Here is a 50,359-nt window from a genome sequence, read left to right on the forward strand (position 1 = left end):
CAGGTGAACAACCTACGTCATGCCACCAACAGCGAATTGCTGTGCGAAGCATTTCTGCATGCTTATACCGGCCAGCCATTACCAAATGATGAAGATCTGTCCAAGGATCGCCCGGACAGTATCCCGGCCGAAGCGAAACAGATGATGGAAGATATGGGTATCGAATGGGAAGAAATGGAGTAAATGCACTGTTTCCATCGCTGCTGTTTTAACCCTTCTCTATACAGCCGGGCAACGCCCGGCACAGTACTTCCGTCATGTGGTCGTTAGTCGATCCGATCACCCTGATTCTGGCATCACTGATCATTTTTCTGGGTGCCATCACCCAAAGTCTGCTGGGCTTCGGACTGGCAGTGGTCTCTACCCCGCTGTTATATATCGTTGATCCAGAGTTGGTGCCGGTACCGGTGATCATCCTCAGTTTTTCTATCGCGCTGCTTACCTTATTACGAGAACGCGGCAATCTGGAACTCGGCGGGCTGCAATACGCCTTAGCCGGCAGAATTCCGGGCAGCTTACTGGGCGTTACTTTACTGCTGGCACCACGTGCGATTCTCGGTTTAATCATTGCGGCCATTGTAGGACTGGCAGTGTGGATGAGCCTGAAAAAGCTTACCGTCGCCGTCAACCGCCGCAGCTTGTTCATCGCCGGGCTGTTTTCAGGTATTTTTGGCACCGTAGCTGGCATTGGCGGCCCACCGATGGCGTTATTGCTGACGGGCCGAGACGCCGGAAAATTTCGGGCGGCACTGTCAGCCTTTTTTATGGCAAGTACCTGTATTACCTTGGCTATTCTGGCAGTATCGGGCCTCATCACAGTACGACATCTACTACTATCGGCATTATTACTACCCGCAGTATTTTTAGGCTTTCTCGCCTCCGGCACCCTTATGGGACGGGTGGACAAACGTCGCACCCGCACGCTGACCCTGACCTTATGTAGCGCCAGTGCCTTGCTGCTGGCGCTAAAATCCCTATGGGCATTAATCTAGTCTGTCGCTACCAAACTCAGAAATGATAGGAGGTCTGCAGCGCACCGCCCACCGCGTTATCGCTGCCGAACATCCCGGTCAAATCCAATCGGAAGAAATTGCCAATCGCAATCCCCGTTCCCACCGAATAGATATCGGTAGTCACATCATTGAGATCCTGACGATAACCTAATCGCAGTGCCAGCCAATCGGTAGCCTTGATTTCGCCGCCTACACGCCAATATTTAGGCCCGTCCAACTCCGCAAATTTCTTGTTGTCGGTCAGATCAATATCCGACGTTAATGTCATTGCACGCCACTCATAGGCAATACCTGCGGTGACTGCGGGCTTAATCTGATAGGTAAGCTGCTGCCCTTCTGACGCCATGGTTTGCAGATCTTGCTTCACTAAATTCCGCCCACTCAGCGCCAATGTCAGACCGGCCGTCGGTTGCATGGCAACACCCACGTCGACGTTAAACCCCGTATCGTCATTACGATAATCGTCACTGTTAAAATCATTGACGTCGAAATTGTTGGCAGATACTGCGTAATTAAAGGTATCTAAACGCTGCAACTTAGGCGTAACACCAATACTGACCGGCATATTGCCGACGGTAAAGCTATGGCTTAAGGCAACGCCCAGATCAGATACTGCACCGGCGATCACACGGCCTTGGGATGACAGATCATCCAGCGAAGGAGGAGTCAGAGGATCGATGGCACTGAGGAGCGCCAGATCAGCATCACTGATCTCTGCCAACGCGAATCCATCCAGATAGGTTTTGGCAACGATAGCCATGGACACTTTACTGCTGCTCGGCAGCACGACAGCAAATCCCAAACCGACACTGGCATAAGCACTGTCACCTTGTAACGACTCCAAGTTTCCTAGCAACAGGTCTCGATAATGGATGATGCCCTCGACATCCCGCTGATTAATGGCGTTATCCAAGCCGTCATAGTTATCCTGTAAGTCGTCAAATTCATCCACCATTTTGTCTTTATCTGCCCCATCCGCCCCGATGGCTGGAAGTAACAGACTCACATCTGCGCTCTGACGATCGGCCAGGCCCAACAATGCCGGATTAATAAATCCGGCAACCATCCGGTCACCGGCAGCGACACCAGCACCACCCATCGCATCAGTTCTGGCTTCAAATACATCTTGCCCTGCCCAGACTGAGCTACAACTTAAAGCCGCACCAACCAGCAATGCCAGCGTTTTGAATTTCATCTTCTATCCCACTCCCCATGATTTTATTTTCTTGTTAAAGATAGCCGTTAACGCACCATTCTTCAGACAAAAGCGCATAAAAAAGCCCTCAAGTTAGCGAGGGCTTTGATTACTTAACGTAATATTTTCTAGCCGAGATAACTTTGGCCAGCATAGAGGATGAAATGACGTAATGCCAAGACCCCGGTCAAACTACAGAGTGCGCCAATCACCATCACGCCTTTACCATGACGTTGCGCGGCGGGCAACAACTGCGATAACAGTGGGATACCGAAACCCACCGCGACCACCAAAGTCCAGAACACCGCCGCCCAGGTGCCGCTAGTCAGCGAGGCCAACGCCATAGCAGCGGCACCACCTTTAAAGTACAGGGCGCTGAACAACATAAACAGGAACAGAATTTCAATCGCTGCCACCGGCAGTTCAAGTCCGTGCATCCGACTGAGATCGTGATCGTGAGAAGTGGTGTTAAACAGCAACAATGCCACAACGGCGTTGGCTGCCGCCCCAGCAGAGATCCCCGACACCAAAAACAATGCCGGTAAAATTGCCGTATTAAGCATCGGGTAGATGTTCATCGCTGAAATCAGGAATCCGGTATAAGCACCGACGACAACCGCCAGGACCAACAACAACACTTCAATGGCCTTTCTAACACCAGCCAAAGCGTCAGCAATCCCTTGCAGCAAACCAACACCGATACTTGCCAATTGCTCGCGAAAGACAACCAGTGCATAAAGGAAGGTCAACGGAATGTAGACCAATAAGGCCAGTACGCCAATGGACATCACTGACGTGAAGTTATAGTTGAGCAGAATCAACCAGAAATGGAATGGCCGGGTCAGGTCAAACACCAGACACAACATGCCCAGACAGATAGCCACCGGAGCAATGAGTGCAGCAGCCTTGAGGACGGGACTCTCCTCGTGGTCACCTTTCACCCAACGCATCGCAATCGCAATCAGCAAACTGCCCGCGGAGAGGCCGGCCAAAAACAGATATACGGCAATCACCCAATGCCATGTCACTGGATTGTACTGTGACATATCACCCCAGATATTGTTCATGCTTCAATCCCCCCTTTACGGCCAGGAATACGATAAATCCTTGGCTGAGTGCCAAGATGGAGTTTTTCTCGGTAGGTAGGTGCACTTAGCAGCAATTTGGCCACGTCGCTCTTAGGGTCGTTGGCATCGCCAAACACTAGCGCGTTCGTTGGACAAATCGTGACACAGGCAGGCTGCTCTCCACGCGCCAATCGGGTATCACTGCAGAAATTACATTTTTCGGCAGTTAGTGAGACCGGATTGATAAACCGCACCTTGTATGGGCAAGCAGCGACACAATACTGGCAACCGATGCAGTTATCGTGATTGATGGTGACAATGCCATCGGCATTAATGTATGCCGCGCCGGTTGGACACACCTTAACGCATGGGGCATTTTCACATTGCTGGCATGACACCCGGTTAAACTTGAAATGTAAGTCGGGTATTTCACCAAAAGGACCTTCTACGCGTACTTGCAGACGAGTCACGCCTTCCGGTACCTGATTTTCACTACGGCAGGCGACATTGCACGCCTGACAGCCGATGCACTTGTTTTCATCGTGCACCATGACGTATCTCTTATTCATCATCAGCCTCCCGTTATGCCTTTTCCAGTTTCACACCCGTGGTGTGTACGCACATACCGCACACTGGAGCCGTTGCGTGAGGTAAAAGATTGCCACAATGCACTCCTTTACCACTGGCGCGGGTCAATTCTTTGTTTTTGGAACCAAAGCCCATGTAGGCAAAGACAGTGTCGGGACGAATGCCCTTGGTGACTAAGGCGTGACCAGTTTCACTGCCTACGCTAGACGTCAGGCGGATATCATCGCCATTTTTGATTCCGAACCTGGCAGCCGTTTCCGGGTGGATCCACACCGCGTTATCCGACATCAGGTTGGCGAGCATAGGGATATTGTGAGTGGCGCCGTTGGTATGTACCGCCACTTTGCCTTGAATGAAATACAGCTCGTCCGGTTGCTTCAACTGGGGCTCGTGATAAACGATGGTGCCTCTTCCCGGCGCCATCGCCTCAACTTCGACAGAGTACAACTCAATCTTGCCGCTCGGCGTTTTGAACTTCAGCGCACTGCCATAGGTTCCGTCATCATCGGCCGGGCGGGCACCAGGATAGGCAGCGACAAAGTCGGCCACCATCTGTGGTTCGCGTAACATCAATGGTTTACCGTAACTGACATAGCCTTTGGCTTTAATCTCTTTTAAGAGCGCATCATCCTTGTTGACCTGTGCTAACTGCAGGGTCTGAATATTGTCCCAAGGGTAGTAAGCGTCTAGCCCTAGTTTGATCCCTAACTCGCGGAAGATCTGCCAGCCAGGTTTAGCCTCGCCAATCACATCGACCACCTGCTGACGCACATAGTAGCCGGGATTCTTGCCGGATTTGTCGGCAATCTCTTCATCACGTTCCAGATAGGTACATTCCGGCAGAATGTAGTCCGCAAAGGCAGCGGTTTCGCTGACATACAGATCGCAGCACACAACCAGATCCATCTTTTTCAGGGCCTGTTCCACTTTGCTGCGGTCAGTGACCGTTTGCATCGGGTTGGTTCGCGTCATCACCCAGCCATGAATGGGATATGGTTTCCCGGTCGTCACCGTATCGATAATCGACTGGTAAACGCCGCCCATCTTCCATGTAAAGGCGTATTGACCATCAAGTTGATCGATACGTTTAGCCGCCGGTTTGGGGATCTTAACCCCAGGATTAGCCAGAGCCGGAGCCACATCAGCGCCTGCCAGCTTGTTGTAACTGCTGGCTTTTTTACCCATATAAAGGCCGCCTTTACGTTCAAAATTGCCAAGCAGCACGTTAAGCGCATAGATGGTTCGGCGTAACTCAAATTCTTCGGGGGTAAACGTACTGCGGTGACCAAAATCGACCAGCGCATGCGGTGCAGCCTTGGCCATTTCATGCGCGATACGGCGGATATCTTTGGCCGGGACATCGGTAAGTGATGCCGCCCATTCCGGAGTATATGCCGCGACCTGAGAAGCAAATTGAGCAAACCCTTCAACGTAACGTTCTACAAATGCCTTGTCGTAGAGATTATCGGCAATCAACACCTGACAGAGTGCCAGCGCTACCGCGACATCGCTGCCGGGGCGCACGGGGTACCACTCATCCGCTTTAGAGGCCACCACGGAGAAGCGAGGATCAAACACCACCAGCTTGGCATGCTTGTCCATCTGCGCGTTCATGAGCGCGCGAGTTTCGGACATATTGATCCCTTCATAGAGATTATGACCAAAGTTAATGATGAACTTACTGTTGCTGAGATCGCGTTTTAGTTTAGTGCCATAAATCGCGTGGGCGGCGACTTCATAGGCGCCTGGGCAGGTTGACAAATGGGTGAAGGTGTTCGGGCTGCCAAAGGCATTTGCCATATTGAAGATATGCGTGTGTTCAGAACCCGATTTAGAAGAGAACACCACAGTTTCCGGGCCATATTTGCTTTTCAGTTCATTCATTTTGGCCGCGATTTCGCTGTAGGCTTGCTCCCAACTAATGGTCTGCCATTTGCCTTCACCACGTTCACCAATGCGCTTCATCGGCTTCACAATCCGTTGTGGATCGTAAAGCAGACTGTGACCGGCACCACCGCGAGCACAGACCTTTCCACCAAAAGATTTAGCTGCGGCATTTCCTTGAATAAATACCGTTTTGCCATCTACTACCTGGGCCGCTATCGGGCAACGAGTGGAACACATCTCACAAATACTATAAACGGTTTCCCCACTTCCCTTCAGTGCCGGGGCGCCTATCGCGGCTAAAGAGCCAGGCACCACACTTGCCAAAGCACAGGAAGCACCAGTCGCACCTGCACCTTTTAGGAAAGCCCGTCGATCAAGCTTTATCATGTTTAACCTCCATCATCTCCGTCAGAAGATGAATAGTTTCACTTGGAATCTTGTTATTCAGACACGCGGCTTATATCCCACAAAGTGTCTGTGCTGATTTCAGGTAAATTGTTAATCCACGAATGTTTTACCGATATTGTGGTAAACCACAATGGCATTCCAGATGTGATCTAAGGCATAAGAATTTGGCGATTCCGCCACCAATGTGTGAACGGAATTACATTAATTTAATTACTTAAACGAACCTTAAAATAACTAATCACCGTATGCATAAAATAACAAATATTAATTTTTGTTAACTTCGTCACTTTGAAAAAAATGTGATATCACCTGCAATATCTATTTTCTATAATTTAATAAACTAAAAATCATCATATTGTTTTTTATCATTATTTTTAAACCTCAATCTCGATCAATTAGATTTTTTTCAATGATATTTTTTTCAATTAGAAAAATTTTATTGAAGTGATCGTTATCAAATATTGACACTATTTACTTTGTTAAATTAATTCCTGAAATAAAACAAAGCGCATTCAAACATGAAACGCTTAATTAAAAAATCGCAACATGAGGACATTAATGATGAAAACCAAAATCCAGCTCGGTGTATTACTGCTGGCCACTGTGCTGGCGGCAGGAGCTTCCGCTGCCGATGGCGGCAATCCTAAAAAAGGGAAACATCTTTATAAGAAAGAATGCAAAGTCTGCCACAGTAAAAACGATGCCGCTGGCGAACTCACCCCGATGACCAAAACCATGGCGCAATGGGATCGCTTCTTCGATAAAGACAAACACAAAGCTAAGCCAGAAGTTTTTGAAAAGCTGAGTGAACAGGATCTGAAAGACATCCAACAGTTCCTGTATGACCATGCTGCGGATTCCGCTCAACCTCAAACCTGCGGTTAATCCCGGCCCTTAAGCCAACACAACCCGACAAACTGACAGCAACAGTATGGAGCATGCTCCAGGGCCTGTTGCTGCCTGAAAAAGACCAGAACTTCTGGTCAGGAGATAAAAATATGCGCACTTTAGTCGCGATTGTTGTCGCTCAGGCTTTAGGACTTGCCGCCATGGCTAGCCCTGCTGTTTATGCCGCAGAACAAACAGATAATGCCAAGATTACTGAACTGAAACAGCAACTGGCGGATATCACCGAGGAGCTGGAAAATCTTAACGCTCGGGTCAATAAAACCGAACGTCATGCCGCGCTCGACCGTATTACTTTCACCGGTGATTTCCGAGTGAAAGCCCATTCGCTGCACTACCAAAATGTTACCTGGAATCCAGCAATTCTGGTGAACTTCAGTGACTTTGGCGCACGTGCAATGGCCGGGGAATATGGTAATCCAGCCGATGCCAGCTCACCGCTGGGCCAAATGATGGCAGCCAATCCTAGCCTGGCCGCCGCTTTTCAAAGTGGCCAGTTAAGTGGCGTTATGCCCTATGTATTGGCCGGAAAAACCCAGCAAGACATCGATAACGATCTTCTGTACACCACCCGCTTACGTCTGAATATGAAAGCCCAGGTGTGGGACAACGTGGATTTTGCTGGTCGTCTCAGCATGTATAAAAACTGGGGGGATTCTACCGGGGTGCAGGTATTTGACTCCTGGCGCTCCTACACTATGGATGGCACCGATTCCGGTAACACCTCTGGCGATTGGCTGCGGGTAGAACGTGCCTATTTCGACTGGCGTAACATCGGTGGCTCAGAGTTCTATCTGTCCATCGGTCGTCGTCCGTCAACTTATGGTCCTCCTAGCCAGTATCGTGAAAACGAACTGCGGGGTGGAACCCCATCCGGCCATCTAGTGAATTTCAACTTCGACGGTCTGACACTGGGTTACAAACTGGGTGAAATTACCGGGATTGACGGCCAGGTCGTACGGTTCTGTTACGGTCAGGGCTTCGAGTCTCAATGGGGCAACGGCGAGCTGTTTGGCGATACCGTGACGAAAGACACCCACCTCGGGGGCTTTAACATCGATGCCATCAACGATGGTAACCACTTCCTGCAATTGACCTTGTTTGCCGCTAAAGACATCAACGATGGCTTTAAAGGCACCATGGCGTTTCCGAATCAGTTTGCCTCTATCTTCGCCCCCACTATGTATCAGGATCTGCAGAAGTTTGACAACTTCAACTTCGTCACCCGAGTACAACCCAGTGGTGTGATTGGCGATATGTATCTGGGCGGCATTGGCTATGCCTATGAATCTGATGACGATATGAAGTTCTTTGCGTCTCTGGGCTGGACTCGCACCGTAGGTAACGGTTATGCCGGTATGTTTGGCGGCCTGTTGTCAGACGCAGTGTTCACTGCTGAGCTGAACAGCGATGGCACTGAAATCATCATGTCGCCATCTGCTGCAGACAGCAATGAGAACCATGACGGTTATGGGGTTTACGTCGGCATGCAGATCCCTGCGCCTTACGGCAAAGTCGGTCTGGAATATAACTATGGTTCCAAATACTGGACCCCATTCACTCAAGCACAGGACGACCCTATCGGTAGCAAACTGGCAACCCGAGGCCATGTGGTTGAAGGCTATTACATCTTTGATGTTAATCCGAAGATGTTCATCAAACTGGCAGCACTTTATTACAACTATGAATACACCGGTAGCGGCACTCCCGTAGGCGCGCCACAGAAAGTCAGCGACGTGCTGAACGGTACTGCGTATTCACTGTTGCCAGTGATTGATACCGCTATCGACGTTAATGCTTCCCTGACCGTTAACTTCTAACCCCATACAACAGCCCCGGGCAACCGGGGCAGGAGACACACTTATGAAATCACTTGCGTTACTCCTGTTGCTGGCGGCCGGAAGTGCCAGCGCAGCAGCGCCGCATAAAGATGTACTGAAAGGGCCATACGCCAATGGTCCTGAAGTCACCAAGGCCTGCTTGCAATGCCATGAGAAAGAAGCGAAAGATGTCATGAAAACCTCCCACTGGACCTGGGAGCTGAAACAGCAATTGCCTGGCCGCACGGTAATGCGCGGCAAGAAAAATGCAATTAACAACTTCTGCGTATCTATCGCCGGTAACCAACCACGTTGTACGGTATGTCACGCCGGTTATGGCTGGAAAGATAATAACTTTGATTTCACTGATGAAACTAAAGTGGATTGTCTGGTGTGTCACGACACCACGGGGACTTATGCCAAGACAGTGGCTGGCGAAGCGTTTGAAAACGTTGACCTGGCGAAAGTGGCTCAAAACGTTGGAAAGCCAGTCCGTGATAACTGCGGCTCTTGCCACTTCTATGGCGGCGGCGGCGATGCGGTGAAACACGGCGATCTGGATTCATCTATGGCCTATCCAGATAAAGCACTGGATGTGCATATGAATGCCGATGGTAATGACTTCCAATGTCAGGACTGTCATAAGACCAAAGACCATGACATTAGCGGTAATGCCATGGGCGTATCTCCTGGTGGTGAAGATCATATTGGTTGTACCAACTGCCACGATGCAGCCCCACATGCCAATAAACGTCTGAATACTCACGCCGAAACAGTCGCCTGTCAGACCTGTCACATTCCGTACTATGCCCGTCAGGAAGCCACCAAGCTGACCTGGGACTGGTCAACTGCCGGTGAAGACAGAGAAGATGCCGTCGATGAATATGGTCGTCACACTTACCTCAAGAAAAAAGGTTCATTCACTTGGGGCAAAATGGTGAAACCAAGCTATGCCTGGTACAACGGCAAAGCCGATGCCTATATGGCTGGTGACAAGATGGACCCTACCAAGGTGACCAAACTGGCTTATCCAATGGGTGACATCAAAGATCCAAAAGCGAAGATCTATCCGTTCAAGGTATTCACCGGTAAACAGATCTACGACAAGAAGAACCATATCTTCCTCAACCCGAAAACGTATGGTAAAGGGGGATACTGGAGTGACTTCGACTGGGATAAAGCTGCACGTCTGGGGATGGAAGCCAGTGAAGCAATGAAAGCTGTAGGTGCGACCTATAGTGGTGAATATGGGTTTGCCCCAACCGAAATGTGGTGGCGCATTAACCATATGGTTTCACCCAAGGAACAGGCGCTGAAGTGTAGCGATTGCCATAGCGCTAATGGTCGTCTTGACTGGAAAGCGCTGGGTTATGAAGGTGACCCAATGAAAGTAAAAGGTACTCGCCACACTAAGTAAACCCTAACCGGCGTTCCTTGTTTTGGTCGGTCATGTTGAATGCTCCCGACCGGGACCAACCCCAATCCCTGCTCGGGGTTGGTCCCATCTTTCCAGACAATAAGACCCACTCATAATCCAAACTGTCTCAGTTCGGCTAAACTGAAACTGAATAATTCAGAAAATCTCGGTATCCAGAGAAATAATGGCGCGGAAAAACTGGCACTATTATTGCGGTTATTCCGATAACTGATACAACGGCAACCTTTATGACCCAACCCAGTACTGTCTCCGTCAACGTCAACCGCACCTTAGGCGAACTCAGCGGTGCCTTTGCTGATCTTGGAACCTTCTTACCTTTAGTACTCGGGCTCATCGCGCTAAATCAATTCTGCCCACAAGGTATATTTCTCGGCTTCGGCGTGTTTGCTGTCGCAGTAGCCTTATTTTATCGCCGCCCAATTCCTATCCAGCCAATGAAAGTGATCTCCGCCATGGTGATTGCTCAGGGGCTTACCCCCGGCATGATGCAAGCCAGTGGGATGCTGATGGGGATAATCCTGTTGCTGCTGGCCTTCAGTGGTGCCATCACCTGGTTATCAAAACAGATTTCTCAGGCCATCAGCGTTGGCATCCAGTTCGCTATAGGCATTCAACTGCTGATGATGGGCGGCAAGATGATGACTGTCACCCCGTTGATTGGCTTTGGCGCTTTTGCCTTTATCTTTATTTTGCGTTTTTTGCCATTACGTTACGTGTCCATGCCGTTAGTGTTATTTGCCGGCATGTGGTGGCAATACCACAATGGCAGCGATGTGACAGGTTTTAGCTTTAATAACACCCCTTGGCAATTCCACTGGCCGCTGGCGAGCGAATGGTCGCAGGCACTCACCTTATTAGTGCTGCCACAACTGGCAATGACCCTGACTAACGCAGTCATTGCTACATCAGTTGTCGCCAAAGAGAAATTCCCGGAAGATGCCGAGCGTTTTACGCCAAAAGCCTTTGCCACCAGCTCTGGACTGGCCAACCTGCTATTAGCACCGTTTGGCGCAATCGCCATGTGTCACGGTGCCGGCGGCTTAGCAGTGCAGTACCACTTTGGTGCCCGGCGGTTGTGGGCCCCCCTAATTTTTGGCATCACCTGTATCACCGTGGCCTTGAGCTGGGGCGAATCAGTTGCCTGGTTGCTCAGTCTGATCCCCATGGCCATACTGGGCAGCCTGTTATCCATTGCCGGATTACAACTTGCCTGGTCTAAACGGTTACTTGATGGTCGACCATTTTGTATGGCCGTCATTGCGTCCACGGCCATTGTCAGTCTGGCGGTAAATCCTGCCGCCGGATTATTGGCTGGTTTGGTCGTGGAGTTTTTGCGCAGCCGTTGGGAGATGATCCAAACGATTCGCTGATTCAGTTACGCTGATAAGGCAACCATAGCCGCACCCGACAGCCCTGACGGTCAAGCCGGTTTTCCAGTTGCAGCAGGCCCTGATGTTCCGTCATCACTTCACGGCAGATAGCGAGTCCCAGGCCTAGCCCATGTTCTTTGGTTGTGGCAAAGGACTCCATCAGTTGATTGATTGGTGCAGTTAAGCCAGTGCCACTGTCCCTGATCTCCAGCAATAACCAGGGTTGTTGTAACTGCATCTCTCGCTCACTGGGAAAAGCCTGATAATCGATACGGATCAGCAACTGCTTCTCTGTGCTGGTCTCCATTGCATCAATAGCATTTTTGATCAGATTCACTAACACCTGGCTGAGTCCAACACTGTCCCCCAGCAAAGCTTGTTCCTGCCCCTGCTGCCGCAACTGCAGCGCTACCTGCTGCTGTTCAATGGTTCGCTGGAACAGCGCCAGTGACTCCTGCAATAATGGCAATATAAATAGTGGCGAATTTCCCGAACGCCGCCGCCGTAACAATCCTCGGATACGATGTACGACACTACCGGCTCGCATCGACTGGTTATAGATTTTGGTCAGCACTTCCTGTAACTGCTGATGCTGTAGATCTTGTTGGTCTAGCTTTTCCAGCGCCATCAGTGCGCCTTCGCTATATTGAGTAATCGCGGCAATTGGCTGATTGAGTTCATGCGCCAGTCCAGCACCAATCTCACCAACAATTGCCGCACTTTGCATCCGTTCAAGCTGTAACTCTTTATCTTTAAGCTGTCGCTCGGTCGCCATCAGAAACTCATTTTTCTGCCGAATTTTATATTCCAGCCACAGGTGATACAGGGGTGCCAGAAAAAAGATACACAGTAAAATGATCGCTGGCTCACGATGCAACCTGAACCATTTGCGCGCTGCATCATACAAAGGCGGAGGGCCACCATGTAGCTGTAACTCATTGTAAAGTTTAATTACCGCTAACTGACTGACGGGGGCGGTCCAGCCCATCAGATCGGCGCGAATAGCGGCATCCGCATCGGCTGGCAGATCAAATAATGCCTGTGTAACGGCCTGGGTGATTGGACTGGGGACCAAATCTGATGCGGCAAACGACCAGTTGGGGTACAGGGGGGTACTAGCATCACAATCGTAGCCCTCTGGTCGCTGACGATTGATGACACGAAAATCTTCCCGTTTCACCAAGCCGCCATCTACCATCTCCTCTAACGTACAGTAAGGCGTAATCGCCGCATCTACCGAGCCGTCACGCACCTGATACACCAAGGGCTCCAACGGGAAGCCCAGAAAATGGATGTCCCCAAAAAAAGAGCTGGCTTCAATACCTCGTTTATTGAGTAAACCAACGGCCGCCTGATAACCACCAAGCGCCTGAGGGTCACTGGCAACAATCGACACGCCACGCATATCATTCAATGTCTGGATCGGACTATCCGCCCGCACAATAATCGTTGAGCCAATAGCGTAAGTCGCACCATTGTGTTTACGACTGCGCATGGTCGCTAACCACGACAAAGGCAACTCATTACTGAGACTCAAATACTGCCCAGGATTGGTCACGATGAACTGAATACGGTGATCCAGCAGTTGCTGATCCATTTGAGTAAAATTCAGTGGCACCACTTCAAATCGGTTACCCGGCAGCCGCTGACTGAGATAATCCATCATCGGCTGCCAACGCTGCTTAGCCTCTGTCACGCCATGGTTTGCCAACACCGCCACGCGAAAAACCGCTTCAATGGGGTCATCGCCCATCTCACCATCCGCAATCGAGTGCATAGCCCAGCTGTGGCAACAGCAAAGCGATAACAGGAATAGCCACCAGCGTCGTTTCATAAATTCCCCTGTCAATATCATCGCTTCCAGCCTAATACGCCGGAATCGGCAATTCCTTGAATCACCGCATACACCGTACATAAAGCAAGTGATCTGCATCCAAAAGCCAGCGTTGAGGTTTGTCGCCGCTATCTCAGCGCATTACTCTTGAAACGACAGATTGATGAGGTCGTTGATGCAACAGAAAAAAATTTATCTGGTAGATGATGACGCCGCTATCCGAGATTCGCTGAGTTTTATGCTGGGGCAGTTTGGTTATCAAGTAACGGGCTATGCAGATGGACTGTGTTTTCTACAACAATGTCCACTACAAGAGCCAGGCTGCGTCATTCTGGATGCGCGGATGCCGGAGATCACCGGCCAGGCACTCCAGCAAAAACTGCTGCAGTGTGATAGTCCGTTAGGGATTATCTTTCTCACCGGGCATGGCGATCTGCCGATGGCGGTAGAAGCCTTCCGCCGTGGCGCTTGTGACTTTTTCCAAAAGCCGGTCAACGGCAAGGCCTTGGCAGCGGCTATCGAAAAGGCGCTCGAATATAGCCGCAAGGTCTGGGAAGAGCAGCAGTTACAAGCTCGGTTTAATACTCTGAGTCCCAGAGAACGCCAGGTGTTGCAGCTATTGATCCAGGGGCGAACCAATAAGCAGATGTCAGAATCATTGTTTCTGTCGCTGCGTACGGTTGAGGTGCACCGGGCCAATACCATGAAAAAACTCGGTGTCCATACGCTGGCTGAGCTAATGAAATATACGCCGTTATTTTAGATGCCGTTGCAGATGCGAGGTCACGGCTCTGGCCAGCAATGGCCCCATGACCATCACCAAAATTAACCGACCAGTTTGCATGGTCATCACCAGCGCCATATCCACCTGACTGGAGGCGCCAATAATGGCCACCGAATCTGCGCCACCCGGGCTCATCGCCAAATAGGCGGTTAATGGGTCCATGCCAGTAACATGCGCCAATATGGCGGCCAGCAGTCCACACAATAAAATCAGTACTAACGTGGATAACAATAATCTGGGCAACGCTTTGGCAGCGTAGCGCAGAATAGGTAAGTCAAAACGCGCACCGATACTCCACCCCACGATAGCATAGGACGCCCACAATATCGGCTGTGGTAAGCCAATGGGAAACCAGCCTAATTCTCGTACGGCAATCATCAGCAGTAATGGCATCAACATCGCCCCTGCGGGGATACGGCTGCGAAGACCCAGCCATACGCCACTAGTGATAAACAGCAAGGTAGCAATTAGCGGCAGTAGCTGCCATTCATTGGTCGATGCCTGTTGCACCGATGGCACTTGAACTTGTTCGGCGGGCAGCGACAGACGCGTAACGGCAATGGCCACCAGCGCCACCATCACCACCCGTATATATTGCATCAGCGCCACTAAGCGTACATCCGCGCCAAACTCTTGCGACATCACCGTCATCACCGTCGCGGCGCCAGGAGACGTGCCCCAAACTGCGGTAGCGCCAGGCAAAATATGCCAACGTGCGAGTAACCACCCCAGCAGACTGCTCACTAACAGTACGCCGATGATGCAGGCCACATACAGTGGCCAATGTCGCTGCATTTCAGTGTCAACTGCGGTCGGTAAAGTATTGGCGATCATTCCGCCAACAAGGCCTTGTGCTGCATTAAACCAGCGGATACTGGGCGAGGTGGTATGGTGCGACACTGCCAGCAGTGCGGCCGCCATCATTGGCCCTAACAGGAAAGCGGCCGGAACGGTTGCCGCCTGTAATCCGCCCGCGAGCAGCCATGATAAACCGATCAACGAGACCCAGCGCCACAGGCCAACGTGAGCAAAAATACGGTTAATCGCGATCATTAACGTCATTCAGCCACAAGTGCTAGCAACTCTTCAGTGGTACCCGTTTCACCCAGTCGAGGGAAAATACGCTGAAGACTGTTTTCATGCGTATCACGATGGAGATCAGTCATGGCATCACTGACCAGTGACACATTGTATCCCAGTTCAAACGCCTGACGAGCGGTGGACTCAACGCCAATACTGGTAGCTATCCCGATGATTACCACCTGAGTCACCCCACGTGCCTGTAACTGCTGATGTAAATCCGTATTGATAAAAGCGCCCCAGTTGTTCTTTGTGACATGGATATCGTGGCTATCGGTACCCAATTCAGGAACCAACGTCGCCCAGTTATCCGGACGCTGTCCATCACTGGGTGCCTGAGCCGTTCTTCCAGGTGCACCGCCGGCAACATTCACCAAAACCACCGGCCGTTGCTGCTGCCGAAATGCACCGATGATTTTCGCAGATTTATCGACCACAGCGGCCGCATCATCGCAAGTCGGTAACGCCACGATGCCATATTGCAAATCAATCACGATGAGGGCGGTATGAGGGTCAAGTTGGGAAAACGCCATAACAAACTCCTTGGTTCGGCAATGCGCCACGGTATTGTGAATAACCCGAGCGACAACTGATGAAGTGAGTCAGATCATTAAACAGTGGCAGAGATCCGCATCAGCTTTCAGTCAGCGACAAAGGCGTCAGTAAAACCATCGCAGCTGACATCCTGAGCCACACCTGACAGCGGATCAGTATACTGTAGCCTGCACGCCACCAGCTTAAGTGGCTTGGAAAAATCATCAGCCTGCAGGGGTTGTAACTGCGGATAGTAACGATCATTGAGTAACGGCATTCCCAGCGATGCCATATGCAAGCGCAGCTGGTGAGTTTTACCCGTCACCGGCTCCAATTCAAATAGGCCAATATCTGCGTTAACCGCCAGTAAGCGGATTTCAGAATGGCTGTTGGCTGTGCCTGGTACTATCTGCATGGTAAAGCCTGGGTCGCCGCGCTCGATCCGATTTTTCACCGTCCAACATTTAGGTTGCGATAACCAGCCCTGGGGCAGAGATTCACGCAACGCTGGCGTCAACCGTGCCAATGCCTGATACCGTTTGTGGATCAGCCCATCGCGAAACAAACTGTGGTAGGCATCGCGGGTCTCAGGTGCCACGGACATGAGCATCACCCCTGCCGTATCACGATCCAAGCGATGCACCGGAATGATTGTGTCGATACCGGTGCGAGCACGCAACCTTGCCACCAGGCATTCATTAACGAAGTTACCGCCGGGGGTTACCGGTAAAAAATGCGGCTTATACACTAGCAAAGAATGTTGATCCTGGTACAGGATCTGTTCCTGAAACGGAATACGAGGCTCTATCATGACTTCGCGATAGTAGTAGACTCGTCTTGCCGCTTGATAGGGCGTCTGTTCATCAATGAGAGAACCATCTTGCCAATGCACCTTACCCTGCTGCATTCGCTCACGCCAGACACTTTCGCTGATTGCCGGAAAGCGTGCCAGCAAAAATGCCAATACCGTAGGTTTATCGGTTTGTTGCTGCGGTAATACCACCCAGGAGGGATGGACTGCGGTGACACGCTGCTTCATGTCTTGTTACTGCACATAACATAGTTTCTCTGCACTTTGTGCTATCAGGAGGATTGTAACTCAAAGCAGGCAGATGACCTACAGCGGCTCCAGTCGTTCGGCAATGGCACCGGACTGCCATACCTGTAGAAACTCCTCACCCAATCGCCGACTAAGACTGAGGGCTTGTTGCCAGGCGGCAATACGGGTGTCACTGTCGAGTTGTTGAAAGTCTTTGCGATCGGGCAATTTACCACCGGGCAAAGAAGCGACAAACGCATCCATGGGGGCCACAACCAACGCGTTGGCCAGATTTGCCCTGGCGCGTCGCCAAGGCAGTGCCTTATCAAACCATCCCGGGGCCATCCAGGAATAGAAATGCGGGTAAAGTGTCAGCCCTTCGTTCTCGGTGAGTGGCAGGTCAAAGTGGCAATCCGTGATACCGCCATCATAGAAAACACCGTCACCCACCCCCGCAATGTGGGTCACCGGAGCTAACCATAGGGGAATACTGCCGGTGGCTTGTAGCACATCGCGGATATTCTTTACGCTCAACGGCTGCAACTGTGTCGGTAAATCACTCAGTTCAGCAAATTGCGAATCTCCAAACGCATTAGTAAACAGTTGCCGCTGAAAGTGCCAGCTCAGCGAACGACGATTAACCAGGTTAGTCAGCCCCGCGAGCAATAAGCCACTGGCAAGCAGTGGGCGGGCATGACAGGTATTAAGATGACGAGCACGACAAACCACCCAGTGACTGCGGATAACCGTATTGCTGACAATATCGCTCCCCGCTGCCGCACCGAGTAATTGACTCACAATATCTCGAACCGTTTGGCTTACCTGCTCACGCGTAGGATGGGTATCATAGCGCTGCAAAATATAAGCTTGCTCTAATCGTTGCAGCGCCGCTAATGGTTGTTGCTGCGCCAGGCAGGCTAGCCGCCAGGCCCCTGAAGATGCACCATAGGTATGAAGTGGTGTTTGATGCTCTCGAAAAAATTCACTGAATAACACCTCATCCAATCCGGCAATACCCAGCCATTTCGGCCCGCCAGAAGCAGCCAACAGCCGTTGAAACAGCTGCGGCTTTAATCCATGTTTCCCTAATATTTTTAGGGCAATTGGTCCCGCCAGAAAGCGCAGATTCGCCATATTAATTCCGCAAAGATTTTACATTTAAAGTTTCCACAAATTCTAAATTGGCGTAAATTTACATAAACTTCAATGTTACCTTCCGCAATGCCTCTGTTTTCATACACACTTTAAATTAGCTAGCTAAAAATTAGCCAATATTCATTTTTTTGCTTTTTACATTATATTAACAACATTTTTTTAGCTACTTTCCTCTTGATTTTACATTGTTGAATTTGTTATTAACTGTCGTGCTCAAGTAACAATAATGAAAAAACAACATAATAATTAACTTAAATAATGAAGTAAGGGGTTGTATGCGTCTCTCTGTTATCTCTCTGGCAGTCGCTAGCCAGTTGGTGTTACCTGCGGTGTATGCTGCAGATAATAATACTAATATTGAAAAGATCTCTGTGGTGGGTTCCCGCCTGGCAGTTCGCAGTGCCACCGACACTGCTGTGCCAGTCGACATCATCTCCGCTGAACAGCTCGAAGCTACCGGTATGACCGACACTGCTAAGGCGCTGCAATTTGCGGCACCTAGCTATAGCTTCCCACAATCCTCCGTGACTGACGGTACTGATGCAGTACGTCCGGCCAGTCTGCGTGGACTGTCTCCCGACCATACACTGGTACTGGTTAACGGCAAACGTTATCACGGTTCTGCGTTGGTACATTTGAATGGTACTGCTGGTCGTGGTTCTTCCAGTGTGGACTTAAACACTATTCCGATGTCCGCCATTAAGCGCATTGAAATTCTGCGTGATGGCGCCTCTGCGCAATACGGTTCCGATGCGATTGCCGGGGTCATCAACATCGTACTGAAAGATGCCAGCGAAGGCGGCGAAATATCAGTACAAGGTGGCCAAACCTATGAAGGTGACGGCGAACAATGGACCGCCGGCCTCAACAAAGGTATCAAGTTCAGCGAAAATGGCCACGTGGATATCTCATTAGAAGCCTCACACAAGAATCCTACCAACCGTGCCGGACTCGACATGCGCCAACAATATCCAACACTGGATGATGGCAGTCTTGACCCACGGGAAGAAACCTTTAACCGCCAGAATCATCAGATTGGCGAAGGTAAATACGATAACCTGTCGTTGTTTGTTAACGGTGCCCAGTATTTTGGTGATAACAAACTGTATTTCTTTGGTGGTGTCAGTGATCGTGAAAACGAATCTGGTGCGTTTTATCGTCGTGCCCTGGATTCTCGTAACATCCTTGAAATCTACCCTGACGGCTTCCTGCCAAAACTGGCGCCAAAAATTAAAGACTATTCCGCTACCGTTGGCTATGCCTTCAATGCCGGCGAATGGAAAATGGATGCCGCTGCCGGGTTCGGTCGCAACGACTTTGCTTACTATGTGAAGAACAGTCTGAACGCGTCTTACGGTCCTGACAGTCAGACCAGTTTCTACGACGGGACACTGAGCACCGAAGAAACCAACCTGACCTTAGACGCCTCTCGTTATTTGCCGTTCTATAACGACTCTGAACTGATGCTGGCTCTGGGTGTGGCTTATCGTAACAACAACTATCAGATCGAAGCGGGTGAAGAAGCGTCTTATGCCAATGGTGGTTATGATAACCGTGCCGCGGGTAGCCAAGGCTTCACTGGTTTCACGCCAGATTCAGAAGTTGACGAAAGCCGTCATAACACGGGTGTCTATGCCGAAGTTGAAAACCAGCTGACGCAGGATTTCTACTGGGCTGCCGCGTTACGTTATGAGAACTACTCTGACTTCGGTGGTAACACCACCTGGAAACTGGCCACTCGCTACGACTTGACCGACAAACTGGCATTACGTGCGACGGCTAACACCGGTTTCCGCGCACCAAGCGTACAGCAGTTGTACTTCACCAACATCTCTACACTGTTCGTATCAGATCCTGATACTGGTGAACTGGTTCCAACTGAATCTGGCACCTTCAACAGTTTGTCACCCGTGGCTCAAGCCCTGGGCATCAACGAGCTGAAACCTGAAAAATCGACCTCCTTCAGTGGTGGTCTGGTGTACACCGGCGACAATGGCGTGACAGTTACCCTGGATGCCTATCAGATTGATATTGATGACCGAATCATTCTGTCCAGCTCGCTGACACCAAGTGATTCTGCAGCTGTTGCAGAAGCGCTTTCTGGTACCAACGCTCAGTCTGCCCGATTCTTTATTAACGGTGTAGATACCCGCACCAAAGGGGTGGATTTGGTTATCAGCAAAGACTTCCAGCTGGGTAGCTTTGGTGATCTGGCCAGCAGTTTGGTTTATGCCTACAACAAGAATGAAATCCGTGACATTCACTTGCCATCGCTGCTTGATGGTCTGGAAGACCAGCTGTTCGACCACGTTGAACAGGTACGTATGACAGATTCATCACCACAGAACAAAGGCAGCCTGAACTTCACTCATACCTATGGTGATGTCAAAACCACACTGCGCTTTAACTACTTTGGTGATTACAAAGTAGGTCTGTCTACTGGTGATACACTGGATTATGGCTCAAAGACCACGACAGACCTGTCTGTGGCTTATGCCGTGACTGATGATCTGACAGTCACTCTGGGCGCGCAAAACCTGTTCAATATGTACCCAGACAAAGCCAAGACTGAACCAACCGATCAAAGCTTTGGTGGTATCTTCAAATACCCTGTCGGAAATACTCCATTCGGTATTAACGGCGGTTATTACTACGTACAGGCACGTTACACCTTCTAAGGTGGTGCTATGACGTTCAAAAGCCGGCTTTTGCCGGCTTTTTTTATGCCGACAATATACTTTTGCCACAGCCGGAATATACTGGGCGCGCATTGTTGCCGGAGAATGTCATGATCATCGATACGTTAGCTAATCGCTCACTTTACAGTCATCTGCATCCACGCCTGAACGCGGCGCTGGAGTATTTAGCCACTACCGATTTTAGTACTCTTGCCAAAGGCAGTTATGCCCTGGAAGGTAAATCGCTGTTTGCCATTATTAGTGATTACACCACTGTTGCTCGTGGCACCGAACCGTTTGAAGTTCATCGTCGTTATATCGACGTGCAATATATTGTCAGTGGTGAAGAGGAATTTGGCTTTCTGCCCAAGCCAGCGCATCAACAGCCTTGCAGCGCCTATAATGACGAACGGGATTTCGAAGAATACAGTTATGACCTTAATCAAGCGGCCGCCAGCTATGTCGCGCTGAAATCTGGCATGTTTGCAATCTTCTACCCAGATGACGCCCACATGCCATGCTGCACCCTGGGGGCTGAATCACAGGTGCGCAAGGTTGTCGTTAAAGTGCAAATTGCCGACTGATGACATAAAAAACAGCGCACATAGCGCTGTTTTTTTTACGTTTTATCTTTAATAACCAGTGCCATCAGCCTTTTTATGGCAATGAATTTCTGCAGCATCTTTACCCCAACGCAGCATCAGCTCACCACCATGATTCCATAACTGGTGCTTATCATCCTGGTACTTAGCACCACTGGCACTGGGGACCTGGGTCAGCATTACTTCTTCATTGCCCACTTTTGCCCGTGCCACATTCGGATCAGAATCAAAGAACTGTGCGACTAACCAGGTAGCGGGCACATTGTCACAGACAAAGGTGAATGGACCTTGTGAAGGTACCAGTAAGTAGCGTGACTGCAATTCTGCAATACGATGTTGATAACTACTCATGGCGCACGCGTGAGCATTTTTCTGTGTCATACAAGCATTACGTTCAGCGGCCCATTGATGCTGGTTATGGTCCAACAATGGCAAATCTTCTAAGGCTGTTTTTTTCTGTGCTTGCTGATAGATATAATCCAGCTTACGATCCAACTGCGACAATTCGCCATCGCCACATACCCATTGTTTTACCTCTGAACTGTCGGTTTGACTTAAATGACAATCAAATGAGGGCTGATCAGTATTCGCCGCCATTACCGCCGGTGCAAATAACCACAGTGCGACTGCACTCAGTATTATTTTCGATAGACCTTTCATCATATGCACTCCTGAACACCGCCCAAAAACAAGAGCCGATGCAGTGATTATTGCTACCAGCCACACCAACCACCAACATCGATCCATTATTAATAAGGATAATCAAAATTATTCAGAAACATTTCATTATTAAAAATAATTCACGCCAATTGGCTATTTTTTATGCTTTTTTATTTACTTGAGTCTCACTTTATATAATTGTTGCTTCTTTCAGGAGGGAAATGAGTCCACACTTACCAATGGCCAACTAGCGGCTCATCAATAAGTGGATCAATAAGTGGATTAATAAGACGGAAATGCACGATGAATTTACCTGCTAAGAAGAAGTTAGTTGAATTTTACAGAGCCTATAATGCCGATTAACACTAAGCCTTTTGGCATAAAGCGTAACGCATTCGAATACCAACGTAATTTAGGCAAGCCATGCCAGATTTGAGCATTATGCCGCATAACCGCTACCTGATACCGCTAATGTTATCGCTATGGTTATTGGTAAATTTCAGCGTAGTGGCAACAACCTCGCCGTTGCGACTGGCCACGCTCGAGTATCCACCATTTATTTATGAAGAAAATCACCAAGCGAAAGGTTTAATTGTTGAGATTGTGCAGGAAGCTTTCCGGCGGATGAATCAACCTGTTGAAATCGAGTTTTATCCAGTTGCCAGAGGCCTGATGATGATAAATAACGGCGATATCGACGGCTATTTTACACTCAAAAAAACACCTGAACGGGCAAGCAAGCTGTTGTTTACCACACAACCCCTTATCCAACAGACATTTGTTTGGTTCACAAGAGCAGACTCAAGGGTAAGTTACCAAGGCAATCTAACGGCCATGGCCCCATTTAAAATTGGTGTCGTTGGCACCGCATCTTATGGTGCTCAATTTGATGCCGCAGTTGCCGGTGGCACGCTGTCGAATATTGAGACCTCGCGGGATTTTATTGGTAACTTAAAAAAACTGATCGCTGGCAGAGTGGAGCTCATCGTCAACAGCTATGATGTCGGCATGGAAATCATCCGGCAACTGCACCATGAGGCGCAAATCAAAACACTTGAACCCCCGATCGAGGTAGTCAACAGTTACCTGGCCTTCACCCGCAAGAAAGAGTTGCAGCAACAGGCTGACGACTTTGACGCGGTTATGCGACTTATGATGGCTGATGGCACGATAGACCGCTTGAAACACCGCTACCCGGCGAATATCTCCATTGGTTATTAAACACTGCTTGGCTCAATGCAAAAGCTCACGGATCCACTCTTGTGGATTTGCCACAATAAACTGATACACAGAACCATCCTGCAACTGCAACTCCAGTGCATCACAACTGATAGGAAAAACTCCCGCGGCTGTACCGCGACATTTTTTGGCACTCACAATAGACGATAACGCAATCTGATAAGGCCCCATGCCCAGTTGTCTATTGAATGGCTCAAATGTGAGCCGCTGATGCTCAAGTACCAGTCTACCGTCGGCTTTAGCAACACCCAACTGCACGGTCGCAGGGGTGGATTTGATGAGACTATCTTGCGAAGTAAATGGTTGCATAACCTAAATCCTTTTAGTTTTCCGAAGATGCAAACGGACAACCGCATCCTCAGCCATTACATAGTATTAATTGTATCTCTTGTAATCAAAACTGCCGCGTTTGACTGCGATATATGTCAATCACAACGTCACCGTTTTAGCCAGTATCGCCAACCATACACGGCCGTTTCAAGCGCCGCTGACACCATCACCGCGACCTCGTCGCCACCACAAGTATCTCAAGCGCGATACGTGCTGATGAAGTCATACCATTGGTAAACACTTCTTTTGCTGATTTTATTAATCGTGACTTACTGTTGAATTGCCCATAATACATTATCAATCTATAAAAAATTTAGGGAAAAGGCGCAACAATTTATCGTTCATGATTAAAAAATCATCTTATTGATATATCCTAAAAAATATCGTGTGCTAAATAGATGTTCATCAGCATTTGCGCTTTTTCCCATTCATCATTCAACACCAAATCATTTCGTTGTCATACACAATGTTAAATCACCAAAAAACATCAATGATTTTTAACCAAAATCGACAATAAACGAAATTTTTAATGACATCACACACTTTATTATTGAGTTTTTATCAAAAATACCCCATAAATCATCGCAATTCTCCAACCTGAAAATTAACAATTAATTAACAGTATATTACTTTTATATTGTTCCGCATTAATTGCTTATTTTTAGTTATTACCATAGAAAAATGAAAGGTGCTGTAAGGGTCGTCTAATGAGAAGTATTTATTTTTTACCATTTTTATTATCAACACTCTGCGGTTTTCCTGCTTTAGGGGCCAGTTACCATGCCAGTGATTTTATGCTGGGCGACTGGGCAGGCACACGCACACAACTGCACGATGATGGTGTTGATTTAAATCTGGTATATACCAATGAATCCGGTACCAACCTGTCAGGTGGTGACAAGCATGCCTTTGCATTTGCGGATGAATTTAAGGCAGGTGCGGCATTTAATTTAGCCAAATTGATCAATCTGGAGAGTGGACACTTTTACTTTGCCATGAGTATGCGCGGCGGTGATGCCGATAATCTGAATACTCAGGCCGGCCTAGGAGAATTGCACCAGTCACTGGAAATCTATGGTCGCGGACGCGTCACCAGATTATCTGAAATGCGTTATCAGCAGTTTTTTTTCAATGGTGATCTGGAGCTAAACCTTGGGCGTATGAACTTAGGCAGCCAATTTGGTGGCCGCGAATGCGACTTTATGAATCTTAACTTCTGTAGTACGCAGTTCAACAAGCAAAGTCCTACCGCTTATAACTGGCCTATTTCACAATGGGCGGTGACACTCAAAGCCAAAGTGAGTGATCAGTGGGCAATTAAAACAGGCGTCATTCAACATAACCCTAGTTTTCTAAAAACCAGTCAGGGGATGAATTTTGGAAATCCAGCAGGGACCCAGGGTATGGTGTTACCTATCGAGTTACAGTGGTCGCCCGTGGTGAATACCTTTACCGGCAATTATCGTTTAGGCTACTGGTACGATAGCGCCGATCAGGCAGATCTGATACTGGATGATAATAACAACTATCGGGTGGTGTCTGGTGATTCCGCACGGATGCATAGTAGCATTGATGGTGAATATCTAATTATTGATCAACAAATTACCAGTTTTGATGACAATCCGGCACGAGGTATTTCACTGAATTTATATGCCGACCGCGGCGATAAACACACCACCAAAATTGATAAACAACTGAATATCGGTATGGATATCAATGGCCCGTTCGCATCTCGCCCCAAAGACAAATGGGCCGTCGCGTATGGCTACTTACATGTTAATAATCGTCTGTCTGAAGCAGTTCAGGCTTACAACGAGTTACCCACCACAACGACCGGAATGCCGCTACTCAGCAGTGAGCATACACTTGCGATGCTTTATAAAGTACAACTTTTGCCTTATTTAAGCGTGCAGCCGGAACTACAATATATTTACCGTCCAGGTGCTAATAGCGATAATAGCAATGCCTTAGTTGCAGCGTTGAAAATTCGTTGCAATTTCTAATAGTGTATTCTGGCAGTCAGCAAATACTGGCTGCCTTTTCTTGTCCACTTTATTTATAACCAGTTACTAAAATTTATTAATGATTAATTCTATAATTTATTCTAAGAATTAAATTTCGTTCTTTATTTAATATTGCAATGTAAAAAATAGTATCCGCAATTTTTATTGCTATCTAAAATTATCGCAATAATGCCGTAACAAGTAATATCCTGGGAATTATTTTTGTCATTAATAAAATGATTTCACATGGTAAGGCTATTCAATAATAAAATTGCTCACGAAACTGCTCATTAAGCAATAACGACATTCACCAACCACAAGAGGGAACAACGCGCAAGACAGCCACAGATTGTTGGGTATAAATGAAATGCCAATTTTGGCAAACCACACTGACCAAGTGTTTAGTCGATGAGTTCCCCTCAACAGTGCACAAAAAAGCCACCAATATTATTGGTGGCTTTTATTTACTGGTGTGGCTAATGTCTAACCAATTTTAACAATAGGTTTCAGTGTAATCCCTTTTTCACTGTCTTCAGCCGCCTGGTTAATCTGTTCAAAAGAGTAGAACTTCACCAGTTTGTCGAACGGGAAACGCCCCTGCTGATATAACTTCACCAACTGGGGAATAAATTGTTTTGGTGTAGAATCACCTTCCACGATACCGCGGATGGTCTTGCCGCCCAACAGTAACTCGTTAACGTCAAATTTGGCTTCAGTACCCAGTGCTGGGGCACCAACAACACCAATTGCCCCTAACAATCCCAAACTATCAATGCCCTGACGCAGTACCGCCGGGATCCCTGTAGACTCCAGGGCGTAGTTCACGCCACCGCCAGTGATTTCGCGAATAGTGGCAACTGGGTCCTGTTCCTTACTGTTGATCACGTGAGTCGCCCCCAACTCTTTCGCAAGCTGCAACCGGGACGGAACAACATCAACTGCAATGATGGTAGTGGCTCCAGCGACTTTAGCCGCCAATACCGCAGATAACCCTACCGCCCCCGCACCAAATGAAACAAAGCTGCTGCCGGGCTTAACCTGTAATGAATTAATTACCGCACCAGCGCCGGTCTGAATCCCACAACCCAATGGGCCAAGCAGCTCCAATGGCGCATCTTCTGGTACTTTTATCGCGTTAGATTCCAGTGATAACGCGTAATTTGCAAAAGAAGACTGAGCAAAAAAGTGGTCATGCAAGGGGTCGCCGTTGGCATCATGAATGGCGGTTTCGCCATGCGAATCGGCGCCGCTAAAATTACGCGGATAGAATTCATCGCAATATGCTGCATGGCCAGTACCGCAATGATCACAGTGACTACAGTAACCATAAGTCAGTACCACATGATCACCGACTTTCAAATCTTTCACCAGCGGGCCAACCGCTTCAATCACCCCTGAACCTTCGTGGCCAAGCACGGCAGGCAAAGGCACTGGATAATATTGGTCACGGACAATCATGTCGGTATGACACATACCGGTTGCCACAATCTTTACCAGTACTTCATCGTCTTTAGGTGCGCGGATCTGAGCATCTTCCAGCACAAAAGGCTGGCTTTTGCCACGAACAACCGCTGCTTTCATATCGTAAAAATTCTGTGTACTCATAAATTTGACTCCTTTCTGTTACCGCAACGCCCTGCATCAGGTTGTTTGAGCGTCCAGAGAACCCATCGCCGTTATGTTCTGGCGATGAGCAGATTTCAATGAGGTGTCTGAATCGAAGATACTCACGAACACCATATCAACATCACATCATCTATCTATTTGTGATCTTAAGCACAGATTAAGCTGTGATTAATGAAATGAAAATGGCTAAATTCGCAACAAATCTTTCTGATATATCGAAAGATAATTATCCAATGATTAAACCTGCGGAAATCAACATCCTGTCTAAAGCGCAGCTGGTGTTTGCCGCATCTGGCGCCCTAGCTGACCAAATGTGGCTGAAATGCAGATTCTCTCCTACGCTTTAATTTTTTATCGCGGCAAGGAAATCGCCATGCAAAAGCTAGTGATATTAATGCTCGCTACTGTGTTTAGTATCGGCACCCTTCAGGCAAAAGAAAAAGAAGAAAGTAAAACCCCTCCACCCAAACCAGAAGCTAAAGTTTCGGTCACTGATCATTCGATGCGTATAGATGGCACAAAAATCGACTATGTTGCCACCGCCGGCACCATGTTGATGAAGAACGACAAGGGTGAACCCAAAGCCCTTTTTGGTTTCACTGCTTATGTGAAGAAAGACACCGATTTGCGTACCCGCCCGATCATGTTTGCCTACAACGGTGGCCCTGGCTCTGCCTCACTCTGGTTACATATGGGCATACTCGGTCCACAGAGAACCGTTGTTGTGGATACTGATTTCAGTGACAACGGCCCCTTCAAACGCGTAACTAATGAATATTCGATCCTCGATAAGGCCGATCTGGTGATGATAGACCCGGTAGGTACCGGACTTTCGCACGCCGTTGGCGACGCTAAAAATGAAGACTTCTGGGGTACTGATCAGGATATTGAATCTGTCGCCAGTTTTATCAAACAGTACATTACTGAAAATCATCGTTGGCAATCCCCCAAATACATTCTTGGGGAAAGCTATGGCGGTATGCGTACCGCAGGGGTTTCTCAGTACCTCGTCAGCAACTATATGATTTCGCTTAAGGGCATCATCCTGGTGTCACCATTTTTACAATTTGTCACTGGATTCGATTTCGGCCAGGCAGATCTGCCCCATGTGTTGTTCATGCCTTCATTTGCCACCGCTGCGTGGTATCACAATGCGATTGCCGACAAACCTGCCGATTTGCAGACCTTCATTAGTCAGGCGGAAAAATTTGCCGTAGAAGAGTACGCGCCGGCACTGATGAAAGGAGCCAGATTAACCTTTGATGAAAAGCAGGCCATAGCCGATAAGCTGGCGGCTTTTACCGGTGTTAGTGCTAGTTACTGGCTGCTGTCAGACCTGCGCGTGGATCATCAGGCATTTTTGAAAGAACTGTTAAAATCCAAACACATGACAGTCGGACGTATCGACTCGCGCTTTAAGGGTTATAGTCTGGATCCGGTGGCGGATCATATGCGCTATGATCCAATGACCTCTGCGGTGGGACCACAAATTCTCTCCACTTTTATGGATTACTACACCACCGATCTCGGCGTTAAAGACGTCAGTGACTATAAAGTGTTTGGTGATGTCTTCAGCAAATGGGATTTCAGCCACAAGCAACCCAATGGTGGCTTTATGAAAATGCCGTTTCCTGATACCGGTGTGGACCTCGCTTACGCCATGATCCAGAGTCCCAAAATGAAGGTGCTAGTGCAGCAGGGCTATTTTGATATGGCAACGCCATTTTTCACAACCCAGTACATGCTTGACCACCTGAAGATCCCCGATGCGTTACGTGGAAATATCAGTACCGCATACTATATGGCGGGCCATATGATGTACGTCAATCCACCGTCAATGGCGAAATTCAAGCAAGATCTGGCGGCGTTTATCGATCAGAAGTAATACCCGAGGTCATCATTGCGACACGCTGGCAGCAACACATGCTGCCAGTGCATTTTCTAATATGATTTATTGGCACAGCGCTGCCAATGCTGCACGGGCGGCCAACTGCTCACCCTGCATCATGATTGTTTCAGCCGCCACATAGTCATTTATGCCGTCTGCCGCATGTTCACCGTATAACACGACATTATTCAGCACTGAGGCCACGGCGACATCACGTAAACGTCCTACCGTGAATAGCGCGGCAGTTTCCATATCTGCAGCTAAAACTCCCAACTGATGCCACTGGCGGCAGATAGCCAATTCCTGATCTGTATAAAAACTGTCATGGGAGCGCACGATACCCAGATGATGACGTTGCAGATATTGTTGCAGATAATCACTTAAGCCATTCACCAATAACCGATTCGCCAGCGCTGGATAGGCAACAGGCGCATAACTGGCGGAGCCACCATCATCGCGCACGGCCGCTTCTGCCACAATTAAGTCACCTAAAGCAATTTGCGGTTGCAACGCACCGGCAGAGCCCACCCGAATAAACTGCCTGCCACCGCATTTAATCAACTCTTCCAACGCGATAATGGCTGAGGGCGCACCGATGCCAGTGCTGCAAACTGTGATAGGAAGCCCCTGAAACTGACCATTAACACTGGTAAATTCGCGATTACTCGCCAACGGTTTGGCGTCTGCTAACAGACTAGCGATACGCGTCACACGCGCCGGATCGCCACAAAGGATCACCCTTTCACTTACCTGCCCTGGCTGCAACAAGATGTGCGGTTGTCCAGTCATATAGCGCCTTCCTGAGCAAATGCATGGCGGCTGCCATTGTATTTAGCTGTCTTTACCCACGCCCGAGTACCATTGGCGGCAATAAACAACAGAATGGTGTATTCAATCGACATAGCATATACGCCCTGAGCGGCATAAATACCCACACTGATAACGTTAATCAGCACCCATAAAATCCAATTTTCAACGTATTTGCGCGTCATCAGTAACTGCGCCACAACCGACAACACGGTCACCATGGCATCCCACAAAGGGAATGGATCCGGCTGCAAACTTGGCAGTTGTACGGTCAAGCCTAGGAAATTCAGCGCCGCGACGCACCAGCTTGCCAGTGTGAAAAATACCGCATCGATATACAGCGTTAATAAACTGACGGCCACAATGACTAACAGCAAGGTCAGCATCAGCTTATTGCGTGCCAGCCAGCGTACCTGCAACGCTTCACCCTGACTTCCCGCAGGGTGGGTCCAGGCGTACCAGCCATAAACGTTGGCACAGAAGAAAAACACTTGCAGCAGTAACAGACCGTACAACTGAATTTGAAAAAATATCACCGCAAACAAAGTGACGTTGATCAGTCCGAACAGGTAATTAATATTTTTTTCCTGACTGGCATACCAGATACATAACAGTCCGAATATTGTCCCGATGGCTTCAATCCACGACATCGCATAGCCGCTGCCAATCGGGATATTTACCAAGGTGTTATTAATGTCGAACCAACTGACTATATCCATGCTTATTTGAATGTTAATGATAGTTAAGTAAGGGATGGTACGTTTGATAAAAGGTTATCGCCAATTATCTTGGCAACAATAAAAAAGGGCTGTTACAAGTATCACAGCCCTCTTAACGCGACACGAACGTCAGCTTATTTAAAGACACAATGCTTGGCGTAATCTTTCGCTTCATTAGCAGACCAATCGCCTGATGGCTTCTCTTTCATCTGTTTGCACCAGGCTTCACTGCCCACTTCTGGAGAACACGCACCTAAAAAACCAACTAAGACCAGTGACAGGGTGACAACAGTAAATTTAGACATTTCGGGTTCCTTGCATCGAAGAGTTATCCTGGCTTTAGCTTACCAGACCCATCAGCATTTCCACAGTGTTAATCAATGGTGCAAGCGCTTGCGGATCCATTGAACGGCCTCGGCTTTACGCTCCAATGGATACCAGGCAATCTCACCGGATACAAAGGGGCCGAGCAAACGTACGGCATTACCAACCCAATCAGGCCCGCCGACAAGTACCAGTGCGTCAAAGTTCGGTAACTGCACTTCGCCAACTCCCGACAACGATTTGGTTTCCCAGCCTTCCAGCAATACATCCGCTTCAATATACAGGCACACCTGCCCCCAATTATCACGGGCACTCTTAATTGCCGGTTGCAGCTTAGTACGGTAATCCACGGCGGTTAGTCGCCCACTGACAAATAAACTGATAACGCCTTTGGCAATTTCTGGGATCTGACACAGCATAAGCGCTCCTGCAGATAAAGTTAACCGCGTTATAGCAGCCGCCATCACGGCTCAAGACCTGCGAGATGCTGCGGTTAGTGATAGACTGGCACGCTGATTATTCCTCACTGTTTTTATCACAAACTGTGCCCATGATTACAATTTCTAACCGCCTACAAATTGCCGAGCAGGAACTGGAGTGGCAGTTCATCCGGGCAAGCGGCGCCGGTGGGCAACACGTGAACAAAGTCTCCACTGCGGCGCAGTTGATCTTTGATATCCATGAGTCATCGTTACCGGATGACTATAAAACCAAACTGCTGGCACTCAGTGATCACCGCATTAGTCCCAGTGGTAAAATCATCATCAAATGCCAACAGAGCCGCAGTCAGGATGACAATCGCCAACAAGCATTAGCACAATTTTGTGAGTTGCTGTTGAGTGTAACGCGAGTACAGAAAAGACGCATTGCCACCAAAGCTACCAGAGCCAGTCAGATCCGGCGGGTAGATTCAAAAAAGAAACGTGGTGCGGTTAAAAGTATGCGCCAGGAAAAGATCCGCAACTAACGCTGGAATGAGAGTCGACAAATGCCGCCGGATTTGCTCAAATCAAGCACAGGCGCCAATGCTAAGGCCAAGGAACATCACCAATGAGAGACAAAGCAAAAATACTGCTGCTGAACGGACCGAATCTCAATTTATTGGGCAGACGGGAACCGGAAATCTACGGCTATCAGACCTTAAACGACATTGTGACTGAACTGATGCAGCAAGCATCAGATGCCGGATTTACGCTGGAACATCTGCAATCCAATGCAGAATTTCAGTTAATTGATGCGATCCACGCAACCGATGCGGCATTTGTGGTGATCAATCCCGGCGGTTTTACTCATACCAGTGTTGCCCTACGTGATGCGCTATTAGGCGTAGATTTACCGTTTATCGAAATCCATCTGTCCAACATTCATGCCCGTGAACCTTTTCGGCATCACTCTTATCTGTCAGATAAAGCGAAAGGAGTCATTGTCGGTCTTGGTGCACAGGGTTACAGCTTTGCCCTCGCTGCGGCGATTCGCCATCTGCAACAATAACTTAGCGTGGGTGATGTACGACATCACCCATACCGCTACCAAACAGCCACGGTTCGCCCCAGATCACATCAAATGGCGTCAACACGCGGCAGAGGTTCGAACATCCTGGTACCATTTTAGTGATCCGCCACACCTACCGGCACATACTGCTGAATACTCCATTCGAAGCGATAAAGTTGCCCCTGCCACTGATATAGCGTCCCGCCATCTTGCTGGATAACTCTGGCATTAGCGGGCAATTCACTACGCGTTTGCACGCCGCTATCCTGTATCCGATAGCCAGTAGATACCGATTGCGGCAGCACTGTGACGGCAGAAGGCTGCTGAGCAACCGGCGCTGGCGCTAGCACTGGCTGCAGTGGTGGCGCAATATAAACTGGTTGTTGCTCACGATAACTGTCCAAGATCCAGGGTGTGAGCCACAAGGCGGTCAGCCCCAGCGTCCACCCCCAATGATCGTGATGCGTGTGCCCGTAATGTATCGGTCGACCATGCGCTGAGGTTGCCGGAACACTGACAATACTGAATAGCACGGCACACAGCATCGCTATGTACCAGCGTTTATTTGTATGAAATGCCAACATACCACCTCCTACAACAGTGCATTGCTAATTTAATCATATGCTACTCCTGCTGCAGTAGCCATGCACGGGTGCAGACCAAATGTTGCCCACTTTTCGGCGCCAGCAGTTACCCCAACTTAATAAAAATGCTATAGTGCGCGCCATCACATTTTTTCAGCGTCGGGCATAATTCCATATGAGTTTTAAGGATTTACGCAGTTTTCTCGATCACCTTGAAAGTCAGGGTGAGCTGAAACGTATCAGCCATCCCGTTGATCCGCATCTTGAAATGACAGAAATCGGTGACCGGGTATTACGTCGAGGTGGACCGGCGCTGTTATTTGAAAATCCTGTCGGTAAGTCGATGCCGGTATTACTGAACCTGTTTGGTACTCCGCGACGGGTCGCCATGGCACTTGGCAAAGATGATCCCATGGCATTACGGGAAGTGGGCGAACTGCTTGGCTTTTTAAAAGAGCCTGAACCACCACGAGGATTCCGCGATGCGTTGGACAAGCTGCCGTTGTTCAAACAAGCGCTGAATATGCCCCCCAAATCAGTGCGCAAAGCGCCGTGTCAGGAAGTCGTCATCAGTGGTGATGCGGTAGATTTGACCCAGTTTCCAATCCAACATTGCTGGCCAGGAGATGCCGCGCCACTGGTCACTTGGGGACTGACCATTACCAAAGGTCCACGGCAGAAGCGACAAAACATTGGGATTTACCGGCAGCAATTACTTGGCAAAAACAAATTGATCATGCGCTGGCTATCACATCGTGGTGGGGCGCTCGATTTTAAAGATTTCACCGAAAAATTCCCTGGAGAGAAATACCCGGTCGTTGTGGCACTCGGTGCCGATCCGGTTACAATTCTTGGCGCGGTAACGCCCGTTCCCGATACCATGAGTGAATACGCCTTTGCCGGACTGTTACGCGGTGAGCGCACTGAAGTGGCGAAAGCACTGACCTGTGATTTAGAGGTTCCGGCCACCAGTGAGATCATTCTGGAAGGTTACATCGATCCGACAGAAACAGCGGTAGAAGGCCCTTACGGCGATCATACCGGCTATTATAATGAGACCGATACGTTCCCGGTATTTACCGTCACACACATTACGCATCGCCGAGACCCGATTTACCACAGTACCTATACTGGCCGGCCACCCGATGAACCGGCCATGTTAGGGTTGGCCTTAAATGAAGTGTTTGTGCCAATTCTGCGCAAACAATATCCGGAAATCGTCGATTTTTACCTGCCACCAGAAGGGTGTTCCTATCGCATGGCAGTAATATCAATGCGCAAACAATATCCGGGGCATGCCAAACGGGTAATGATGGGCGCCTGGTCTTTCCTGCGGCAGTTTATGTACACCAAATTTATCGTGGTCGTCGATGATGATGTTAACTGTCGCGACTGGAAGGATGTGAGCTGGGCGATTACCACCCGGATGGACCCGATCCGCGATACCGTGCTGGTAGACAACACCCCGATTGATTACTTGGATTTTGCCTCTCCGGTATCGGGGTTAGGTTCCAAGATGGGCTTAGATGCTACCAACAAATGGCCGGGGGAAACCCAGCGAGAATGGGGTACGCCGATCAAGATGGATGCCGAAGTACAGCAAAAAATTGATCGTATATGGGAACAGTTGGGTATTGATGATACCCCGACGTTGTAACTGTGACACACCGGCCTGGACCGGTAGATGAAGGTAAGCCGATGAACAGCATTCGCTGCAAAATTGAAAAAGTGACGCCCTTTAATGACGCCGTATATCAGGTACAGTTGCGTCCAGAACTTCCCTTTGCGTTTGCCGCAGGACAATACCTCAGTATCGTCATGGGTGAAACAGATAAACGTCCATTCTCGATTGCGTCCGCTCCCGGCTGTGAACTTCTGGAACTGCACATTGGGGCAGCGGTAACTGAAAACTATCCGATGCAGGTGGTCGAGCGCTTAAAAAGCAGTGAAGCCATTGATATTGAAGCTCCGGCGGGTGACGCATTTCTGCGGCATCAGAGTGACAGACCACGTTTGCTCATTGCCGGTGGCACCGGGTTTTCTTATATCAAAAGCATTGTAGAGCAGCAAATCGCCCTGGGTCAGCAGATTGAGACTAGCTTATACTGGGGTTGTCGTACACCTGAAGCCATGTATTACCAATCTATTGCCCGTGAATGGCATCAGCAATTTCCGTGGTTGCATTTTGTGCCAGTGGTTGAACAGGCCCCCGCTGACTGGCAAGGCAAGACCAATCTATTGCTAGCACAGCTTAAAGAGGACTTTATCAGTCTGATCGGTTACGACATCTATATTGCTGGTCGCTTTCCGATGGTCGGGGCTGCGCGCGAAATGTTCCGCGACATGGGGGTTGAAGAAGAACATCTTTACGGTGATGCCTTCGCCTTTATCAAGTAATGCCGCCACGCTATTAAAGAAGCCCGCATTAGCGGGCTTCTTACATTATCAGGTACTCTTGCCTTCGGTGTAGACAGGATCGCGGTCGTCTATCAATTTATCCCGTTCAAAAAACTGTGCCAGCACTTTGGCTTGCGCGTGTTCATCCACCTTAAATACCTGCATCAAATAACGCAGGAAATTTTCGTCATCACACATGGTCTTACCGGGCGTGTCAGAGATTTTCGCCACCGGTTGGCCGTTCAGTTGGGTCAGTTTCATCACGATATTAATTGGCTCGTTGACAAACATGTCGCCCATCAACCAAGTGCCGATCCCAAACGAGGTATTAATACGGCCGCGGAAATGCCGGTAAATTTTCACTGCGCGCTCAAAGTCCAGGGCATCCGAAAATACCAATCGCTTGTATTGCGGATCCACATCCAGTTCTTCCAAGCGCTTAATAATTTTTTCGCCCCAAATGATCGGATCGCCACTATCGTGACGGAAGCCGTCGTAAAGTTTGGCCAGATAACGGTCGAGATCGCGACAGAACGCATCTACGCCAATCACGTCAGTAAGCGCTACACCCAGATCGCCACGATATTCCTTGACCCAGTTTTCCAATGCCATCTTCTGACTATCCACCAGCCGATAATTCATTGCCTGGTGACTCTGCAGCCATTCATGCGCCATGGTGCCCTGACATCGCAGGTTCAATTCCAGCGCCAAATGTGGATTGGAAGTCCCCGCAAAGTTGTCAGGTAACTGCTGTTGTAACTGGGTGAGGATCTGTTTCTGCGCCCTAAAACTAAAACGTCGGCGAGTCCCAAAATCAGTAAACAGGAAATCACTGAGATCTACCTCATCGCCGAGCCGTTCCAGCATCGCGATTTTTTGGCTGGTAGCGGCGGCAATGGCTTCACAATCAACTTCCGGATAACGGGTGCGGTTACGGATTTCCGATACCAATGCTAATACCGGGATCTCCATCGGCGATACATGCATCAGCGGCCCGTGAGCCTCAATCACCAGTTGGCCATCGATAGCACTAACCTTAAGGAATTTGGGATTGAAACGATATAACCGCAAAAACTCCAGATAGTCAGCCTTCAGAAAGGGATATTTGCGCAGATGCGCCAACTGTTCTTCAGAGGCACTGCAATCAACGAGCTGTTCAAAGGCTTCTTGCAGTGGCTTCACATAGGCACTGAGATCTTCATTACTGCGGCAGCGAAAGGTCCAGCGAGATTGGGTGGCAGGTTGCTGATGCAGATATGCCTGTTGCATCGTCAGTTTATAAAAGTCGGTATCCAGCAAACTCTGAATCGCCGGTTCTCCAAACATAATCAATGGCTCCCATTGAGTGTGGCAGCCAACACCTGACTGTCTTTCACCAGAATAATACCGGCCTGTCGCATTTCCTCGCAGGCGGCATCAGCACCCTGCGCGCTAATCGCCCGACAAGCGGCCAGATTCAAATAGACCTTAAAACCGGCCGCCGCCAGCTGTAATGCTGTGGTTTTGACACAGAAATCTAAGGCCAGACCACCAACGATAACGGTGTCGACGGTTTGGCATTTCAACCATTCAATAACGCCAGTTGAAATACGCCCGGCCAGATCATGATAACAAGCACCATAAGGATGCATGGCCGTTTCGACGCCTTTGTACACCAGGAAATCGTACTCGGCTGGCGCAGGTAATCCTGGGATCAATTCAAACCCTTCAGTACCGGGCTCAGCGTGGCGCACCCAAGTCAGATCAGCATCTGGATAATCCAGCGGCTGCAACATTTGCTCATGACTGGCAACTACCCATTTCGCCGCAGCGCAATGGGCATCTTTGGACGCGACCCTTAACTGCGCGAGTTTTGCCTGGGCATTGAGTTCCGCAGCTATTTCATCGCCACCAACGACAGGTAACTCATTAGGACATAAAGGCGTAAAGGTGCGTTGAGCATCGACATCAAAAGCGGCAATCATAGGTAAATCCCGTTCAAAAACCGATAACGGCACTATACCAAATGTACGCGGCGGCTCTAAGCAATAATGGCAACTGCTGGGCATAAAACTGCTTTATCTGCAAAAAGGTTTCAATCATTGCCAAGGCAACTTATCTGCAAATGCTCATAAGCAGTTAACTCAATAAATAATCTGGCAAATTGCCAAACATCAATCACACTTTAGGTTGCCGCAGCCGCGGTAACTTTCCAAATCCAATCCCAAAGGTACAACTAGATGAAAATTGCTTCCATCCAGGGAAAAATTGCAACTGTGGCAGGGATATGCCTTTTGGGTTCCGCTATCGTACTAATCGGTTATGCGCTGTTCTCCGCCAAGAATACCGAGTCTTTGGTCTCCGCTCGGGTTAGCCCGTTGGTCGAAAAGCAAGCCAGTGAGAGCCTGCAAACACTGGCAGGTGAACGGACACCATCGCCACTGAATTTGAACATGCACTCGATATTTCTGGGACACTTGCCAGCAGTTTTGAACTGGTGCATGCCAATTCCGGCGCAGTACAACTCAGCCGTCGCAGTGTTAATGAGATACTGCGCAATGTGCTCACCAAAAATAAAAATTTAAATGGCACATATAGCTGTTGGGAACCCAACGGACTGGATGGGCGTGATAGCGATTTCATCGGTAGCGAAGATGGCAACAATCCGCAAACCGGCAGGTTTACACCTTATTGGACCCGCAACGCACAAGGTAATATTGCCGTGCAACCGTTGGTTGAATATGACACTGACAGCCGCCATCCAAACGGCGTGTTAAAAGGGGGCTGGTACAGTACCCCCCGTTCAACCTTACAGCAGAATGTCCTCGATCCGATCCCATATATTGTTCAGGGCAAACAAGTCTGGCTGGCCACTATCTCGTCCCCTATCGTATCTAACGGTAAATTCTATGGCGTCGTCGGGGTCGATTATGACCTGACGTTCGTGCAAACACTCACTAATAAACTGCAACAGGAACTCTATAGCGGCAGTGGCAAGGTCTCCATTATCAGCTATCAGGGACTCTTGGTCGCCAGCAGCAGCCATGCGCAGGATATCGGCCAGCCACTGTCAAAGATAATGTCGTCTGATCAGGCAGATTCATTGATAAAACAAGTACAACAGGGTGAATCTCGGGTCTGGAGCGATAGTGAAAATATGAGTGTACTTGCGCCGATCGTCATGGGTAACACTGGCAAACCCTGGGCAGTAATGATCTCAGTGCCAAAAGCTCAGGTCCTTGCCGAAGCTTTAGCTCTGAATGATGAACTCAGTGCCAACAGTAAAAGCACTACTACTTGGCAATTTGTGGTTGGCATCGTGGTGACATTGCTGGCACTGGCCGCCTTATGGGTTGCCGCTGGCAATATTGCCCGACCTATTCGCCGCGCCGTCGATTTGGCACTGACCATCAAGGACGGGGATTTTTCGCAGAAAATGGAGCATAAATCTGCCGATGAAGTTGGTCAGCTTTCCAGCGCACTCAACCAGATGTGCACCAGCCTGTTACAACGTGCGATGCTGGCGAAGCAGATCAGCGAAGGCGACCTCACCGTTGATGTAGCGCTGGCGTCTGAACGTGATCAGCTCGGATTAGCGCTGCGGGAGATGGTTAGCCACCTGAGTCAACTGGTCAGTCAAATCCAGCGTAGTGCCGACAGCATTGGTAGCAGCTCGTCCCAAGTGTCGCATCTTAGCGAAGTGTTGTCAGATGGTGCGATGCAATCAGCTTCCTCGATCACACAGATGGGGGCGGCGATGGTTGAAATCTCCAGCCAGACGAATGCTAATGCTGACAATGCGGATAAAGCTAATCGTATCTCCCGCGAGTCAACGACCGCTGCCGAAACAGGCAGCGAACACATGGGCGAAATGGTGGCGGCGATGGAAGCCATCCATGCATCGGGTGAACGCATTCACCAGATCATTAACGCGATTGATGAAATTACTTCTCAAACCAACTTGTTGGCATTGAACGCAGCCATTGAAGCAGCCCGTGCGGGCGACGCAGGTCGTGGCTTTGCCGTGGTGGCAGATGAAGTCAGACAACTCGCCAAACGCAGTGCCGATGCGGCCAGTGATGCCGCCAAATTGATTGATGAAAGTTCCGCTAACACCCAATCCGGTATTGAGATCTCCAGACGCACCGCCGAAGCTCTGGAACAGATCCGTCGTAGCACCGGCGAGGTATCAGAACTGGTTGCCAGTATTACCATTGCGTCTGAGGAGCAGGTTCAGGGGATTAATGAAACCACTACCGGATTGAATCAGGTCGATGGTGTTACGCAGCGTAACAGTGAAAATGCCCGCGATTGCAAAAATTCCGCAGCAGAACTATTGCAGGAAGCCACGCAACTGAAGCAGTTATTGCAGCGCTTCAAAGTAAGGTAATCGGATCGGACATTATGAGGAACCCGTCGCAAGACGGGTTCCTTTTTTATGGGTTATACCGTCATGGTTCCCTGCAATATCGTCACTGCATCGCCACTTAACGTGACCCGACCATGCGCTTGCAGCTGCATCCGCACTACGCCGCCACGAACAGAAGCCTGATAACCAGTCATGGTCTCAAGCCCTAATTTTTGGCCCCAATATACTGCCAGCGCACAGTGTGCAGAGCCGGTTACTGGATCTTCGTTCACCCCAACCCAAGGTGCAAAATAGCGACTGACAAAATCTTCGGGCCGACGCCCCGCTATCGCTGTCACCACAATCCCTCTTCCAGGGATATTTTTCAGGGCAGTGAAATCAGGAGTCAGAGCCACCACCGTTGCTTCTTCGGTAAGTTCCAATAACAGCTTCTGGCCAAATGCGGCGCTGGCAATCACATCCGCAGGTTTCAGCGACAGGGCTTGCAACAACGTTGGCGGTAGTGGCACTTGATAATCCAAAGTCGCCCGCGGAAAATCCATCGTCAATTGCGATTTTTCTGCAGTCACGATAAGGGGTCCGGAAAGTGTATGGAACACAACGCTCGTTCCCGGCGTTAGTAGCCCTTGCTGCCGTAAAACATGGGCGGTGGCTAAAGTCCCATGACCGCAGAGAGCCACTTCAGTATCAGGAGTAAACCAACGCAGACGCCAGTCATCCAGACTGAGAAAAGCCGTTTCCGATAACGCCATTTCATTGGCCACTGACTGCATCAGCGATACATCCAGAGGGGCTTGGGTAATACATACTGCAGCCGGATTGCCTTTGAAGGGCTGAAGCGTAAAGGCATCTACCTGATAAATATCCAAATCCACGAATTATTCCCCCTAGCGGTTGTCACTAAACAGTAGTGCAATTCAACGACTTAATGACGGCGTGTTCAATCACGGTTAGCACCTTATGACAGCTGCAATAGCAAACGCTGCCAGTGCTGATAACGGAAGTGAACGAATTTAAAGGTAACAATCTTGTTATCAGCCGATAAAACCGGCACTCTGTATCTAAGTTCCAGCGTCTGGCCGCCAAAGCCCGACCTCAAGGCCCTCAGAGTATAGACTTGCAGCAACCTCCTTCACAAAATATGGAGTTCGAGCCGCCACCAGGAAAGGTCTGGATATATACCACATTGGTACGTTGGCCAGTGTTGAGCGATCTGTTACTGATCCTTATGTGGCTGTTGCTCTGGCAGGTGTCATCCTTGATGGAATATGAGCCCCACGCCAGCATCTGGTTTCCGCCTGCGGGGGTGACATTTTCAGCGATTTTATTGCTGGGCATTCGGGCGATTCCCGCCATTGCCTTTTGCTGCATCGCCGTGACTTTTTGGGAGGATGCAAATTATGCCACCCATTTGCCAGTCCATCAGTTATTAGAAACCAGCGCCCTGTTTGCGCTGGCACATATCTCGGCCTATACCCTAGGTGCCAGCCTGCTTAAGTGGTTAATCAGCCATCGGGATCACCATCAGCTGCCCTCGTTATTGCTGGCATTTACGCTCATTGGACCCGCATCGGCATTGTTGGCCAGCTATCTCACTCAGACAGCGTTAATGATAAGTGGCGTAGTACAAAACTCGCCTGAAAGTCACCAGTTGTGGTTGCCGCTATGGGTGGGAGATCTGTTAGGCATTATCGTACTCACGCCACTGATGCTCGGCATCTTACGCAGAGTATACCCTCGTTGTGGCGGTTGGGTGAGTGAGCTTGGGTTACGACAAACTCCGGGCTCAGTTTGGGAATTTGTGCTGAAACTCTTGAGTGCGGCGGTGCTGATTGTGGTAGTAATGATGCTCACCGCGGCATTTCACATAAAGGAAATGGCATTTGCCATTTTTTTCCTGAGTATTCCGCAGATGTGGATTGTTTACACGGAAACACCATTTCGTAGTGGAATAAGTATTGCGTTGATGAGCTGCTTAACCGCGGTAATGATGAAATATCTCGCACTGGGTGAAGACGCGCTCATTTTTCAATTTTCCATCAGTGTCCTCGCCGCCAGTAGCTATTTTGGCTTACTGATCCCCGTGCTGGCCTCCAGCAACAACCGATTGCGGGAACTCACCCGTAAAGATGTTCTGACGCAAGCCTATTCCAGGCAGCATTTCTTTCCCCAGGCGGAATTAGAGATCCAACGTGCGCGCTATTACCGACACCCCATCTCACTGGTGGTATTTGATATTGACCATTTCAAACAAATTAATGACCGATTTGGTCATTCCATTGGCGATATTGCGTTAATTTCGCTGGCAAATTTAGTGGCATCGCAGTTACGTCAGGCTGATATGTTAGGGCGATTTGGCGGTGATGAGTTTTTGTTGCTATTGCCTGGCAGCGATATCAACGATGCGATCGCCACCGCTGAACGCTTAAGAACCTCATTACCACAGATACAGATAAATGGCTTGCACGCTCCCATCACCGGCAGCTTCGGCGTGACGGAAATCGGCAGTGAAGACACCATTACCTCCGCATTTGAAACCGCCGACAGGTTACTGCTGGAAGCCAAACGCCAGGGACGCAACAAAGTGTTAAGTCCTAGCTAAATAGACGTTTTCCCTGGTTTCGACACTGCTTAGCTGTGGCATAATAGCAGCCACACTGGGCACAGTCCCATCGGAGACCGCTATGCAACTCATTCACTGCAACTATGCCCAACATGGCAGTGCAGTTCAGCAGATTTTTAATTTTGCCATCGCCAACACCACGGCCCTCTACGAATACCATCCACGAGACAATCAACGCATTGCGCAGTGGTTTGCCGCCAAAGAGAGTGGCCATTGGCCGGTGATTGCAGCGGTTGATGACGCCGGTGAACTGTTGGGCTTTGCTAGCTACGGACCGTTTCGGGGTTATCCCGCTAACAAATACTCTGTCGAACATTCCGTGTACGTTGCACCTGAACACTACGGCAAAGGAATTGCTACCGCACTGATGCAGCGTTTAATTGCACTGGCGACAGAACAACAACTGCATGTGATGGTCGGTGCCATAGATGCCGCCAATACTGCCAGCATCGCTCTGCACCAAAAACTAGGATTCAGTCACTCGGGAACCTTACCGCAGGTTGCCTTTAAATTCGGGCGTTGGCTGGATCTGGCCTTTTACCAACGGCTACTGCCAACCCCCGCAGCCCCCACTGATGATTAATCCTTCAGCTTATAACTGACCTCAACCCGATCGCTGAAAGTCACTTTGCCATACTGGTAACTTTGATTTTCAGCGCTGTCCATCATGGCTTTGCGACTGACACTGAGCACCGGCATTGGCGTCTGATCAAAATAGCGAATCGACCAGATACCATCGAGTTTGGCACCGAATCCGGTCGCCAGCGCCTCCGCCTTATGTTTAGCATCACTTATCGCCGCCGCTCGCGCTTGCAGGCGCATGGTTTTTTCCTGACTGGATTTCAGACTGATCTGTCGCACGCTGTTAATCCCTTCCTGCAGCGCGTTATCCAGCACCGGATTCAGCTGCTCAATCGGGACTTCTAAGGTCACAGAGCGACTGGCGCGATAGCCCGACAACTTTGCGTCACCGCCGCGCTCCGGATAGACATATTGCGGCTGCAAGTTGAGATTGGCACTGCTGATTTTATCTTTGCTGACCCCTGCCTGCTGCAATCGTCCGATAAATGCCGCAACCGCTTTATCCGCCTGCTGTTTAGCGTCGGTGGCTTGTTCCGCCTTAATAACCACCTCCACCGTGACATCCGCTAGATCCGGCTCAACTTCAATCTGACTCACGCCTACCGTTTCCAATAACGGCCGCTCTTGGGCTCCGACATCATCTGCCAGACTCAGCATTGGCAACACCAATGCTAATGCCAATCCCGGTAACATCGCCTTGTTCATCAGAGTGTTCCTTTGGTTGTAAATCCGGTGTCTACGCTAGCAAAGCGGTGATATTTGGCAAGTGCAATCAACGACTCATTCAGCTGCGCTTCAGGGTGTTTTTTAATCAACTGATCTGTACCTTTTAGCTGGCTGCGGTATAATCGCCGCCTTCTTCGCCGGGGCACACCCGGCGGCGTTTTAACAGCACAGCGGAATGCCAATCTTGAAAAATCCTGTAGAAACTTTTGACCCCAAACAGACCACCACACTGGAAACACCGGCCAAGACACTGGCGCAGACCACCGTGGAGTCTGACGCTACCGCTGGCGGTAATCGTATTGGTTTTGTCAGTCTGGGTTGTCCCAAGAACCTGGTGGACTCAGAACGCATTCTGACCCAACTGCGCATTGATGGTTATGAAGTCACCAATACCTACGATGATGCCGATTTGGTGATTGTGAACACCTGTGGCTTTATTGATGCGGCGGTGGAAGAGTCGCTGGATGCGATCCGCGAAGCACTGGAAGAAAACGGCAAAGTATTAGTAACTGGTTGCCTCGGTGCCAAAGAAAATCAGATCCGCGAAGTCCATCCTGATGTGCTGGAAATTACCGGCCCACATAGCTATGAAGCGGTTCTGAATCATGTGCATAAATACGTGCCGAAGCCAGACCATAATCCGTTTACCTCGCTGATCCCACAGACCGGCGTCAAACTGACCCCCAAGCATTACGCCTATCTGAAAATTTCCGAAGGCTGCGATAACCGCTGTACTTTCTGCATCATTCCTTCACTGCGTGGCGACCTCGACAGTCGCGATATCGGCAGTGTGCTGGACGAAGCCAAACGCCTGGTAGAAAGCGGCGTCCAGGAGATCCTGGTGGTGAGTCAGGACACCTCCGCTTATGGCAAAGATAAAGCCGGGCGCACCGGGTTCTGGAACGGCATGCCGGTTAAACAGAACATCACCGAGCTGGCAAAGCAGCTTGGTCATATGGGGGTCTGGATCCGCCTGCATTATGTTTACCCTTATCCTTGGGTAGATGAGCTGATCCCGCTGATGGCACAGGGCTTAATCCTGCCTTATCTGGATCTGCCGCTGCAACATGCCAGCCCACGCATTCTCAAACTGATGAAACGCCCGGGGCGCATTGACCGTCAGTTAGAGGCCATCCGTAAGTGGCGCGAGATCTGTCCAGATCTGGTGATCCGTTCTACCTTTATCGTGGGCTTTCCCGGCGAAACTGAAGAAGATTTCCAGATGCTGCTGGATTTCCTTAGAGAAGCCCGATTGGATCGTGTTGGCTGCTTCAAATACTCAGAAGTGGAAGGCGCTGCTGCCAACAATTTGGGTGAAGAATTAATCAGCGAAGATGTGAAAGAAGACCGCTATGCCCGCTTTATGGAAGTACAGGCGGAAATCAGTGCAGAACGGCTGGCGCGCCTGGTGGGCCGTGAGCTGGACATTCTGATCGACGATGTCGATGAAGAAGGTGCCATTGGCCGCTGTTATGCAGATGCCCCCGAAATCGACGGCATGGTGTTTATTAATGATGAAACCGAGCTGCAACCGGGGAACTTGGTACGGGCAGTAATCACGCACTCTGATGAACATGATCTGTGGGCCGAGCTGGTTGATATGCCAGATGAAACAGAAGCCGAATAAACGATAGCGTTAGAAGGAAGCGTGCCTCAGGGTGCGCTTTTTTTATGATAAAAATTGATAGTGGCCGTTAGTTAAGCCGCCCATAAAAATCAGAAGGGGCATAGCCCTTGTAAGCTTGCCCCTTCTGGTTGCGTTGTTTGCGTTGAAATGCGCCTTTGCCTTTTTTGGCTTTTTCCGTCCGGCAGCGAAACAGTTGACTGGTCACCAATGCCTTCAGCGCATTGTCTTTGATTTCGCCGCGGCCTACATCATGTGCCGGCAGCATTTGTACATCTTTTGCCATATTGGCTCCTATTGCTTACTGTCACCCATTGGACCTAGCTAACAGCCGATTGTTCAAAATCGCGCAAATAATACCCAATTTTTCCTAAAACACCAGCAGTTTACCGGACAAACTGCAACGCGTCATTTTGGAACAATCGCGACCTTATTACCCGTCGGCGACTAAATGGTTGTTAAAAATATTCATTCTGATGGCACATTCCGGACTGTATTTCTCTCGCCGCTTGTTTTAAATTGGACAAACAGATTAAACGATCCAACAGAGATCGCTGGGTTTTTCTGCAAAGCTGCAAGAAACGAACTCAATAATTACTTTCGATTAAAGGTTCATAATTGATGGCCGTTGGCATTAAAGGATTACTACGCTGCAGTTTGTTGTGCTTGTGTCCCCTCACCGCATGTTGGTGGCTGCCAGCCCATGCGGTTCCGGTCAGCATTCCCCCATTGATGACCGCAGCAGAAATGCTGACCCAACTGAATCAGCGCTTAGTGCATACTAAAAACGCCCCCGCCACACTTGGACATTGGTGCCACAGGCAACTGGCGGACACTGCAGAATTAACGGTTGAACAGGAAGATAAACGCCAACGTCAGGCACCTGCGGATGTCTATGATACGCTTAAAATTTCGCCATCAACCCCCGTCAATTACCTGAAACAACGCTTTATTTGTGGCGGTAAGGTCATCGCCGTATTTGATCATTGGTATCGCACCGATTTGATGACGCCAGCAATGACGAAAACGCTCGCTGAGCACAACAAACCGCTGGGAAGCATTGCCAGGGATGCGGGCTTTTTCCGCCGTAGTTTGAGCAATAACCCTTTATGGCCGGATGAAGGGGCATTGCCCGTATTTGTGCTGGAACATCAAGCGGTGATTTACCGCAGTGATAACACGCCGTTTAGCCTGGTTCAGGAACACTATACCCGGCAGTTGTTGCCAAGAGCGCAGCAGTTAGACCCCTACTAAAAAGGGCGCCAATCGGCGCCTTTTCCTTCACATTCAAGTATTAACTACCGGCAATCTTCATACTGTCGAGCAGGATAGCCCCAGTACGAATTGACGAGCGCATTTCGCGATCGCTAGAAACTGCCTGAATGTTGCGGTACATATCCCGCAAATTGCCCGCAATGGTGATCTCTTCAACCGGGTAACAGATTTCACCCTTTTCCACATAGAAACCGGCAGCACCGCGAGAATAATCCCCGGTTACCGTGTTCACACCCTGCCCCATCACCTCAGTGACGATCAACCCTTTATCCATAGTGCTGATCAGCTCCTGAAAACTCTTACCACTATCACTCACGGTCCAGTTATAGATACCACCGGCATGACCGGTATTCTCCATACCTAGCTTGCGAGCCGAGTAACTGGTCAGGAGATAACTCTGCAACACGCCCTGTTCAACAATGAAACGATCGCGAGTCGCGACCCCTTCACTGTCATAGTTGGCGCTGGCAAAGCCACCTTGTAATTTGGGCTGTTCCTGAATTGCCAGCCATTCGGGAAAAATCGGCTGGCCCAAGGCATCCAACAGAAAACTGGATTTACGGTAAAGTGTCGAGCCACTGATAGCGCTGACCAAGTGCCCCATCAAACCAGTAGCGACATCGGCGGCAAACAGCACGGGCAGATTTCCCGTGGCGATTTTGCGGCCCCCCAGGCGACTTAGGGTCTTGTTGGCAGCACTGACACCCACTAAATCGGCCGCCAGCATATCGTCAAACTGACGCGCTACCGTGTAATCGTAATCACGCTGCATATCGCCGTTATCATCACTGCCAATCACAACACAACTGAGGCTGTAGCGACTGCTGCAATACCCGTGCAAAAAGCCATGGCTGTTGCCATAAACCCGCACGCTATTGTGGGCGTTAGCCGAAGCACCGTCGGAATTAGTAATGCGCTTGTCGCGACCGAGCGCAGCGGCTTCGGCAGCAATCGCTAATTGTGCCAGTTCTTCCGGAGTCGTATGTCGCGGATGATACAACTGCAAATCCGGAAACTCGGTCGCCATCAGCGCTTTTTCTGCCAAGCCAGAGGCGGGATCTTCGCTGGTATAACGGGCAATGCTGTCTGCGGCTTTTACCGCTTCGCGAATCGCTTCGGCGGATAAATCCGAAGTCGAAGAGTTGCCCTTGCAACCGTCGCGATACACGGTAATACCGAGGGCGCCGTCTTTATTAAATTCGACGGTCTCCACTTCCTGCAACCGCGAGGAAACACTCAATCCCTGTTGTTTACTGATTGCTACCTCAGCAGCGTTCACGCCCAACCCTTGGGCAAACTCCAGCGCCATAGCGACTGCATCTTTCAGGGACTGCAGTTCACCATCAATAAAATTTGCAGACACAACAATACTCTTCTTTGAAGACATGTTGCCTAGCATAACAAACACTGCTGATATTCGCAGCGCAAACTGGCAATCAAACGGTAAAAATCCACCACAAGACGCGCCTCAGCGACAATGTTACAATTAGCAGCAGTAGCCAAATAGAGATGTTAAGTGCCATGAAAATCGTCGATGACTCCGAAAAAATGAAACAGCCCTATGACGATGATGAGAATTACGTCAGTAAATCCGCCCTCAAGCGGGAAAGTACCGCGGCGCAGGAGCTGGGAAAGCAGCTCCTGGGATTGAGCAAAGGTCAGTTAGAACGTATACCGCTGGATGAGACTATGCTGGATGCACTGGCATTAGCCAAACGCATTAAGGTCAATACCGATTCCTATCGGCGGCAAGTGCAATATATTGGCCGACTGATGCGCGATGTTGACCTGGACGCCGTCAAACAGGCGTTGGATAAAGTAACGAACCGTTCCAACCAAGTTGCCGCACAGGATCAAATTACTGAAAAACTGCGCGATAAACTGCTGGCAGAAGGTGATGAGGCCATTCAGCAACTACTGGATGAACAACCACATCTGGACAGACAGAAACTCAGACAGCTGGTGCGTCAGGCCAAGAAAGAGTTAGAAAAGACCCCAGAGTCAAAATCTGCGCGAGAACTGTTCCAGTATCTACGTCAGGAAATCGAATAGTCATAACGCCGGCAACTGCCGGCGTTATGCTGCTTGATCGCCAATAAATCACAGCCTAGTGGCGGTACCGCCAAAATAGCTATCTTATTTTTGCCCCTTTATTAGTTACACCCCTAAGTTCAAACAGTGATGTTGAGGTCACTTTGATATACAAAAAGTAATGAACAACAAAAGAAAAAAGCTGAGCAAATTTGTTCACACTATTCAGTTAGCATGAGCTTTGCTTTAAGAAACGTAAGTTTGATGTCATCAGTTTTGGTGAACTTGAACTTACCGTCAGTAGAAGCGTTAAACCTTTCAAAATAGTATTCAAGTAGCGGATCATACCTGCCACCGTGAACCCAAGTGTAGAACTTACCAAGTTCATAACGTAACTCTTTATCAAGTTCAGATCTTATTCTCAGCTCAATATCGTTTGCTAGGTCAACGATGTTCATTTCTTGAAGATTCGTCTTAATCTCTTCAATCAGAGGTAGGAGGGATTCTTTATACTTATTAGCCAATGGTACAAGGTCAGCATCAGTTACTTCCGCTTCAAAAATCATAATCAGGTCGTCAATCTCCCCGTTATAGTAATCGTTATCTAATCGTTTTTCTGACTCAGTACGAAGAACATATAGTTGTTCTAAAGGATCTGATTTAGTCTCAATTTTTTCTTTTGAAATTTTGTGTTGATACTCAACAAACAGCGTTTCAATCCTATCAGCAATAACATCAAGATACTCATATCGAATTCTGAGAAATTCCAGCAGCTCATTGATATTGAGGTTTAACGTTAGGTCTTCTTTACCCACATCTCGACTGTACAAATGAACACTCAAATCGCCATTGTTGAAATGACTTTGAAATGGCCAACTTGCGAAACGCTTTGAGTTTTCTTGATTAAGGTTTACGGGGTGAGCACCGAAACACGCCCTGATAGTTTTAAAATAATTATTATCATCTTCATTAGCGAAGAGGCGATCTTTGAAACATTTCTTTTCACCATAAAACGGATCTTTCTTATCAGTTATAAACACTCGATGGAGTTGTTTTATCGACTCGAAAATAAGGTCTATTGAAGAGATCAGAGAATAGACCTGCATACATCTACTGTCTATGTTCTTGTCAAACTCAGGCGCATTTTCTAAGTGGCGAACAGAGACAGAGATCCAATCCATAGCAGAGCAAACGAGGTTAAAAAGATTCTTACCACCTTTATCTTTGTATATTTGATACACAAAGCTAGAGTTTGAGTTAACTAAGTCTCGAAAATCACTGATTTTATCGTCACTAACAACATTTCTCATTCTCTAATCGTCTTCTAACCAATTGAAAATATTATGAAGAATGGCAAAAATGATAGTGATAGTTCTTCAATTCATCAACTTCTTCTTTGATTTGAAGTCAAGTGATACGCTGGGTTTTGTCACTTGAACGATGAGGATCTCTAGCCAGTTGTATTGCTCGACATTATCCGAAGACAAATAGAAGAATTGAACCTCGAAGTAGCTTTTATCCTAGAACGTGCTGAAGCTGGTCTCCGCAAACTTGTGATTTAGGCCAACACGCCTTTGTCATTCCTTTTTAGCGGTGTGACTTCAAGCTGTAGTTGCCCCCACCAAAACGGACAGCTTAACTCGCCACTTTAAGAGCTCGATACTCTCTAGGTGACATCATTTTC

47 protein-coding genes (1 of these 47 running past the window's edge) are annotated in these 50,359 nt (G+C 49.0%); 23 read left to right on the forward strand and 24 right to left on the reverse strand.

Annotated features, from left to right (window positions below):
- A protein-coding gene (metJ, locus tag PY479_RS07745) for a met regulon transcriptional regulator MetJ (RefSeq protein ID WP_212594538.1) crosses the window boundary here: on the forward strand, positions 1-183 show its 3' portion. It extends 132 nt beyond the left edge of the window; 183 of the gene's 315 nt are visible here — the last part of the coding sequence; its start codon lies beyond the left edge, outside the window; it ends in the stop codon at positions 181-183.
- Between the two features lie 74 nt (positions 184-257).
- A complete protein-coding gene (locus PY479_RS07750) occupies positions 258-992 on the forward strand; it encodes a sulfite exporter TauE/SafE family protein (protein WP_212594539.1) in 735 nt (244 codons plus the stop codon).
- Positions 993-1,008: 16 nt separating this feature from the next.
- Here PY479_RS07750 and PY479_RS07755 read toward each other — a convergent pair whose 3' ends face one another.
- From PY479_RS07755 to phsA, 4 genes are all read right to left on the reverse strand, one after another.
- Positions 1,009-2,208 carry a conjugal transfer protein TraF gene (locus PY479_RS07755; protein WP_275483414.1) on the reverse strand — a complete coding sequence of 400 codons (1,200 nt, stop codon included), beginning with the start codon at positions 2,206-2,208 and terminating at the stop codon, positions 1,009-1,011.
- A gap of 128 nt (positions 2,209-2,336) precedes the next feature.
- The gene (nrfD, locus tag PY479_RS07760) at positions 2,337-3,275 is read right to left on the reverse strand and encodes an NrfD/PsrC family molybdoenzyme membrane anchor subunit (RefSeq protein ID WP_212594541.1); all 939 of its coding nucleotides are present in this window, start codon (positions 3,273-3,275) and stop codon (positions 2,337-2,339) included.
- On the reverse strand, positions 3,272-3,844 hold the full coding sequence (locus PY479_RS07765) for a 4Fe-4S dicluster domain-containing protein (RefSeq protein ID WP_275483442.1): 573 nt from the start codon (positions 3,842-3,844) through the stop codon (positions 3,272-3,274). The genes nrfD and PY479_RS07765 overlap by 4 nt, the downstream gene beginning before the upstream one ends.
- 13 nt (positions 3,845-3,857) lie before the next feature.
- The gene (gene phsA, locus PY479_RS07770; RefSeq protein WP_275483415.1) at positions 3,858-6,137 is read right to left on the reverse strand and encodes a thiosulfate reductase PhsA; all 2,280 of its coding nucleotides are present in this window, start codon (positions 6,135-6,137) and stop codon (positions 3,858-3,860) included.
- A 579-nt stretch (positions 6,138-6,716) separates the two neighbouring features.
- Between phsA and PY479_RS07775 the strand changes: the two genes are divergently transcribed.
- From PY479_RS07775 to PY479_RS07790, 4 genes are all read left to right on the forward strand, one after another.
- Positions 6,717-7,043, forward strand: coding sequence for a cytochrome c (locus PY479_RS07775; RefSeq protein ID WP_212594543.1), 327 nt, complete (start codon positions 6,717-6,719; stop codon positions 7,041-7,043).
- Between the two features lie 113 nt (positions 7,044-7,156).
- Positions 7,157-8,884, forward strand: coding sequence for a DUF3373 domain-containing protein (locus PY479_RS07780; protein ID WP_212594544.1), 1,728 nt, complete (start codon positions 7,157-7,159; stop codon positions 8,882-8,884).
- A gap of 43 nt (positions 8,885-8,927) precedes the next feature.
- Positions 8,928-10,301 (forward strand): tetrathionate reductase family octaheme c-type cytochrome, encoded by a 1,374-nt coding sequence (locus PY479_RS07785; protein ID WP_212594545.1) that lies wholly within the window; start codon positions 8,928-8,930, stop codon positions 10,299-10,301.
- A gap of 248 nt (positions 10,302-10,549) precedes the next feature.
- Positions 10,550-11,692, forward strand: a complete 1,143-nt coding sequence (locus PY479_RS07790; RefSeq protein WP_275483416.1) for a putative sulfate/molybdate transporter — start codon at positions 10,550-10,552, stop codon at positions 11,690-11,692.
- 1 nt (position 11,693) lies between these two features.
- Here the strand turns inward: PY479_RS07790 and PY479_RS07795 are convergent, their stop codons facing one another.
- Complete coding sequence (locus PY479_RS07795) at positions 11,694-13,469, reverse strand: sensor histidine kinase (protein ID WP_212596684.1); 1,776 nt, start codon at positions 13,467-13,469, stop codon at positions 11,694-11,696.
- A 232-nt stretch (positions 13,470-13,701) separates the two neighbouring features.
- On the opposite strand from PY479_RS07795, the gene PY479_RS07800 reads away from it, so the two are divergent.
- Positions 13,702-14,289, forward strand: coding sequence for a response regulator (locus PY479_RS07800; protein WP_228730363.1), 588 nt, complete (start codon positions 13,702-13,704; stop codon positions 14,287-14,289).
- Here the strand turns inward: PY479_RS07800 and PY479_RS07805 are convergent.
- From PY479_RS07805 to PY479_RS07820, 4 genes are all read right to left on the reverse strand, one after another.
- Positions 14,281-15,372 carry an AbrB family transcriptional regulator gene (locus PY479_RS07805; protein WP_275483417.1) on the reverse strand — a complete coding sequence of 364 codons (1,092 nt, stop codon included), beginning with the start codon at positions 15,370-15,372 and terminating at the stop codon, positions 14,281-14,283. The two genes, PY479_RS07800 and PY479_RS07805, sit on opposite strands and share 9 nt — an antisense overlap.
- On the reverse strand, positions 15,369-15,923 hold the full coding sequence (locus tag PY479_RS07810) for an isochorismatase family protein (RefSeq protein ID WP_212594549.1): 555 nt from the start codon (positions 15,921-15,923) through the stop codon (positions 15,369-15,371). Before PY479_RS07810 ends, PY479_RS07805 begins: the two co-directional genes overlap by 4 nt.
- Positions 15,924-16,030: 107 nt before the next feature.
- On the reverse strand, positions 16,031-16,963 hold the full coding sequence (locus PY479_RS07815; RefSeq protein ID WP_275483418.1) for a pseudouridine synthase: 933 nt from the start codon (positions 16,961-16,963) through the stop codon (positions 16,031-16,033).
- A 78-nt stretch (positions 16,964-17,041) separates the two neighbouring features.
- Positions 17,042-18,097, reverse strand: coding sequence for an alpha/beta hydrolase (locus PY479_RS07820; RefSeq protein ID WP_275483419.1), 1,056 nt, complete (start codon positions 18,095-18,097; stop codon positions 17,042-17,044).
- Between the two features lie 296 nt (positions 18,098-18,393).
- On the opposite strand from PY479_RS07820, the gene PY479_RS07825 reads away from it, so the two are divergent.
- Positions 18,394-20,796 (forward strand): TonB-dependent receptor, encoded by a 2,403-nt coding sequence (locus tag PY479_RS07825; RefSeq protein WP_212594552.1) that lies wholly within the window; start codon positions 18,394-18,396, stop codon positions 20,794-20,796.
- Between the two features lie 110 nt (positions 20,797-20,906).
- Positions 20,907-21,380 carry a YhcH/YjgK/YiaL family protein gene (locus PY479_RS07830; protein WP_212594553.1) on the forward strand — a complete coding sequence of 158 codons (474 nt, stop codon included), beginning with the start codon at positions 20,907-20,909 and terminating at the stop codon, positions 21,378-21,380.
- Between the two features lie 48 nt (positions 21,381-21,428).
- Here PY479_RS07830 and PY479_RS07835 read toward each other — a convergent pair whose 3' ends face one another.
- Complete coding sequence (locus tag PY479_RS07835; RefSeq protein WP_212594554.1) at positions 21,429-22,061, reverse strand: MliC family protein; 633 nt, start codon at positions 22,059-22,061, stop codon at positions 21,429-21,431.
- A gap of 420 nt (positions 22,062-22,481) precedes the next feature.
- On the opposite strand from PY479_RS07835, the gene PY479_RS07840 reads away from it, so the two are divergent.
- Complete coding sequence (locus tag PY479_RS07840) at positions 22,482-23,279, forward strand: transporter substrate-binding domain-containing protein (RefSeq protein ID WP_275483420.1); 798 nt, start codon at positions 22,482-22,484, stop codon at positions 23,277-23,279.
- A gap of 12 nt (positions 23,280-23,291) precedes the next feature.
- On the opposite strand, the gene PY479_RS07845 is transcribed toward PY479_RS07840, so the two are convergent.
- Entirely contained in the window at positions 23,292-23,606 is a 315-nt protein-coding gene (locus PY479_RS07845; RefSeq protein ID WP_212594556.1) for a hypothetical protein, read from the reverse strand.
- Between the two features lie 728 nt (positions 23,607-24,334).
- Between PY479_RS07845 and PY479_RS07850 the strand changes: the two genes are divergently transcribed.
- Positions 24,335-25,630: a carbohydrate porin gene (locus PY479_RS07850; RefSeq protein ID WP_275483421.1), complete on the forward strand. Its 1,296-nt coding sequence runs from the start codon at positions 24,335-24,337 to the stop codon at positions 25,628-25,630.
- A gap of 483 nt (positions 25,631-26,113) precedes the next feature.
- Here PY479_RS07850 and PY479_RS07855 read toward each other — a convergent pair whose 3' ends face one another.
- Complete coding sequence (locus PY479_RS07855; protein ID WP_275483422.1) at positions 26,114-27,235, reverse strand: NAD(P)-dependent alcohol dehydrogenase; 1,122 nt, start codon at positions 27,233-27,235, stop codon at positions 26,114-26,116.
- Positions 27,236-27,438: 203 nt separating this feature from the next.
- Here PY479_RS07855 and PY479_RS07860 point away from each other — a divergent pair, with 203 nt between their 5' ends.
- Entirely contained in the window at positions 27,439-27,603 is a 165-nt protein-coding gene (locus PY479_RS07860; RefSeq protein ID WP_275483423.1) for a hypothetical protein, read from the forward strand.
- Between the two features lie 26 nt (positions 27,604-27,629).
- Positions 27,630-29,141 carry a hypothetical protein gene (locus tag PY479_RS07865; RefSeq protein ID WP_275483424.1) on the forward strand — a complete coding sequence of 504 codons (1,512 nt, stop codon included), beginning with the start codon at positions 27,630-27,632 and terminating at the stop codon, positions 29,139-29,141.
- Positions 29,142-29,207: 66 nt separating this feature from the next.
- Here the strand turns inward: PY479_RS07865 and PY479_RS07870 are convergent, their stop codons facing one another.
- From PY479_RS07870 to PY479_RS07885, 4 genes are all read right to left on the reverse strand, one after another.
- Positions 29,208-29,933, reverse strand: coding sequence for a nucleoside phosphorylase (locus tag PY479_RS07870; RefSeq protein WP_275483425.1), 726 nt, complete (start codon positions 29,931-29,933; stop codon positions 29,208-29,210).
- The gene (gene pnuC, locus PY479_RS07875) at positions 29,930-30,670 is read right to left on the reverse strand and encodes a nicotinamide riboside transporter PnuC (protein ID WP_275483426.1); all 741 of its coding nucleotides are present in this window, start codon (positions 30,668-30,670) and stop codon (positions 29,930-29,932) included. The genes PY479_RS07870 and pnuC overlap by 4 nt, the downstream gene beginning before the upstream one ends.
- Before the next feature lie 134 nt (positions 30,671-30,804).
- Positions 30,805-30,975, reverse strand: coding sequence for a DUF3012 domain-containing protein (locus PY479_RS07880; RefSeq protein ID WP_212594563.1), 171 nt, complete (start codon positions 30,973-30,975; stop codon positions 30,805-30,807).
- A gap of 72 nt (positions 30,976-31,047) precedes the next feature.
- Positions 31,048-31,413, reverse strand: a complete 366-nt coding sequence (locus PY479_RS07885; RefSeq protein WP_212594564.1) for an STAS/SEC14 domain-containing protein — start codon at positions 31,411-31,413, stop codon at positions 31,048-31,050.
- Positions 31,414-31,544: 131 nt separating this feature from the next.
- On the opposite strand from PY479_RS07885, the gene arfB reads away from it, so the two are divergent.
- Together arfB and aroQ are read left to right on the forward strand one after the other, a co-directional pair.
- A complete protein-coding gene (gene arfB, locus PY479_RS07890; RefSeq protein WP_212594565.1) occupies positions 31,545-31,961 on the forward strand; it encodes an alternative ribosome rescue aminoacyl-tRNA hydrolase ArfB in 417 nt (138 codons plus the stop codon).
- 83 nt (positions 31,962-32,044) lie between these two features.
- Positions 32,045-32,485: a type II 3-dehydroquinate dehydratase gene (gene aroQ / locus PY479_RS07895; protein WP_275483427.1), complete on the forward strand. Its 441-nt coding sequence runs from the start codon at positions 32,045-32,047 to the stop codon at positions 32,483-32,485.
- Between the two features lie 116 nt (positions 32,486-32,601).
- Here aroQ and PY479_RS07900 read toward each other — a convergent pair whose 3' ends face one another.
- A complete protein-coding gene (locus tag PY479_RS07900) occupies positions 32,602-33,069 on the reverse strand; it encodes a hypothetical protein (RefSeq protein ID WP_275483428.1) in 468 nt (155 codons plus the stop codon).
- A 175-nt stretch (positions 33,070-33,244) separates the two neighbouring features.
- On the opposite strand from PY479_RS07900, the gene ubiD reads away from it, so the two are divergent.
- On the forward strand, positions 33,245-34,726 hold the full coding sequence (gene ubiD, locus PY479_RS07905) for a 4-hydroxy-3-polyprenylbenzoate decarboxylase (protein WP_275483429.1): 1,482 nt from the start codon (positions 33,245-33,247) through the stop codon (positions 34,724-34,726).
- A 41-nt stretch (positions 34,727-34,767) separates the two neighbouring features.
- The gene (gene fre / locus PY479_RS07910; RefSeq protein ID WP_275483430.1) at positions 34,768-35,466 is read left to right on the forward strand and encodes an NAD(P)H-flavin reductase; all 699 of its coding nucleotides are present in this window, start codon (positions 34,768-34,770) and stop codon (positions 35,464-35,466) included.
- 48 nt (positions 35,467-35,514) lie between these two features.
- Here fre and pncB read toward each other — a convergent pair whose 3' ends face one another.
- The gene (gene pncB / locus PY479_RS07915) at positions 35,515-36,792 is read right to left on the reverse strand and encodes a nicotinate phosphoribosyltransferase (protein ID WP_212594570.1); all 1,278 of its coding nucleotides are present in this window, start codon (positions 36,790-36,792) and stop codon (positions 35,515-35,517) included.
- A 2-nt stretch (positions 36,793-36,794) separates the two neighbouring features.
- Positions 36,795-37,430, reverse strand: a complete 636-nt coding sequence (locus PY479_RS07920) for a nicotinamidase (RefSeq protein WP_275483431.1) — start codon at positions 37,428-37,430, stop codon at positions 36,795-36,797.
- Positions 37,431-37,942: 512 nt separating this feature from the next.
- Here PY479_RS07920 and PY479_RS07925 point away from each other — a divergent pair.
- Complete coding sequence (locus PY479_RS07925) at positions 37,943-39,835, forward strand: methyl-accepting chemotaxis protein (RefSeq protein WP_275483432.1); 1,893 nt, start codon at positions 37,943-37,945, stop codon at positions 39,833-39,835.
- 53 nt (positions 39,836-39,888) lie between these two features.
- Here PY479_RS07925 and PY479_RS07930 read toward each other — a convergent pair whose 3' ends face one another.
- Positions 39,889-40,689 carry a PhzF family phenazine biosynthesis protein gene (locus tag PY479_RS07930; protein WP_212594573.1) on the reverse strand — a complete coding sequence of 267 codons (801 nt, stop codon included), beginning with the start codon at positions 40,687-40,689 and terminating at the stop codon, positions 39,889-39,891.
- Between the two features lie 242 nt (positions 40,690-40,931).
- Here PY479_RS07930 and PY479_RS07935 point away from each other — a divergent pair, with 242 nt between their 5' ends.
- Positions 40,932-42,416 carry a diguanylate cyclase gene (locus tag PY479_RS07935; protein WP_275483433.1) on the forward strand — a complete coding sequence of 495 codons (1,485 nt, stop codon included), beginning with the start codon at positions 40,932-40,934 and terminating at the stop codon, positions 42,414-42,416.
- Between the two features lie 82 nt (positions 42,417-42,498).
- The gene (locus PY479_RS07940) at positions 42,499-43,020 is read left to right on the forward strand and encodes a GNAT family N-acetyltransferase (protein WP_275483434.1); all 522 of its coding nucleotides are present in this window, start codon (positions 42,499-42,501) and stop codon (positions 43,018-43,020) included.
- Here the strand turns inward: PY479_RS07940 and PY479_RS07945 are convergent.
- Positions 43,017-43,724 (reverse strand): oxidative stress defense protein, encoded by a 708-nt coding sequence (locus PY479_RS07945; protein WP_275483435.1) that lies wholly within the window; start codon positions 43,722-43,724, stop codon positions 43,017-43,019. The two genes, PY479_RS07940 and PY479_RS07945, sit on opposite strands and share 4 nt — an antisense overlap.
- Positions 43,725-43,920: 196 nt before the next feature.
- Between PY479_RS07945 and rimO the strand changes: the two genes are divergently transcribed.
- Positions 43,921-45,372, forward strand: coding sequence for a 30S ribosomal protein S12 methylthiotransferase RimO (gene rimO / locus PY479_RS07950; protein WP_275483436.1), 1,452 nt, complete (start codon positions 43,921-43,923; stop codon positions 45,370-45,372).
- A gap of 67 nt (positions 45,373-45,439) precedes the next feature.
- Here rimO and PY479_RS07955 read toward each other — a convergent pair whose 3' ends face one another.
- A complete protein-coding gene (locus PY479_RS07955) occupies positions 45,440-45,655 on the reverse strand; it encodes a ribosome alternative rescue factor ArfA (protein ID WP_275483437.1) in 216 nt (71 codons plus the stop codon).
- Between the two features lie 335 nt (positions 45,656-45,990).
- On the opposite strand from PY479_RS07955, the gene PY479_RS07960 reads away from it, so the two are divergent.
- Positions 45,991-46,623: a hypothetical protein gene (locus tag PY479_RS07960; RefSeq protein WP_212594579.1), complete on the forward strand. Its 633-nt coding sequence runs from the start codon at positions 45,991-45,993 to the stop codon at positions 46,621-46,623.
- A 40-nt stretch (positions 46,624-46,663) separates the two neighbouring features.
- Here the strand turns inward: PY479_RS07960 and pmbA are convergent, their stop codons facing one another.
- Positions 46,664-48,007: a metalloprotease PmbA gene (pmbA, locus tag PY479_RS07965; protein WP_275483438.1), complete on the reverse strand. Its 1,344-nt coding sequence runs from the start codon at positions 48,005-48,007 to the stop codon at positions 46,664-46,666.
- Positions 48,008-48,165: 158 nt separating this feature from the next.
- On the opposite strand from pmbA, the gene yjgA reads away from it, so the two are divergent.
- Entirely contained in the window at positions 48,166-48,696 is a 531-nt protein-coding gene (gene yjgA, locus PY479_RS07970; protein ID WP_212594581.1) for a ribosome biogenesis factor YjgA, read from the forward strand.
- 200 nt (positions 48,697-48,896) lie between these two features.
- Here yjgA and PY479_RS07975 read toward each other — a convergent pair whose 3' ends face one another.
- Positions 48,897-49,985, reverse strand: a complete 1,089-nt coding sequence (locus tag PY479_RS07975) for a hypothetical protein (protein ID WP_275483439.1) — start codon at positions 49,983-49,985, stop codon at positions 48,897-48,899.
- Between the last annotated feature and the right edge of the window lie 374 nt (positions 49,986-50,359).

It is taken from the genome of Shewanella sp. A32, assembly GCF_029167175.1.
Taxonomy (GTDB): domain Bacteria; phylum Pseudomonadota; class Gammaproteobacteria; order Enterobacterales; family Shewanellaceae; genus Shewanella; species Shewanella yunxiaonensis.

Coding starts and splice junctions, on each gene's coding strand:
- PY479_RS07955 (WP_275483437.1), bottom strand. CDS start 45,655: ATGGCAAAAGATGTACAAATGCTGCCGGCACATGATGTAGGCCGCGGC.
- yjgA (WP_212594581.1), top strand. CDS start 48,166: ATGAAAATCGTCGATGACTCCGAAAAAATGAAACAGCCCTATGACGAT.
- PY479_RS07945 (WP_275483435.1), bottom strand. CDS start 43,724: ATGAACAAGGCGATGTTACCGGGATTGGCATTAGCATTGGTGTTGCCA.
- ubiD (WP_275483429.1), top strand. CDS start 33,245: ATGAGTTTTAAGGATTTACGCAGTTTTCTCGATCACCTTGAAAGTCAG.
- PY479_RS07800 (WP_228730363.1), top strand. CDS start 13,702: ATGCAACAGAAAAAAATTTATCTGGTAGATGATGACGCCGCTATCCGA.
- PY479_RS07775 (WP_212594543.1), top strand. CDS start 6,717: ATGATGAAAACCAAAATCCAGCTCGGTGTATTACTGCTGGCCACTGTG.
- PY479_RS07900 (WP_275483428.1), bottom strand. CDS start 33,069: ATGTTGGCATTTCATACAAATAAACGCTGGTACATAGCGATGCTGTGT.
- PY479_RS07960 (WP_212594579.1), top strand. CDS start 45,991: ATGGCCGTTGGCATTAAAGGATTACTACGCTGCAGTTTGTTGTGCTTG.
- PY479_RS07840 (WP_275483420.1), top strand. CDS start 22,482: ATGCCAGATTTGAGCATTATGCCGCATAACCGCTACCTGATACCGCTA.
- PY479_RS07940 (WP_275483434.1), top strand. CDS start 42,499: ATGCAACTCATTCACTGCAACTATGCCCAACATGGCAGTGCAGTTCAG.
- aroQ (WP_275483427.1), top strand. CDS start 32,045: ATGAGAGACAAAGCAAAAATACTGCTGCTGAACGGACCGAATCTCAAT.
- PY479_RS07790 (WP_275483416.1), top strand. CDS start 10,550: ATGACCCAACCCAGTACTGTCTCCGTCAACGTCAACCGCACCTTAGGC.
- PY479_RS07885 (WP_212594564.1), bottom strand. CDS start 31,413: ATGCTGTGTCAGATCCCAGAAATTGCCAAAGGCGTTATCAGTTTATTT.
- PY479_RS07860 (WP_275483423.1), top strand. CDS start 27,439: ATGGCTAAATTCGCAACAAATCTTTCTGATATATCGAAAGATAATTAT.
- phsA (WP_275483415.1), bottom strand. CDS start 6,137: ATGATAAAGCTTGATCGACGGGCTTTCCTAAAAGGTGCAGGTGCGACT.
- PY479_RS07825 (WP_212594552.1), top strand. CDS start 18,394: ATGCGTCTCTCTGTTATCTCTCTGGCAGTCGCTAGCCAGTTGGTGTTA.
- PY479_RS07755 (WP_275483414.1), bottom strand. CDS start 2,208: ATGAAATTCAAAACGCTGGCATTGCTGGTTGGTGCGGCTTTAAGTTGT.
- PY479_RS07820 (WP_275483419.1), bottom strand. CDS start 18,097: ATGGCGAATCTGCGCTTTCTGGCGGGACCAATTGCCCTAAAAATATTA.
- PY479_RS07795 (WP_212596684.1), bottom strand. CDS start 13,469: ATGCACTCGATTGCGGATGGTGAGATGGGCGATGACCCCATTGAAGCG.
- PY479_RS07870 (WP_275483425.1), bottom strand. CDS start 29,933: ATGACTGGACAACCGCACATCTTGTTGCAGCCAGGGCAGGTAAGTGAA.
- PY479_RS07780 (WP_212594544.1), top strand. CDS start 7,157: ATGCGCACTTTAGTCGCGATTGTTGTCGCTCAGGCTTTAGGACTTGCC.
- PY479_RS07850 (WP_275483421.1), top strand. CDS start 24,335: ATGAGAAGTATTTATTTTTTACCATTTTTATTATCAACACTCTGCGGT.
- PY479_RS07865 (WP_275483424.1), top strand. CDS start 27,630: ATGCAAAAGCTAGTGATATTAATGCTCGCTACTGTGTTTAGTATCGGC.
- PY479_RS07810 (WP_212594549.1), bottom strand. CDS start 15,923: ATGGCGTTTTCCCAACTTGACCCTCATACCGCCCTCATCGTGATTGAT.
- fre (WP_275483430.1), top strand. CDS start 34,768: ATGAACAGCATTCGCTGCAAAATTGAAAAAGTGACGCCCTTTAATGAC.
- PY479_RS07975 (WP_275483439.1), bottom strand. CDS start 49,985: ATGAGAAATGTTGTTAGTGACGATAAAATCAGTGATTTTCGAGACTTA.
- PY479_RS07855 (WP_275483422.1), bottom strand. CDS start 27,235: ATGAGTACACAGAATTTTTACGATATGAAAGCAGCGGTTGTTCGTGGC.
- arfB (WP_212594565.1), top strand. CDS start 31,545: ATGATTACAATTTCTAACCGCCTACAAATTGCCGAGCAGGAACTGGAG.
- pncB (WP_212594570.1), bottom strand. CDS start 36,792: ATGTTTGGAGAACCGGCGATTCAGAGTTTGCTGGATACCGACTTTTAT.
- PY479_RS07815 (WP_275483418.1), bottom strand. CDS start 16,963: ATGAAGCAGCGTGTCACCGCAGTCCATCCCTCCTGGGTGGTATTACCG.
- PY479_RS07835 (WP_212594554.1), bottom strand. CDS start 22,061: ATGATGAAAGGTCTATCGAAAATAATACTGAGTGCAGTCGCACTGTGG.
- PY479_RS07785 (WP_212594545.1), top strand. CDS start 8,928: ATGAAATCACTTGCGTTACTCCTGTTGCTGGCGGCCGGAAGTGCCAGC.
- rimO (WP_275483436.1), top strand. CDS start 43,921: ATGCCAATCTTGAAAAATCCTGTAGAAACTTTTGACCCCAAACAGACC.
- PY479_RS07880 (WP_212594563.1), bottom strand. CDS start 30,975: ATGTCTAAATTTACTGTTGTCACCCTGTCACTGGTCTTAGTTGGTTTT.
- PY479_RS07765 (WP_275483442.1), bottom strand. CDS start 3,844: ATGAATAAGAGATACGTCATGGTGCACGATGAAAACAAGTGCATCGGC.
- nrfD (WP_212594541.1), bottom strand. CDS start 3,275: ATGAACAATATCTGGGGTGATATGTCACAGTACAATCCAGTGACATGG.
- pnuC (WP_275483426.1), bottom strand. CDS start 30,670: ATGGATATAGTCAGTTGGTTCGACATTAATAACACCTTGGTAAATATC.
- PY479_RS07830 (WP_212594553.1), top strand. CDS start 20,907: ATGATCATCGATACGTTAGCTAATCGCTCACTTTACAGTCATCTGCAT.
- PY479_RS07750 (WP_212594539.1), top strand. CDS start 258: ATGTGGTCGTTAGTCGATCCGATCACCCTGATTCTGGCATCACTGATC.
- PY479_RS07805 (WP_275483417.1), bottom strand. CDS start 15,372: ATGACGTTAATGATCGCGATTAACCGTATTTTTGCTCACGTTGGCCTG.
- PY479_RS07920 (WP_275483431.1), bottom strand. CDS start 37,430: ATGATTGCCGCTTTTGATGTCGATGCTCAACGCACCTTTACGCCTTTA.
- PY479_RS07845 (WP_212594556.1), bottom strand. CDS start 23,606: ATGCAACCATTTACTTCGCAAGATAGTCTCATCAAATCCACCCCTGCG.